The 57,671-nt window shown below is 70.0% G+C and carries 43 protein-coding genes (1 of these 43 running past the window's edge); 18 read left to right on the forward strand and 25 right to left on the reverse strand.

What is annotated here, in order from left to right:
* Window positions 1–316: 316 nt before the first annotated feature.
* Window positions 317–1,078: a hypothetical protein gene (locus HUA74_RS10050; RefSeq protein ID WP_174454390.1), complete on the reverse strand. Its 762-nt coding sequence runs from the start codon at window positions 1,076–1,078 to the stop codon at window positions 317–319.
* A gap of 308 nt (window positions 1,079–1,386) precedes the next feature.
* Here HUA74_RS10050 and HUA74_RS10055 point away from each other — a divergent pair, with 308 nt between their 5' ends.
* Both HUA74_RS10055 and HUA74_RS10060 read left to right on the forward strand, forming a co-directional pair.
* A complete protein-coding gene (locus HUA74_RS10055) occupies window positions 1,387–1,815 on the forward strand; it encodes a hypothetical protein (RefSeq protein WP_174454391.1) in 429 nt (142 codons plus the stop codon).
* Between the two features lie 159 nt (window positions 1,816–1,974).
* Window positions 1,975–2,913, forward strand: coding sequence for a hypothetical protein (locus tag HUA74_RS10060; protein ID WP_174454392.1), 939 nt, complete (start codon window positions 1,975–1,977; stop codon window positions 2,911–2,913).
* 13 nt (window positions 2,914–2,926) lie between these two features.
* Here the strand turns inward: HUA74_RS10060 and HUA74_RS10065 are convergent, their stop codons facing one another.
* Window positions 2,927–4,180 (reverse strand): Hsp70 family protein, encoded by a 1,254-nt coding sequence (locus tag HUA74_RS10065; protein ID WP_174454393.1) that lies wholly within the window; start codon window positions 4,178–4,180, stop codon window positions 2,927–2,929.
* Between the two features lie 167 nt (window positions 4,181–4,347).
* Between HUA74_RS10065 and HUA74_RS10070 the strand changes: the two genes are divergently transcribed.
* On the forward strand, window positions 4,348–6,135 hold the full coding sequence (locus HUA74_RS10070; RefSeq protein ID WP_174454394.1) for a hypothetical protein: 1,788 nt from the start codon (window positions 4,348–4,350) through the stop codon (window positions 6,133–6,135).
* Between the two features lie 832 nt (window positions 6,136–6,967).
* Here HUA74_RS10070 and HUA74_RS10075 read toward each other — a convergent pair.
* The 8 genes from HUA74_RS10075 to dps form a co-directional block, all read right to left on the reverse strand.
* Entirely contained in the window at window positions 6,968–7,867 is a 900-nt protein-coding gene (locus HUA74_RS10075) for a CHAD domain-containing protein (RefSeq protein WP_174454395.1), read from the reverse strand.
* Window positions 7,868–7,871: 4 nt separating this feature from the next.
* Window positions 7,872–8,411 (reverse strand): inorganic diphosphatase, encoded by a 540-nt coding sequence (locus HUA74_RS10080; RefSeq protein ID WP_174454396.1) that lies wholly within the window; start codon window positions 8,409–8,411, stop codon window positions 7,872–7,874.
* Window positions 8,412–8,512: 101 nt separating this feature from the next.
* Window positions 8,513–8,926 (reverse strand): DUF4190 domain-containing protein, encoded by a 414-nt coding sequence (locus HUA74_RS10085; protein ID WP_174454397.1) that lies wholly within the window; start codon window positions 8,924–8,926, stop codon window positions 8,513–8,515.
* The gene (locus tag HUA74_RS10090) at window positions 8,923–9,474 is read right to left on the reverse strand and encodes a hypothetical protein (protein ID WP_174454398.1); all 552 of its coding nucleotides are present in this window, start codon (window positions 9,472–9,474) and stop codon (window positions 8,923–8,925) included. The genes HUA74_RS10085 and HUA74_RS10090 overlap by 4 nt, the downstream gene beginning before the upstream one ends.
* A 56-nt stretch (window positions 9,475–9,530) precedes the next feature.
* Complete coding sequence (locus HUA74_RS10095) at window positions 9,531–10,973, reverse strand: YdiU family protein (protein WP_174454399.1); 1,443 nt, start codon at window positions 10,971–10,973, stop codon at window positions 9,531–9,533.
* Window positions 10,974–10,993: 20 nt separating this feature from the next.
* Window positions 10,994–11,611: a glutathione S-transferase N-terminal domain-containing protein gene (locus tag HUA74_RS10100; protein ID WP_174454400.1), complete on the reverse strand. Its 618-nt coding sequence runs from the start codon at window positions 11,609–11,611 to the stop codon at window positions 10,994–10,996.
* Window positions 11,608–12,468: an SDR family oxidoreductase gene (locus HUA74_RS10105; RefSeq protein ID WP_174454401.1), complete on the reverse strand. Its 861-nt coding sequence runs from the start codon at window positions 12,466–12,468 to the stop codon at window positions 11,608–11,610. The genes HUA74_RS10100 and HUA74_RS10105 overlap by 4 nt, the downstream gene beginning before the upstream one ends.
* A gap of 107 nt (window positions 12,469–12,575) precedes the next feature.
* Window positions 12,576–13,133 carry a DNA starvation/stationary phase protection protein Dps gene (dps, locus tag HUA74_RS10110; RefSeq protein ID WP_141640965.1) on the reverse strand — a complete coding sequence of 186 codons (558 nt, stop codon included), beginning with the start codon at window positions 13,131–13,133 and terminating at the stop codon, window positions 12,576–12,578.
* A gap of 243 nt (window positions 13,134–13,376) precedes the next feature.
* Between dps and HUA74_RS10115 the strand changes: the two genes are divergently transcribed.
* Window positions 13,377–14,468: a ferrichrome ABC transporter substrate-binding protein gene (locus HUA74_RS10115; RefSeq protein WP_174454402.1), complete on the forward strand. Its 1,092-nt coding sequence runs from the start codon at window positions 13,377–13,379 to the stop codon at window positions 14,466–14,468.
* A 25-nt stretch (window positions 14,469–14,493) separates the two neighbouring features.
* On the opposite strand, the gene HUA74_RS10120 is transcribed toward HUA74_RS10115, so the two are convergent.
* Entirely contained in the window at window positions 14,494–14,949 is a 456-nt protein-coding gene (locus HUA74_RS10120) for a rhodanese-like domain-containing protein (protein ID WP_174454403.1), read from the reverse strand.
* A 141-nt stretch (window positions 14,950–15,090) separates the two neighbouring features.
* On the opposite strand from HUA74_RS10120, the gene HUA74_RS10125 reads away from it, so the two are divergent.
* Complete coding sequence (locus tag HUA74_RS10125; RefSeq protein WP_174454404.1) at window positions 15,091–16,578, forward strand: PLP-dependent aminotransferase family protein; 1,488 nt, start codon at window positions 15,091–15,093, stop codon at window positions 16,576–16,578.
* Here the strand turns inward: HUA74_RS10125 and HUA74_RS10130 are convergent.
* The 3 genes from HUA74_RS10130 to HUA74_RS10140 all read right to left on the reverse strand — a co-directional run bounded on the left by HUA74_RS10130 (window position 16,538) and on the right by HUA74_RS10140 (window position 19,751).
* Complete coding sequence (locus tag HUA74_RS10130; RefSeq protein ID WP_141640961.1) at window positions 16,538–17,575, reverse strand: AraC family transcriptional regulator; 1,038 nt, start codon at window positions 17,573–17,575, stop codon at window positions 16,538–16,540. The two genes, HUA74_RS10125 and HUA74_RS10130, sit on opposite strands and share 41 nt — an antisense overlap.
* A 1-nt stretch (window position 17,576) precedes the next feature.
* Window positions 17,577–18,461 carry an oxidoreductase gene (locus HUA74_RS10135; RefSeq protein WP_174454405.1) on the reverse strand — a complete coding sequence of 295 codons (885 nt, stop codon included), beginning with the start codon at window positions 18,459–18,461 and terminating at the stop codon, window positions 17,577–17,579.
* Window positions 18,462–18,608: 147 nt separating this feature from the next.
* Window positions 18,609–19,751, reverse strand: a complete 1,143-nt coding sequence (locus HUA74_RS10140) for a triacylglycerol lipase (RefSeq protein ID WP_174454406.1) — start codon at window positions 19,749–19,751, stop codon at window positions 18,609–18,611.
* A 108-nt stretch (window positions 19,752–19,859) separates the two neighbouring features.
* Between HUA74_RS10140 and HUA74_RS10145 the strand changes: the two genes are divergently transcribed.
* The 6 genes from HUA74_RS10145 (at window position 19,860) to HUA74_RS10170 (ending at window position 27,629) form a co-directional block, all read left to right on the forward strand.
* On the forward strand, window positions 19,860–21,938 hold the full coding sequence (locus HUA74_RS10145; protein WP_174454407.1) for a S46 family peptidase: 2,079 nt from the start codon (window positions 19,860–19,862) through the stop codon (window positions 21,936–21,938).
* A gap of 221 nt (window positions 21,939–22,159) precedes the next feature.
* A complete protein-coding gene (locus tag HUA74_RS10150) occupies window positions 22,160–24,253 on the forward strand; it encodes a serine/threonine-protein kinase (protein ID WP_174454408.1) in 2,094 nt (697 codons plus the stop codon).
* A 54-nt stretch (window positions 24,254–24,307) separates the two neighbouring features.
* Window positions 24,308–25,135: a hypothetical protein gene (locus HUA74_RS10155; protein ID WP_174454409.1), complete on the forward strand. Its 828-nt coding sequence runs from the start codon at window positions 24,308–24,310 to the stop codon at window positions 25,133–25,135.
* Window positions 25,136–25,146: 11 nt separating this feature from the next.
* Complete coding sequence (locus tag HUA74_RS10160; protein WP_141640955.1) at window positions 25,147–25,965, forward strand: hypothetical protein; 819 nt, start codon at window positions 25,147–25,149, stop codon at window positions 25,963–25,965.
* A 375-nt stretch (window positions 25,966–26,340) separates the two neighbouring features.
* A complete protein-coding gene (locus tag HUA74_RS10165; RefSeq protein ID WP_141640954.1) occupies window positions 26,341–26,940 on the forward strand; it encodes an adenylate/guanylate cyclase domain-containing protein in 600 nt (199 codons plus the stop codon).
* Between the two features lie 41 nt (window positions 26,941–26,981).
* Window positions 26,982–27,629, forward strand: a complete 648-nt coding sequence (locus tag HUA74_RS10170; protein WP_174454835.1) for a glutathione S-transferase family protein — start codon at window positions 26,982–26,984, stop codon at window positions 27,627–27,629.
* Between the two features lie 16 nt (window positions 27,630–27,645).
* Here HUA74_RS10170 and HUA74_RS10175 read toward each other — a convergent pair whose 3' ends face one another.
* The 3 genes from HUA74_RS10175 to HUA74_RS10185 form a co-directional block, all read right to left on the reverse strand.
* Complete coding sequence (locus HUA74_RS10175; RefSeq protein ID WP_174454410.1) at window positions 27,646–28,470, reverse strand: glycosyltransferase family 2 protein; 825 nt, start codon at window positions 28,468–28,470, stop codon at window positions 27,646–27,648.
* A complete protein-coding gene (locus HUA74_RS10180; RefSeq protein WP_174454411.1) occupies window positions 28,467–29,066 on the reverse strand; it encodes an HAD family phosphatase in 600 nt (199 codons plus the stop codon). The genes HUA74_RS10175 and HUA74_RS10180 overlap by 4 nt, the downstream gene beginning before the upstream one ends.
* Before the next feature lie 95 nt (window positions 29,067–29,161).
* Window positions 29,162–29,602, reverse strand: a complete 441-nt coding sequence (locus HUA74_RS10185; protein ID WP_141640951.1) for a host attachment protein — start codon at window positions 29,600–29,602, stop codon at window positions 29,162–29,164.
* Between the two features lie 192 nt (window positions 29,603–29,794).
* Here HUA74_RS10185 and HUA74_RS10190 point away from each other — a divergent pair, with 192 nt between their 5' ends.
* The 3 genes from HUA74_RS10190 to HUA74_RS10200 all read left to right on the forward strand — a co-directional run bounded on the left by HUA74_RS10190 (window position 29,795) and on the right by HUA74_RS10200 (window position 34,630).
* A complete protein-coding gene (locus HUA74_RS10190; protein WP_174454412.1) occupies window positions 29,795–31,012 on the forward strand; it encodes a hypothetical protein in 1,218 nt (405 codons plus the stop codon).
* Between the two features lie 5 nt (window positions 31,013–31,017).
* A complete protein-coding gene (locus HUA74_RS10195; protein WP_174454413.1) occupies window positions 31,018–32,808 on the forward strand; it encodes a hypothetical protein in 1,791 nt (596 codons plus the stop codon).
* A 304-nt stretch (window positions 32,809–33,112) separates the two neighbouring features.
* The gene (locus HUA74_RS10200; protein ID WP_174454414.1) at window positions 33,113–34,630 is read left to right on the forward strand and encodes a serine/threonine-protein kinase; all 1,518 of its coding nucleotides are present in this window, start codon (window positions 33,113–33,115) and stop codon (window positions 34,628–34,630) included.
* A 207-nt stretch (window positions 34,631–34,837) separates the two neighbouring features.
* Here the strand turns inward: HUA74_RS10200 and HUA74_RS10205 are convergent, their stop codons facing one another.
* On the reverse strand, window positions 34,838–35,371 hold the full coding sequence (locus HUA74_RS10205) for an FHA domain-containing protein (protein WP_174454415.1): 534 nt from the start codon (window positions 35,369–35,371) through the stop codon (window positions 34,838–34,840).
* A 148-nt stretch (window positions 35,372–35,519) separates the two neighbouring features.
* Here HUA74_RS10205 and HUA74_RS10210 point away from each other — a divergent pair, with 148 nt between their 5' ends.
* Window positions 35,520–36,065, forward strand: coding sequence for a hypothetical protein (locus HUA74_RS10210; protein ID WP_141640947.1), 546 nt, complete (start codon window positions 35,520–35,522; stop codon window positions 36,063–36,065).
* A gap of 31 nt (window positions 36,066–36,096) precedes the next feature.
* A complete protein-coding gene (locus HUA74_RS10215) occupies window positions 36,097–37,521 on the forward strand; it encodes an esterase family protein (RefSeq protein ID WP_174454416.1) in 1,425 nt (474 codons plus the stop codon).
* Window positions 37,522–37,525: 4 nt separating this feature from the next.
* On the opposite strand, the gene HUA74_RS10220 is transcribed toward HUA74_RS10215, so the two are convergent.
* A complete protein-coding gene (locus tag HUA74_RS10220; RefSeq protein WP_174454417.1) occupies window positions 37,526–38,377 on the reverse strand; it encodes a RimK family alpha-L-glutamate ligase in 852 nt (283 codons plus the stop codon).
* A 206-nt stretch (window positions 38,378–38,583) separates the two neighbouring features.
* Complete coding sequence (locus tag HUA74_RS10225; protein ID WP_174454418.1) at window positions 38,584–40,194, reverse strand: serine/threonine-protein kinase; 1,611 nt, start codon at window positions 40,192–40,194, stop codon at window positions 38,584–38,586.
* A 209-nt stretch (window positions 40,195–40,403) separates the two neighbouring features.
* Between HUA74_RS10225 and HUA74_RS10230 the strand changes: the two genes are divergently transcribed.
* Window positions 40,404–44,933, forward strand: coding sequence for an amidohydrolase family protein (locus tag HUA74_RS10230; protein WP_174454419.1), 4,530 nt, complete (start codon window positions 40,404–40,406; stop codon window positions 44,931–44,933).
* A 177-nt stretch (window positions 44,934–45,110) separates the two neighbouring features.
* Here the strand turns inward: HUA74_RS10230 and HUA74_RS10235 are convergent, their stop codons facing one another.
* Both HUA74_RS10235 and HUA74_RS10240 read right to left on the reverse strand, forming a co-directional pair.
* Window positions 45,111–45,752, reverse strand: a complete 642-nt coding sequence (locus HUA74_RS10235) for a TetR/AcrR family transcriptional regulator (protein WP_141640941.1) — start codon at window positions 45,750–45,752, stop codon at window positions 45,111–45,113.
* Between the two features lie 121 nt (window positions 45,753–45,873).
* Window positions 45,874–47,166 carry a metallophosphoesterase gene (locus HUA74_RS10240; RefSeq protein ID WP_174454420.1) on the reverse strand — a complete coding sequence of 431 codons (1,293 nt, stop codon included), beginning with the start codon at window positions 47,164–47,166 and terminating at the stop codon, window positions 45,874–45,876.
* 251 nt (window positions 47,167–47,417) lie between these two features.
* Between HUA74_RS10240 and HUA74_RS10245 the strand changes: the two genes are divergently transcribed.
* A complete protein-coding gene (locus HUA74_RS10245; RefSeq protein WP_174454421.1) occupies window positions 47,418–51,782 on the forward strand; it encodes a chromosome condensation regulator RCC1 in 4,365 nt (1,454 codons plus the stop codon).
* Between the two features lie 69 nt (window positions 51,783–51,851).
* Here the strand turns inward: HUA74_RS10245 and HUA74_RS10250 are convergent, their stop codons facing one another.
* The 3 genes from HUA74_RS10250 to HUA74_RS10260 form a co-directional block, all read right to left on the reverse strand.
* Complete coding sequence (locus HUA74_RS10250; RefSeq protein WP_174454422.1) at window positions 51,852–52,826, reverse strand: TIGR02996 domain-containing protein; 975 nt, start codon at window positions 52,824–52,826, stop codon at window positions 51,852–51,854.
* Complete coding sequence (locus tag HUA74_RS10255; protein WP_174454423.1) at window positions 52,823–54,241, reverse strand: reverse transcriptase family protein; 1,419 nt, start codon at window positions 54,239–54,241, stop codon at window positions 52,823–52,825. The genes HUA74_RS10250 and HUA74_RS10255 overlap by 4 nt, the downstream gene beginning before the upstream one ends.
* A gap of 215 nt (window positions 54,242–54,456) precedes the next feature.
* Window positions 54,457–57,671, reverse strand: the 3' portion of a protein-coding gene (locus HUA74_RS10260; protein WP_174454424.1) for an aldo/keto reductase. 52 nt of this gene lie beyond the right edge of the window; 3,215 of the gene's 3,267 nt are visible here — the last part of the coding sequence; its start codon lies off the right edge, out of view; it ends in the stop codon at window positions 54,457–54,459.

Genomic DNA, 57,671 nt, shown 5'->3' on the forward strand with positions numbered 1-57,671 from the left:
ATCGTCCACGGCGGGAACTCCTCGGCTCCCCTGCCAGGGGGAGACCGTCTCGGTTGGTTTCACCGAGGAGCTTCCCTCTTTCACGCTCATCCCTGCTCGCCGACTACACACTTATAGGGACACGACCCAGACCAACGCGGCGGGGAGCAGGACTCGGGAGATTCTTCGCATCCCTCATCCTGTGCGGCCTTTTCCCCCCCATGTCTCGGAAAGACTCGCGCGGCCTCCCATCCAGAGCGCTGTTGTTGATGTGCCGCAGGTCCTCCAGGTCACTGCGCGTGCCTTGTCGCTGACCCGCGGCAGGTGAGCGGGGCGTTCAATTGTTGGTGATGATGATCCGCTTCCAGGCGTACTCCGGACGCATGACCAGCGGGTCGTTGCTCAAGGTGATGGAGGAACGATACTGCGTGCCAGCGGAGACGAGCGGCAGTCCGATGCGCAGGGTCAGATTCACCTGAGCCTGCGTCTGGCTGCAGCTGTCCTCGAAGACCGCTGCGTTCGCGTTGGTGAGGTTCCAGGAAAAGGTCTTCTTGTCCGGCGACAGACTGACGTTGTTCCAGAACTGGGCCATCCCCGCCACCAAGGTGTTGCCGTCGGTGACGTCACAGCCGCTGCCCACGTTGGTCAGAACCAACTGGAGGTACCCTGCGTCAGGGCGAGGCACGCCCATGTTCAAGTCATCCCTGATTTGGGTGATGACCGCTTCGTCGAAGACATGGCTGCTGCTGACACTGATGGAGCCCTTGAGTGGCAGCTTGACGGAGGGCTGAGGGGTATTCATCAGATAGTCGCAGCTCGGGGGCCCGAGCCGATTCATGCAGATGTGGATGAGATTGTCGTTCAAGGCGAGGTCGAGCGGAGCCTCGACCCTGAGCGAGCCCAGAGAGGGCCACTCTGGGATGACGAGCCCGCCCTCGGCGCCGACCTCGTAGGACGAGCCCCAGTACCCCTCGAGGGACTCCAGGACCCGGTTGCCCAAGGCGTTGCGGGCGAGGTCGTGGCCGCCGATAGAGGTGGCCTCCTCGAGCTGGGAACTCGACATGCAACCCGCCAGCAGACTCACACACGCACTCGTCATCACCCGGCTCATCGCCAGACGGCATCGCCCGCGCATCGTGGTGCATCCTCCTCTGCACGCTGAAGACACGCGGCGGAGGCAGGCCATGCAGAGATTCCGCACTTTCCCCAATGCTGAAATCTTCCGTCACTGCCGCCCAGAGGGTTGCTTCCCAGCAAGAGCGGTGTTCACCGGAACGGCCGATGTGGCCTGAGTCAATTGAAACCTAATTCTGTCCACGAAAATAAGAATTCGCGAGAAGTCTGCTTGGTTCCGCCCCCCAGGGATGGTTGGTTCCGCCCCTCCCTTCACCTGGAAAGGACTCCCCCATGCGGAACTTCCTCGCAGTGACTGCCTCCCTGTTCTCGCTCACGTTCCTGGGCTGTAACGCCGCGCCCGCCGAGCCGACCCCCGAGCCCACCCCGGAGACCGCGGAGCAGACGCAAAGCCTGACGGCGACGGGCCAGAGCTGCTCGGCCGACACGCAGTGTGCTTCCGGGCTGTGCTGGGTGGAGGCGGATTCCTACCCCCTCTACAACCCGGCCTGGATTCACGCCGACAGCTGCACCGAGGAGTGTGGTGGCCCCACGGACCATGAGAGCTGCCGCATCCTGGCCGAGGACCTGAACGCTCCCTACCCGAACAACGCGCGCTGCATCCCCGCGCGGGGCGTCTACGACAACTACCCCTACGACGACATCTTCTACGTGTGCGACATGCTGCGCGTCGGCCTGGGCCGCGTTCACTGGGTCGAGTAGTCGCGAAGTGACTCGTGCCGCCCGGAACGCTGGTGCTCCGGGCGGTGTGTCGCCGAGGTAAAGCTCCACCGGGTTGCAGGTGTCAGGCAATGGCGCCCCCGCATCATGATGATTTCATGACGGGTGTGGGCGCGGGCGCGGGAGAGAGACTCCTCCGTCATGAGATGCCTTCTCCTCGCCCTGGGCCTCGCCGCCGTCTTCTCGTCGAATGCCTGTGCCCCTCGTGTGTCGCGTCCCGGGCCGAAGCTGGGGCAGGTCGCGGATGTCCACACGAAGCCGGGTCGATACGACGGCTACGCCGTGCAGTTCGAGTTCGAGCTCGTGGACCGGATGGCGGGCCATCGCGGCTACGTCTTCTTGACGGGGCAGGGGCGCAAGACCTGGAGCGTGCGCGAGGTGTCGGCGAGGGACTCCCTGGAACGCCGGCTCGCTCCGACGCTGCGCATGGACTCGCCCGTGATGATGGGCCCGGCGGTCTCCCGTGAGCCCGACCTCCTCGGGCGACGCATCGAAGGGCTCGACTACGAGTTCATGCTGCGCCAGGGGTGGCTGTTCGAGCGCTGCGCGGCGGACTCAGGCGATGACTGCGAGCTGAATGGGCAGTACCTCAAGACGTCCAGCTTCCACGCCGTGGACGGGCTCATCGCGTACCTGGGGCGCTGGCTGAAGGAAGGGGACTACGCGGGCTCCCTGGTCATCACCGTGGTGCAGGACCAGGGCGGGCCGGAGGACGTCAAGACGCGCATGGGCGCGCATGACGGCTATACGGTGGAGCGGTGCAAGCGGTATGCGGACTCGCGCCTCATCGTGCTCACCGGGCAGGGTTCTCAGGCCTTCACGCCTTCCGTCGCCGGAGAGCCCGAGGACATCGCGCGGCGTGGCAACCTGGGCGTGCTGGTGGGTCGTCCCGGCGAGCAGGGCTTCGCCATCCTCGGCAAGCCCGGCTGCCAGGCGCCGTACGCGGTCTACGTCGACGTCGCCAGCTTCGACCAGGTGGACGCCGCCATCTCGTCGTGGGGCCGCCGCTTGAAGGACGGTGACCACAAAGGAGAGGTGGTGATTGTCGTGCCCGTCTTGTCGGAGGCCGGCGCGCTCTGAGCGGGACCGCGGCTCAGCCGAAGGCGGCGGAGGCGCGTCCCAGACCCTCGGCCACGGAGGTGAAGGCGTCAGCGGTGCGCACGCGCTCCTCGCCGAAGCGATTCACGTAGAGCTGGCGCACGGCGGGAATCTGCGAGGAGCCACCCGTGAGGAACACGGCGTCGATGTTCGCCGCCTCGGGGTGGCGCGACAGCAGTCCCACCGTGCACTGCTCCAACTCGTCGAGCAGCGGCTTGCTGAACACCTCGAACTCCGCGCGGGTGATGGGCTCGTGGAGGTTGATGCGGGCCTCCTCGAAGTCCACGGTGGCCACCTCGTCGCGCGACAGGCGCACCTTGGCGGCTTCAATCGCGCGGAACAGGCGGTAGCCCAGGTTGTCCATCACCAGGTCGTGGAGCGCCTCGATTTCGGGCTGCTTGTCACTGGTCTCCAGCATGGTGTCCAACAGGTCCTGGGTGGACTTCTCCCGGATGAAGGACATCTCGTGCCAGGACAACAGCTTGGCCATGACGTGCTGGGGCATGGGCAGGCGCTTGTCGCTCAGGCCTCGCACCCGGTAGGTGGAGCCCGCGCCAAAGCGGGGCAGCAGCTTGTGGCGCATGATTTCGGCGTCGAAGCGGTCTCCACCGATGCGCACACCGGTGGAGCCCACGACGTCCGGGCGGCGGTCCTTGACGCCTCGGCGCGAGGGGCCCAGGCGCATCAGGGTGAGGTCGGTGGTGCCGGCGCCGAAGTCCGCGACGAGGACCAGCTCGTCGCGGGTGAGCTGGGCCTCATAGGCGAGCGCGGCGGCGATGGGCTCGATGAGGAACTCGATGTGCTGGAAGCCCGCCAGCTCGGCGGCGCGGTGCAGGCGCTTCTGGGCGAGCGCGTCCGCGTCCTTGTCCGGGGTGAAGACGGCGGGGCGGCCGAGGATGACGGCCTCCGGAAGGCTGCCCATGTGGGCGCCCGCCGCCTCGCGCACGCGCCGCAGGAGGATGGCGACCAGGTCCTCGATGGTGAAGGTGCGGCCCTTCACCTGGGTGGCGCGGAACGAGTTCGAATGGAGGAAGGACTTCACGGACTGGATGAAGCGTCCGGTGTTGTCCTCCATGTAGCGGTTGATGGCGTCGGCGCCTGTGTAGATCTCGCGCTCGTCGTCCGGGAAGAACATCACGGAGCGGAAGAGGCGGGGCTCCGAGGTATGGGGTTGCAGCGACAGCACCGTGCCATCAGGCAGGGCCGCGGCGGTGTTGCTGGTTCCGAAGTCGAGTCCGCAGGCTTGCATGGGGGTGCGCCCCTTATCGCCAAACTCCGGGAAAGGGTAGGGCGTCGTGAGCCGGGCTGCTCGGTGGAGGACGGGCGAGTGGGCGGCCGCCCGGAGAGGGCGTGGGTTGGCGAGGTTCGATGACTTCCCATGTTTCTTTTTCGGGAGTCACGACACAGGGGGTCTCCATGAAGCTCCGCGCGAGAGGGTGGGTGGCCGCCGGTGCCGCCGCGCTGCTCGTCACCGGCTGCCGCGAGCGCGGCCAGGACGAGCAGTCGCAGCAGGGCACGCAGGCGACCGCGAGTGAACAACAGCAGCAGGCGGAAAGCGCCCAGGATGAGGTGCGGCGCAAGCAGGAGGCGCTGGACGAGGCGAAGGCCCGCGCTCAACGTGAATCGGCTGAGTCGGACGAGGCCCAGACCGCACAGCAGGCCGGAGCCGCACAGCAACAGGCCACGGACGCCACGGCGCAGGCCGGAGCCGCACAGCAGCAGGCCACGGACGCCACGGCGCAGGCCGGAGCCGCACAGCAGCAGGCCGGAGCCGCACAGCAGCAGGCCGCCGAGGCGAACTCGCAGCAGGGCGCCGCTCAGCAGCAAGGCGCCCAGGCGAATCAGCAGGCCGCTGATGCCACGCAACAGGCGGGCGCCGCACAGCAGCAAGCAGCGAATGCCACGCAGCAGGCGGGAGCCGCGCAGCAGCAGGCCACGGATGCGGCTCAGCAGCAGGCCGCCCAGGCGGGCCAGCAGGCCACGGATGCAGCTCAGCAGCAGACCGCTCAGGCGGGACAGCAAGCTACGGATGCTCAGCAGCAGGCCGCCCAGGCGGGCCAGCAGGCCACGGATGCTCAGCAGCAGGCCGCCCAAGCAGGACAGCAGGCCGGAGATGCGCAGCAACAGGCCGCCCAGACAGGACAGCAGGTTGGAGAGACTCAGCCGCAGGCCCAGGCCAGCGCGACTGACTCGGAGAGCGAGGCGGAGCGACAAGCCGACCTTCGGTCGGAGAAGGAAGCCGAACTGCGCGCGGAGCAACGGGCCGAGCAACAGGCGGCGCAGACCGGCTCGACATCTACGGGCACCGAATCGCAGCCGGGCCAGGGCACACCGCAGTCGCCCGTGGCCTCCGCGCCCACGGGGACGGAGTCGCAGACCGGTCAGGACACGCAGTCGTCGGGCACACAGTCGCAGACCGGCCAGGACACGCAGGCCTCCGCGCCCACGGGGACGGAGTCGCAGACCGGTCAGGGTACGCAGTCGCCGGTGGCTTCCTCCTCCGAGACGGGCTCGCAGACGGCCCCTTCCACCGGGTCCTCCACGGATTCGAGCTCGGACCAGGCCTCCGGGGGTTCGGGGCAACAGGTCGACGAAGGCACTCAGCCGCTGTCTCCCCTCGAGCAACTCGATGCCCGGCAGCAACAGGGACAGACGACGAGCGGAACGGAACAGCAGACCACCGACTCGGCCTCGTCCGGCACGGAGCAGCAGCCCATCGCCACCGCGCCTTCGACGACCGAGCAGCAACAGCCTGCTTCCGGGACCTCTGATTCCACGACGGGCACCTCGGGCACCACCTCGCAACCACAGTCGGGCACGCAGCTGCCCCAGCAACCGCCCGTGGTCGCGCTCCCGATTCCCTCCGGTTCACAGCAGGGCAGCGGCACCTCGTCGGGAACCCAGAGCCAGCAGAACACGCCACAGCAGTTCACCGGCGAGGTGGTCCGCGCGAGCGAAACCGAGGTCCTGCTCAGTCAGGGCGGTGAGCCTCAGCTCCGCTTGACGGTGAACCCACAGACACAGGTAACAGTGGATGGATTCAGCGCGGTCGCCGAGGACATCCAGGAGGGAGCCCAGGTCCGCGCCTCGTTCACCACGGACGAGACGGGGGAAGCCAAGGCGGTGAGCATCAACGCGACGTCCAAGGGGAGCACCACGGGAACAGGCTCCACCCAGGAGACGCAACCCACGCAGCAGCAGTAATCACATAGCGTCAGTGTCACTCCTTCCGGCGCTGCCCATGATAATCCCCGGCCCCTCTTTCGAGAGGGGTCACACATGAAGCAGCAACTGGTCGTCCTCCTGGGTGGATGGTGTCTCGGCGCGCTCGTGGCTTGTGGTGTTGACGAAGCGCGGTTGTCGCGAGCCGCGGAGGACTCCGTGGCGAGAGCGGCGCTCACCGAGGAGGGCCCGTCACCTCAGGGGCTTTGCGGTGAGGACGGCGTCTGTGACCCCTGGGAGACGCACGAGACCTGCCCGCTCGACTGCGACGGGCCCAGCGACCCTTGCGGAAACGGCGTGTGCGAACCGCTCGAGACGCAGCAGAGCTGCCCCGCAGACTGCGGTGGTCCCATCGGCGGCACTTGTGGAGATGGACTGTGCGCGTCGTCCGAGACGCAGCAGAGCTGCCCCGCCGATTGCGGTGGTCCCATCGGCGGCACTTGTGGAGATGGACTGTGCGCACCGTCCGAAACGCACCTGAGCTGCCCCTCCGACTGTGGCGGTCCCATCGGCGGCACTTGTGGAGATGGACTGTGCGCATCGTCCGAAACGCACCTGAGCTGCCCCGCCGACTGTGGCGGCCCCATCGGCGGCACTTGCGGAGATGGACGGTGCGAGCCGGCCGAGTCACACCAGAGCTGCCCTCTCGACTGTGACACTCCCGTTGGCGACCCTTGCGGGAACGGGCTGTGCGAGTCCTTCGAGTCACATCAGAGCTGTCCGCTCGACTGTGACGGCTGAGCTTCGCCTCGTGAGTGCCACGTCGCGCCACCGATGATGGGCGCGACGTGGCCGAGACACTCAGGGGCCCTCGCTACGTGAGGACCTGGATGAGTCGCCGGGGAATCGCCTCGGCGTGCCAGCGCTGAAGCTCGCGAGCAATCTCCGCGGAGCGCTTCGCCCGACCCTCGCGGATGAGCGGCAGCAGGGCGCGCGCGGCCTTGCGCTCCCGGGGCTTGCCGCCCGCCGCGAGCCGCTCGAACACCTCCAGCCGGACGTCCGCGTCGTGCAGCTCCCCCAGCCCCTCCTGGAGCGGGACGAGCACCTCCACCAGCGCGCCCAGGGTGCGGCGGAACGCGGGCTGGAAGATCTCCAGCTCGTAGCGCAGCTTCTTCAAGTCCTTGCGCAGCGCATGCGCGGACGCCGCATCGGGCGCGTCCATGTAGACCTGCATCCGCTTGCGCACCCGGCGCACCCGCCAGTGCAGGGGCTCCTTCACCCGGCGCCCACCGAAGCGATGGTCGTCCTCCAGCGCATCCACCTTGCGCAGCATCCGAGGCACGGTGCGCGAAGCCCACCGCTCCAGCTCCGAGCGAAGTCGCTTCTCCTTCGTCTTCAGGCCCGCCAGTCGCGCCTTGCCCAGCGCGGCGATGCCCGCGCGGGTGTCGGGCTTCTCGCGGCGCGCCTTCTTCGCGACTTCCTCCAGCCAGGCCGCCTGGACGTGCAGGTCCCTCACGTCGCCCAGCGCGTCCTGGAGCCGCTTCACCTCCACCTCCAACTTGCCCAGCCCGCCGAGCGGACGGAACACCTGGATGGCGGCGCGCAGCCGACGCGTGGCCACGCGCATGTCGTGGACGCCGTCGTCGTCGAGCTCGTCCGACAGCTTCGCCTCCGGCTTGCGGACATCCGCCAGCCGGCCCGCGAGGATGCGCCGCGCGGCCTGTCCCAGCTCGCTGTCGGGGCCCAGTCCGCGGATGGGCGTGGGTTGGGCCACCTGGCTAACCTCCCGTCCTGGCCTGGGTGTTCAACATCCGCTCGGCGGCCTCGGGGCCTTCCCAGCCGAGGATGCGCGCTTCCTTGTCCTCGAAGTGCACGGCGGTGAGGAAGAAGTGCGCCAGCTCCTCGCGCTCGCGTCGGGACACGTCCTGATACGTGCGCAGGTGCTCGGTGCGAGGCGACGCCGTGGGCAGGGCGATGATGCGGTCATTGCGCTCGCGCTCGCCCGGCTTGCCACCCTTGCGCTTCTGGTCCACCTGGAGGACCCCCAGCGCGCGGCAGGGCAGCACGACACCGGGCCACGTGGTGTCGTCCCACAACACCATGGCGTCGAGCGGGTCCCCATCCGGCCCGCGTGTCGAGGGGATGAAGCCCCAGTCGAACGGGTAGCGCAGACCCCGGGTGAGGGGACGGGAGAGCGTGAAGGCCGAGAGCGCGGCGTCGTACTTCAGCTTCACCGTCGAACCCCGTGGGGACTCGACGACGACGTGGAATGCGCCCTGGGACCCACGCGAGGGCAGGCGGGTGAGGTCCGTCGTCATGGAAGGTGGAAGGTCAGCCTGCCTCCCCCGTGCGGCAAGCGCCCTTCAGGGTGACTTTTGGCTCGCCAACCTTCCAGGCGGGCAGGCGAGCCAGCGTGCCCTCAGCCCACGGACCTCAGCGCGATGATGACGACCCCCACGAAGCCCACGCCCGTCAGGACGAGGCCGGTGATGGGCATCCATCGTCGCGCCCGCTCCGGTGGCTCCCGCGTGCGGCCGAAGGCGATGATGTTCACCACCAGGGCGGCTATCTGAAGCACGAAGCACGCCGGCAGCAGCGAGAGCACGCCGAGGATGAGCCCGATGATGGGGAGCGCCGGGCCATGGCGCTCGGGCGCGTCGACGGTGCGCGTGCGCAAATCCCAGCACGTGGGGCACATGGGGCGTGCCTCCGGGCGCATCCGCCGCTCGCACGCCGGACACATGAACGTGCCGCAGCGGCCACACACCCAGCTCGCGATGACGTCGGGGTGTGCCGCGCAGGAGGCCCCCTCTGGCGGCGTCTCCAGGCTCATGCCGAGCGCAGCTCCAGCGGATGCTGCGCGCTTCGCGGCCGCCGCCCGGAGTTCAGGTGCGCCGCGATGGTGGTCGCCGCCGAGTCGCTGGGAAGGCGGAGGGTGATGGTCCGCTCGTCGATCTTCTTCACCGACGGCACCCGTCCCTTCACCGCCGTGAAGTAGGCCACGACGGGCACGAGGACGGCCACCAGCACCGCCACCAGGATGGGAGTCCCATCGCCCTTGCCCGCGAACACCGCGATGCCGCCCACCAGGATGGCGATGGTGCCCAGGAAGGAGAGGCCGAAGAGCAGCTTGCTGCGCTGCCACCGGGCCCACCCCTCCTCGCTGAAGGGCAGGGTGCCCTTGGCCCGCTTGGTGAGGATGCTGGCGATGATCAGCACGATGAGGGCCGCGAACGGCAGGAAGATGAGCAGCCAGCGCGGGTACCACGCGAACTTCACGGGCTTGAAGGAGATGCCCTCTGTCTGTCCGGTGATGACGCAGACACGGGGCAGGTCGAACTCACTGAGCTCGTTCTTGGGAATGACGACGTCGGCAGGCATGGCGCGCGGTTCTAATCCAGACACTTTGGCGCGCGCCAGCCAGGGCCCACCGTCCTTCAGGAGCTGCAGCTCACCACCAGGTGCCGGCCCCAGGCGGGAGGCTCCGTGGTGTACTCCTCGTACTCGGAGCGCTGCGTGAAGGGGTCCTCCAGGGCGGCGAGCAGTCGGTCCACCTCCGAGAAGTCGCCCTCCTGGGCCCGGGTGATGGCGGCCTGCGCCATCCAGTTGCGCAGCACGTACCGGGGATTGACGCGCTCCATCAACGTCCGGCGCTCCGCGTCCACGCTGCCCTCGGAGGCGAGCCGCGCCCGGTAGCGCTCCGCCCAGGCGTCGAAGCCCGTCCGGTCCGCGAACATCGCCCCCACCGTGTCCGGCTGTCCCAGCGCGCGGAAGAAGCGGGTGTAGTCCACGCGGGCCTCGGCCATGCGCGCGAACAGGTCACCCACCAGGGCGCGGTCCTCCTCGCGCACCTCGCGCAGGCCCAGCTTCTGGCGCATCAGCGTCAGGAAGTGCGCGCTGAAGGTGGGCTCGAAGGTGTTGAGGGCGGCTCGGGCCTCGTCCTCGGACATCAGCGTGAGGAGCGCTTCACCCAGACAGGCCAGGTTCCACATCGCGATGCGCGGCTGCTGGTTGAACGCGTAGCGGCCCCGGTGGTCGGAGTGGTTGCAGATGAAGCCCGGCTCGAACTCGTCCAGGAAGCCGAAGGGGCCGTAGTCCAGCGTGAGCCCGAGGATGGACATGTTGTCCGTGTTCATCACCCCGTGCGCGAAGCCCACCGCCTGCCATTGCGCCACCAGCCGCGCGGTGCGCTCGATGACTTCCGCGTAGAAGCGCGCATGACGCCCCGGCGCGCCGGACAGGTGGGGGAAGTGGCCGTCGATGATGTGGTCGGCCAGCAGCGCCACGTGCTCGTGCTGCTCGGAGTGGTGGAAGAACTCGAAGGTGCCGAAGCGCACGTGTGACGGTGCCATCCGCACCAGCATGGCGCCTGTCTCCACTTCCTCGCGGTACACCCGCTCGTCGCCGCCAATCAGACACAGCGCGCGCGTGGTGGGGATGCCCAGCCCGTGCATGGCCTCGCCGCACAGGTACTCCCGAATGGAGGAGCGCAGCACCGCGCGGCCGTCCCCACCGCGAGAGAAGGGCGTGGGCCCACCGCCCTTGAGATGCAAATCCCAGGACTGGCCCGCGCCGTTGCGCACCTGGCCCAGGAGCAGGGCACGGCCATCACCCAGCCGGGGCACGTACACGCCGAACTGGTGCCCGGCGTACACCATGGCGAAGGGCTCCATGCCCGGCAGCGGACGCCCACCGCCGAGCGCCTCGACGAACTCCGGCCGTCGGGCTTCCTCTGGCGCCAGCTCCAGCAGGCGCAGCGCGGCGGGGTTGAGACTCACCAGCCGGGCATTCGGGAAGGCGCGGGGGGACACCCTCGCGCCGAAGCCGGGAGGCAGGCGAGCGTACGTGTTGTCGAAGCGAAGTTGTTCGAGCGCGGGCATGGAGGGGGAAGCGGTAACGCTCAGGGGACCTTCATGCCGCGCTGCACGGCGGGACGTTCACCCACGCGCGCCAGCCACTGCGGCACCTGGCCCAGGCCCGCGAAGAGCTCCGGGACGTACGTGCGCATGCCCGCGACCCACGGGTACAGGGCGATGTCCGCGATGGAGTAGCGGCCCGCCACGAAGTCTCCCTTGCCCAGCTGCCCGTCGAGCACCTTGAGCAGTCGCTTCGACTCCTCGGTGTAGCGGTCGATGGCGTAGGGAATCTTGGTGGAGGCGAAGCGGCCGAAGTGGTTGAGCTGGCCGAACATGGGACCCACGCCGCCCATCTGGAACATCAGCCACTGCGTCACTTCCGTCTTGCCGCGCAGGCTGGACGGCATGAGCTTGCCCGTCTTCTCCGCGAGGTACAGCAGGATGGCGCCCGACTCGAAGACGGTGATGGGGCGGCCGTCCGGCCCTTCCGAGTCGACGATGGCCGGAATCTTGTTGTTGGGATTGATGGCCAGGAACTCGGGCGTGAACTGCTCGCCCTTGCCGATGTTCACCGACTTCGCGGTGTAGGCCAGCTCCAGCTCTTCCAGGGCGATGGACACCTTGCGCCCGTTGGGCGTGGCGAACGTATACAGGTCAATCATGGTGAGACTCCCGTGAGCCGCGCGCTTTCACGCCAGAGCTGCTCGGCGAGGGCGTCGTCCCGCGCGGCGGCGGACGGCTTCCTCTTCCGGCAACGGATGAAGTACTTCCCGGAGACTCCGTCCACCTCCGGCGAGGCAGCCAGGTAGATGGACGTCCGCGCGCCGCCCTCGGCGGACAGCATGAACGGCGCGCCGAGCTTCACAATCCAGCGGAAGAAGCCCTTCGTGTTGTGACCGAAGCCCGAGCGCACCACGCCAGGGTGCACCGCGTTCGTCGTCACGGGCGTGCCTTCCAGCCGCTTCGCCAGCGCGTGGGTGAACAGGATGTTGGCCAGCTTGGACGTGGCGTACACGCGGAAGCCGTCGTAGCGGCGCTCGCTCTGGAGGTCGGTGAAGTCGAGCTTGCCGACCCGGTGCGCGTCCGACGACACGTTGATGACGCGCGCGGGGCCGCTGGCCTTGAGCGTGTCCATCAGCAGATGCGTCAGGAGGAAGGGCGCCAGGTGGTTGGTGGCGAGCGTGGCCTCCAGCCCATCCACCGTCACCTCGCGGCGGTCGATGATGAGGCCCGCGTTGTTGAGCAGCACGTCCAGGCGCGAGTAGCGCGAGCGGAAGGTGTCGGCCACCGCACGCACGGCCTGGAGCGAACTCAAGTCCGCCAGAATCGTGTCGACGCGCGCGCCCGCGACGGACTGGTTCACCGCGTCGACGGCGGCCTGGGTGCGGGCGGGGTCCCGGCCCACCAGTACCAGCGTGGCGCCAAGTCGTCCCAGGGCCTTGGCCGTCTCCAGGCCAATGCCGCCGGTGGCCCCGGTGATGAGGCACACCTTCCCGTCCAACCGTGTCTCAGCGCTCATGGGGCGTCCTCTGGATTTCGAGGACGCCTTCTATATGCCGACACGGGCCCGGACGCTCGTGGAAGCGCCGGGCCCATGGGGAAGGGAGGTCTGGGTGCCGCCGTGGCTCAGGCGTGCGGAGGCCGGGTGGGCTCGCTGGAGCGGGCGTCGTCGCGTCCGCCCTTGGTGCGCGGACTGGGGCGCGGGGCGCCGTTGAGGTGGCTCTCCAGGAACCACATGTCCAGCTCCACGTCGCCCAGGACCTGGGTGAGCAGGTCCACGGTGATGGGCTCCTCCAGCTCATCGCAGCGCTCGATGCCGCCGCGGATGGAGGCGCCGTAGCGCGCGAAGCGGTCCACCAGGCACTTCAGGTGGTCCTCGCTCTCCACGGCCTTGAGGTCGTACTCGGGCAGCTCGCTGTTCTTGGCGGCCAGCCGGATGGTGCCCTCGGCGTAGCCGCCCAGGGTGCCGGCGCGCTCGGCGAACTCGTCGGCCTGCTTGCGCGCATGCTTGGCCAGGTCGTCGAAGAGCAGGTGACGGCTGTAGAAGTGGGTGCCCCGGATGTTCCAGTGCGCTTGCTTGATTTGCCAGTGCAGGTCGATGGAGTCGGCCAGCAGGTTGTTCAGCAGGTCGATGATCTCCTCGCGCGTCTCACTGGGGACATTCACATGGCTGGGAAAGTTCATGGTTGGCGCTCCCTCCAAGAAGGCTTTCGGAAGAGTGGGGATGGCCTTCCCCACGCGCCATGCCGAGGCGTCCTGGCTGGGGGGCGAGCGGACAGCCGGGCGTTCCATGAGAAACCGCTCTAGAGGTCATTGATGACGCTACCTCCGTCGCCGGGGAGGCGGCGGGAGGGAGCGACTGGACATCATCGAGCTCGGACGTCAGGGCGCTTCTCCTCGGAGGAGCTAGGAGGCACACTCCGAGGTGTGTCCCGGCGTTCATCGTGGTGGATTGCGGTCCTGCTTTCCGTGCTCGTGCACGCGGCGCTCTTCCTGGCGCTGTCGCGAGTGCGGTCAGCCGCGCCAGCGCGTCCGTCGGCCACCGAACTGGAGATTGTCTACCTGGAGCCCAAGGCGCCGGTAGCGGCCCCACCCGTGCCAGCGCCGACCCCGCGGCCTCCCAAGCCCGAGCCGGTTCCGCCTCCGCGTCGGACGGAGGAGAAACCGCCCGAGGCCATCGCGCGGGCACCCGAGGGCAAGCAGAAGGAAGAAGAGCCCCCGGCCGTCGCGGAAGCGCCCGGAGTCGCGTCGACGGAGCAGGGGCCCGAGGCTTCTCCGGAGGATGCGCCCACCCGGACCGCGCCGCCGACGATTTCGCTCGTGCCCAAGGGGCTCTGGGGGAGCGAGCCTCCGGGCAAGCCCGCGCAGTCGGGCAGGACGCTGCGCAATGACGGACAGCCTGGTGAGGACCCTCGGGCCATCGCGCGGAGGGAGGAAGCGCAGGCGAAGGAGTTGGTGGATGGCTGGGCGGCGGACGCGAGCGCGGCGGCACGCGCGGAGAGCGGCGCCGTGAATCCGTACTTCACGAAGCTCCAGGACCGGTTCGCCAAGAAGCTGGTGAACCCGCCGTCGCCGGACCTGAACGTGCTGGGCTCACGCCTCAAGCGCGAGCAGGTGGAGGCCACGGAGCGCTTCGGGAAGACGGGCTCGCCCTACGTGGCGGAGAAGCGGGACCGGCGGCTGGAGCAGCGCAACCGCCTCCAGGCGGCCGTCGAGGCGGGGCGGGCGGCGAACATGTTCATGATGGACGTCACCACGCCGGTGCTCGCGCTCGCCACGGTGCTGGAGGTGCGTCAGGCGCGAGACGGCAAGCTGCTGGACCTCAAGGTGCTGGAAGGCTCGGGGGACCCCAAGTTCGACGCGTGGGCGGTGTCGCATCTGCGCGATGCGCTGGCCAGCGCGGACGCGCCGCCGGAGTCGGGCCCGGGGCTGCGCGCGGATGAGCTGCGCAGCCGGTGGCGGCTGGAGGAGTACCTGGGCAATCCCCGCGTGAAGGTCGTGCTCATCGGCGTGTACTGAGCCGCCTGGCTCACACGGGGTGTGCTCAGCGCGGCAGGCGCTCGGCGTAGACGGGTTGGCCCTGGGGCGCGGTGCCCTCGGTGGCGTAGCCTTCCTTCACCCAGTACTCGATTCCGCCGATGAGCTCCTTCACGCGGAAGCCCAGCGCGGACAGGCGCGCGGCGGCCTTGGTGGAGCCGTTGCAACCAGGGCTCCAGCAGTAGGTGACGATGACGTCGTCCTTGCTCAGGTGCGCCGTCGTGGTGGCGGAGAGGGTCCGCGCGGGCAGGTTCAGCGCGCCGGGGATGTGGCGCTCGGCGTAGGCGTCGGGCGAGCGGACGTCCACGACGACGAAGCCCTTCTTTCCGCGCTCCAGGTCCAGGTGCAGGTCGGCGGCGTCGGTCTCCACGGAGAGCTTCGCGAGGAAGTGGCGGTGTGCCTCTTCGGGCGGGGCGGCGGGGGTTTCGAGAACGAACGAGAATGGGGTGGCGGGCGTGGTCATGACGAGTACTCCCTGGGCTTCGATGCCCGGAACAGTGCTCCCGGAGTGGTCCACGCGAAAGCGCCATTCAGCGCCAGGAGACTGGACCACTTCCAGTCGCCTTGGGTTGTGATGGGGCAGGGGGCCGACTACAGAGTGCGCATGTCGAAGCGCTCCGTGGGTGTGTCGCTGCCTTTCCTGTTGCCGGACACAGGCAGGCAAGTGGGCTCGCTGCATCGGCGGCTCTATGAGCGGCTGCGCGAGGCCATCCTCGCGGGAACGCTCGCGCCACGAAGCCGGCTGCCGTCCACGCGCACGCTGTCCCGGGAGCTGGGGATTTCACGGGGGACGGTGGAAGAGGCCTTCGCGCAGCTCGACGCGGAGGGCTTCCTGGAGCGGCGCGTGGGCTCGGGCAGTGTCGTCGCGCTGCCGGAGCACGCCCGTCAGCCCCGGTCTCCGCTCGCGCGCGGGAGCGCGAAGTCCTCGCGACAGGGAGGGCTGTCTCGCCGGGGGCAGCGCATGGCGAGCGAGGTGCTTCCGCCCGAGCCGCGTGACGTGCGGCCCTTCACGCCGTGCCTGCCCGCGCTGGACCTCTTCCCCGCGAAGCTGTGGGCACGCACGGTGGCGAAGCAGGCCCGGGTGCTGGAGCCCGGGCGGATGACCGCGGGTGAGCCCGAGGGCTTTCGTCCGCTGCGCGAGGCCATCGCGGCCCACCTGGGACCTGCGCGTGGCGTGCGGTGTGACTGGCGGCGGGTCCTGGTCTTCTCCAGCACGCAGCAGGCCCTGGACCTCTCCGCGAGGCTGCTCCTCGATGAAGGGGACGGGGTGTGGCTGGAGGAGCCGGGGTACCTCGGCGCTCGAGTGGCCTTCGAGTCGGCGGGAGCGCGCCTGCATCCCGTCCCCGTGGATGCGGAGGGCCCGCGCGTGGAGCTGGCGGTGTCGCGGGCGCCGAAGGCACGGCTGGCCTATGTCACGCCTTCGCACCAGTACCCGCTGGGCGTGACGATGAGCCTGTCGCGGAGGCTGGCGTTGCTGGAGCATGCGCGCGCCTCCGGGATGTGGCTGTTCGAGGACGACTACGACAGCGAGTTCCGCTACGCGACCCGGCCGCTCGCCGCGATTCAGGGCATGGACGTGGCGGGGCGGGTCCTCTACGCGGGCACGTTCAACAAGGTGATGTTCCCCTCGCTGCGGCTGGCCTTCCTCGTCGTCCCGGAAATGCTGGTGGACGCCTTCACCGCCGCGCGCGCCGCCACGGATGGCCACGCGCCTCCGCTCACGCAGGCCGCGATGGCGCGGTTCATGGAGTCAGGGCACTACGCCGCGCACCTTCGACAGATGCGCCTGGTCTATGCGGAGCGCCGCGACGCGCTCCTTGATTCACTGAAACGCGAGGCACCCGGAGTGCTGCGAATCGGCACGGCGGAGGCGGGCATGCATGTCACGGCCTTCCTGTCCGAAGGGCTCCTGGATGAGGCTGTGATTGCGCGGACGGATGCACGGCGGCTGGGGGCTCGCCGGCTGTCTCCGCTCTACCTGGGGCGAAAGCGCGAGCAGGGGTTGGTGCTGGGCTTCTCCGGCGCGAGTCCCGCCGGGCTTCGCGCCGCTGTCAGGACGCTGTGTGGGGTGCTCGACGGCCCGACCCGGTAGCCTCTTCGCGCGTGGCCCCGCGCCAGCGCAGCGGTGTCGTTCCCTCCCAGCCCTGGAACGCACGGCTGAAGGAGTTCAGCTCCTCGAAGCCCAGCAGGAAGGCCACTTCGTTGGCGTCCAGGTCCGTGCTCCCGAGCAACTGGCGCGCGGCCTGGTGTCTCACTTCATCGAGCAGGAGTTGATACGTGGTCCCCGCGGCTTCGAGCTTTCGCTGGAGCGTGCGCGAGCTCAGGTGCAGCTCCTCGGCGACCTTGTCGACGGAGGGACGCTCGCCACACATGCGGCGTCTCAACGCCAGCCGCACGTCGTCCGCCAGGGTGTGTCGCTGTCGCTGGTCCAGCTCCCGCTCCAGTCCGGGCACGAGCAGCGCCAGCAGGTCCGCGTTGTGCGTCAGGAGGGGCTCGTCGAGCGCGCTCGCCTCGAACACGAGCAGGTCCACGGGGGCATCGAAGCGGACCTTGCAGCCGAAGTGGCGGGTGAGCAGTTCCGCGTCGGAGCGACGTCGCGCCAGCTCGACACGCCTGGGCACCAGGGGCTTGCCGGTGCCTCGCCGCGCGAGCGCCAGGGTGGAAGCGAACGTCGCGTCGACCAGGAACAGGGGCAGCGGTCCTTCGGCCAGCAGCCAGTGGAACCTGAACCGCGCCTCGTTCTTCACGACCTCGACGCTCACCTCCTCCGGGCAGACCAGACCCTTGTAGCGGGCGAGCTTCGCCAGGGCCTCCCCGAGGGTGGGCGAGTGGAGGGCCGCCATCGTCGCGACATCGAAGTGATGGGGTCTGGCGTCGGAGCCCACGCGCAGGCCGACCTCCCTCCCTCCGCCCGTGGCCTCCACCGCGTGCCAGAACGCCATGAACTCCTGGGTCGTCAGGCGCGCCTTGGGCTCCTGGAAGCGGGAGCGGACCAGGCCCGCGTGTCGCAGCACGCGCTCGACCTCGACGCCGAGCGCGGTGAGGCGGTCGAGCAGCACGCTGGGAACAGGGACGAGGTCGGCGGGCACGTCAGTTCCTCTTGGGCATCAGCATCCTGGCGACCGGAGTCTCCGCGAAGGGGACGAGGCCATCAATGTCCGTGGAGACGCTGAGCGACTTCCACCGCGAGTCCTCCGCTGTGCGCTGCTGGACGACGAGCTCCGCGAGGAAGACGGCGTCCGAGCCGAGCAACAGACGCAGAGGTGGCTGCTTCTCGTCGGCAATCTGGAGAATCGCCTTCGCGGCCTTGATGGGGTCTCCGCGCGGGCTGTCCGCGCCCCGGCGCACGTGCTGGGAGAAGGCGCCCACGGTGGCCTTGTAGGCGTCGCTGATGTCACCGACGTTCATGGACGAGCCGGCCCAGTCGGTGCGCATGCCTCCGGGCTCGACGAGGGTCACCCGGATGCCCAGCGGCGCCACTTCCTGGGCGAGGACCTCCGAGAACCCTTCCATCGCCCACTTCGCGGATTGGTACGACGCCAGTCCGGGCGAGCCTCGGCGTCCGCCGATGGAGGACACCTGGATGATGTGGCCGTCCTGCTGCGCGCGGAGCACCGGCAGGGCGGCGCGGGTGACATGCATCATCCCGAAGAAGTTCGTCTCGAACTGCTCGCGGAAGTCCGCCTCGTCCACGTCCTCGATTGCGGCCACGTTGGCGTAGCCCGCGTTGTTGACGACGACATCCAGCCGTCCGAAGGCCGAGGTCGCCTCGGCGACGGCGGCTCGTGCCGCGGCGGAGTCCGTCACGTCGAGCGCGACGGCGCGCACCCGGTCGCCATACCGCTCCACCAAATCCTTCAGTTGCTCCGGCTTGCGCGCCGTGGCCACGAGCCGGTGACCGGCCGCCAGCACGGCCTCCGCCAAATCACGGCCGAGGCCGCGAGAGCTTCCAGTGATGAGCCAGACCTTCGACATGGGGACCGTCCTTCTCTTCGTCGCGCCGTGAATTCGGCCACGCCCAAGAGTTACGAACCGCCCCTCACGCGCGCCAATCGCATGGCGCCAAAGATTCATCGAATCGCGCCACCATCCGAAGAGGCATCCGAGGGCCCGCTCAGGGGGTCAGCGCTTCTCGTCCTCGAAGAGGAAGTCGGTGATGGCCTTCCAGGTGGCCTCGAACTGGGGCCGCCGGAAGCCGGAGCCGGAGATGAGCCAGTCCACGTGCGGCGGCTGATGCGCCGGCTGGTCGAAGTGGCCAATCGCATCCAGGTGGTCCGCGCGCACCGCCGCCAGCACGCGCCCGTAGACCTGCGAGCGGGTGGGGACGATGCCGTCACACGCCGTGGGGCCCGGCATCGCCCCATACGCCTGCACCAGCGCCGCCGTCTGCGCGGGCGAGTGCAGCGGCAGCGCCGTCAGCGGCATCCGCTGCGTCTGCCCATACATGAACGCATAGATGGTGTGCGTGAGCTGCGCGTAGGGGTCCAACCCCGCCGACACGCGCGTGCGCAGCGACGGTGGCCGGGCCTGCGTCACCACCGAGCCGTAGCGCACACCCGGCCGGTCCAACGTGCTCGCGTTGAACAGGTCGATGCCCTCCGGCGTGAGCTGCGGAATCAGCGACGTGTCGTTGCCCACGTCGCTCAGGAACTTCGCCACCGCGTCGCGCCGCTCGGAGGAGAAATCCCCGAGCAGTTGGTCATAGAGCTGATCCAACAAGGTCTGCTTCCACCCGAGCTGGTCATCCACGCGCGCCATCAGGTGCCCGAAGCGGAACACCACCCGCAGGGGCAGCCGGCCGAAGCGCAGCACGTACACGGTGAACAGCGACAGCAGCTTCAACAGTCGCTGTCCGAACAGCCCCAGGAAGAACGACGCCAGCGGCGTGCCCGCGTGCGGCGCGGACACCGTCACCACCGAGCGCACCCGCCGTGCGAACGGCTCCAGCTCCAACCCCTCCGCGAGCTGCGCGCCCGGGCTGACGAACAGCCGCGCGTCCAGGCCTCCCGTCGAGTGCCCTATCAGGTGGATGGGGCCGTCATCACCGCTCGCCGTCTCCTGCACGGCTCGGAGCAGGTCCGCCGTCCGCGTCCGGATGGACGCCGTCGGGTGAGACAGGACGATGACGACCTCCGACTCACCCATGTCTCGACGAGCCAGCTCCGCCTTCAAGTAGTCGAGCGCGTGTCCGAAGTAGACGAGCTCGCCCAGGTTGATGAACCCGAAAAACCCGGGGACGAGATAGATGTGGTGCTTCGCGGCCATTGTCTCCACCATACCTGACGCGACGCGTGATTCCCGCTCGGGAATGCACTCTCCGAGCAGGCGTTCACCGGCGCCTTTCTCACCCCATCAGCCAGAAGGACGAACACCGTGGACCGTGCATTGCTCGCACTTGGCCTGCTCATGTCTCTCCCCGCCGCCGCGGACGAGGGCATGTGGACCTACGACGCCTTCCCCGTGGAGACGGTGAACAAGGCCCATGGTTTCACGCCCACTCAAGCATGGCTGGACAAGGTCCGGCTCGGCTCGGTGAGGTTGGCCGGTGGCTGCTCCGCCAGCTTCGTGTCTCCGGACGGCCTGGTGATGACGAATCACCACTGTGTCCGCGGCTGTATCGAGGACCTGTCCTCGCCCAAGGACGACCTGCTGGCCAAGGGCTTCCAGGCCCGCACCCCCGCGGAAGAGCGCCGCTGCCCCAAGGTGGAGGCCAACCAGCTGGTGAAGATGACGGATGTCACCGAGCGGATGAACGCTGCGACGAAGGGCCTCACCGGGGCCGCCTACAACACCGCGCTCAAGAAGGAGATGTCCGCCGTGGAGTCCGCGTGCGCCACGTCCACCGACGTGCGCTGTGACGTGGTGACGCTGTTCAACGGCGGCAAGTATCACCTCTACGAGTACCGCCGCTTCCAGGACGTGCGCCTGGCCTTCGCCCCGGAGTTCTCCATGGCGGCGTTCGGCGGGGACCCGGACAACTTCAACTTCCCGCGCTTCGGCTATGACGTGGCGTTCCTGCGCGTGTGGAAGGACGACGCGCCCGCGAAGAGCCCGGACTACCTGCCGTGGGCGAAGCAGGGCGCCAGAGACGGGGACCTCGTCTTCGTCTCCGGCCACCCCGGTGGCACCGAGCGCAAGGCCAGCGTCGCGGAGCTGGAGTTCCAGCGCGATGTGAACCTGCCCTACACGCTGCTGATGCTCTCCGAGCTGCGCGGCAAGTTGAAGGAGTTCTCCAGCGGTTCGCCGGAGCGCTACCGCACCACGCGCTCGCGGCTGCGCGGGGTGGAGAACGGCCTGAAGGCGCTGCGCGGTCGGCACCAGGCCCTGGCGGACCCGTCGCTGCTGGCGCGCAAGCGGGAGGACGAGGCGGAGCTGCGCAAGCGCGTGGAGGCCAACGCCACGGTGAAGGCCGCCACGGCGGGGGCGTGGGAGGAGACGGCGAAGGCGCTCGACACGTATCGCCGGATGCTGCCCGAGTACCGGATGAAGGAGGGCGGGGACGCGTTCTCCTCGGAGTTCTACTCGCTGGCGCGTCACCTGGTGCGCATCGCCGACGAGCAGCCCAAGCCCAACGCGGAGCGCCTGCGCGAGTACACCGACGCGCAGCTTCCCTCGCTGCGTCAGCAACTGCTGCGCGGCGCGCCCATCGCCGTGGAGCTGGACGAGGCGGTGCTCGCCTTCGGCCTCGGCCGCCTGCGCGAGACGCTGGGCGCGGATGACCCCTTCGTGCGGCAGGTGCTCGGCACGGAGTCTCCGGAGTCCCTGGCCCGCTCGCTGGTGCGCGGCACGAAGCTGGGCGACGTGAAGACGCGGCAGGCCCTGCTGGATGGAGGCAAGGCGGCGGTGGAGGCGTCGAAGGACCCGATGCTGCTCTTCGCGCGCAAGGTGGACGCGGAGGCGCGCGCGGTGCGCAAGCGCTATGAGGACTCGGTGGAGGCGGTGCTCAAGCGCAACGGCGAGCGGTTGGCCAAGGCGCACCTCGCGGTGTACGGCACCTCCGGCTATCCCGACGCCACCTTCACGCTGCGCCTCAACGCCGGCCAGTTGAAGGGCTGGGACGAGAATGGCCGCCCCGTCGCGGCGCTCACGACGTTCGGCGGTGCGTATGCGCGCCACACCGGCAAGGAGCCCTTCAAGCTGCCGGACACCTGGATGAAGGCGAAGGGCAAGGTGCCGGACGCGACGCCGCTGGACATGGCCACCACCAACGACATCATCGGTGGCAACTCCGGCTCTCCCGTCGTGGACCGCGATGGACGCGTCGTGGGGCTCGTCTTCGACGGCAACCTGCACTCACTGGGCGGCCGGTATGCGTACGTCCCGGAGACGAACCGCGCCGTGGCGGTGCACGGAGACGGCATCCTCGCCGCCCTGGAGCACGTCTACGGCGCCACGCGGGTGGTGAAGGAGCTGCGCGCCGCGAGCGAGGTCGCGACCCCACCCGTCAGGTAGGCCGGCGCCGGGTTTTCGCCGCCGGAGCCCTCCGGCGGTGGACCCCACCGGTTCCTCATGCTGTGAGAAGGCGATAGCCGGCGCGCCCGAGTCGAGGCGTGCCGGCGTTCAGTGTCCTTGCGGAAATCTCGCGGGGGCGTGTAGCAACGCCAGATGACTGGCCAAGGCGTGTCAGGGGCTCCAGGATAGAATGCGGCTTCCGGAGTGAAGGCCGGTCTTCCATGAGTTCCTTGCCAGCCCACGACATTCCACTCGGCACCGTCCTACGGGACACGTACGAGATTGCCGGCGTGCTCGGCCGGGGAGGCATGGGCACCGTCTTCCTGGCGCGTCATCTGCGGCTTCCGGGTCGGCAGGTGGCGATCAAGGTGCTGCGGCCGGACTCGAGCCTGGGGAAGGATGTCTATCTTCGCTTCCGGCGCGAGGCGGAGATTGCGTCGCGGCTGGGCCATCCGAACATCGTGGAGGTCATCGACTTCGACACGCTGGAGGACGGCTCGCCGTTCCTGGTGATGGAGCACCTGCGCGGGATGCCGCTGTCGCGGCGCATGCGCAAGGGCGCGCCCCTGACGCTGACGGAGGTGTACTCGATTGCCCGGCAGATGGGCTCCGCGCTCCAGGCGGCGCACGGCGCGGGGGTCATCCACCGGGACTTGAAGCCCGGCAACGTGTTCCTCGTGCCCATGGAGATCGCGGGCATGCCGGTGGAGCACGTGAAGCTGCTCGACTTCGGCATCTCCAAGATTCTCGATTCGAAGACGGTGCAGACGCAGGACGCCATCCTGCTGGGCACGCCGCAGTACATGGCGCCGGAGCAGGCCACGGGGAAGAACAAGGACGTGGACCTGCGCACGGACATCTTCTCGTTCGGGTGCATGGTGTACGAGATGCTGGCCCGCAAGCTGCCCTTCAAGGACGGGGGCATCCTGCCGGAGCTCATCTACCGCATCGTTTATGATCCACCGGAGCCCCTGGCCGAAGTGGCGCCGGAGACTCCCGCGCACGTCATCCGCGCCATCGAACAGGCGCTGGCCAAGCGCCCGGAGGACCGCTTCCCGGACGTGAGCGCCTTCATCGCCGCGCTCACCGGGACGCCGCTGCGCACCGTGACGCCGCCCGCGGACGTGCTGCTTCAGCCCGTCGTCGCGCAGGCCGCCGCGCACGTGCCCACGGCGACCGTGCAGCCCCGGCCCATCGCGTCGCCCCCGTCGAGGCCCGCCACGGTGGCTGCCGTGCCCCGCCGTCCGTCCCAGCACGCCGGGTCCCGCCGCTCCGCGCAGGGTGAGGCCGCCCAGTCGCCTGAAGCCTTGCGGCGCTCCGTGCAGGGTGAGTCCGCGCAGTCCGCTGAAGCGTCGCGGCGCTCCGCACAGGGTGAGTCCGCCCAGTCTCCTGATGCTTCGCGACGCTCGGCGCAGGCAGACGCCTCACGACCTTCGGAGGCTTCGGGCCTCATCGGGAAGTCGGTGCGTGTGTCGCCGCCGAAGGTCGTGTCCTCCGCTCCGCCCGCGCCTCCGGTGGCCGAGCCCGCGGCGGCGGTTCCGCTCGAGGTGTGGAGGCCCTCGGTCGCGAATGCCGCGCCGATGAGTCCGGACCCTTCGGAGCCCGACTCGGTCCCAGAGCCCCCGACGATTCGGTCCGCCTCGCGAGGTGTCCTGGCGGGCTCGCGCAAGGTCTGGGTCTGGATGGCGTTGGCCGCGGGCGTGCTCATCGCCGTGGGCGTGGGGTTCTCGCGGGTCCTGCCCTTCGCGTCTCGGGAGGACTCCGTGTCCGCCTCCGCCGACCCGGCGGCTCCTCCTGTCCAGGCGCCCGCGAGTCCCCCGGATGTAAATCCCACCCTGGCGCGCGAGGCCCCCGCGGACCCACCCAAGGCGAAGGCCGACTCAGAAGGCGCACTGGCGGTCGGCTCTCCGGAAGCCGCCCCTCCATCGGCGGAGACGAGCGTGACCCCAGAGGTGAAGGCGAAACCCCGGGGCAACGGAACCCCACCGAATGACGCCGCTCGAAACCCCGTGGGCACCTCGCGTCCGACGCCCGAGGCGGAGCGGCGACGCAGCCCGGAGACCATCCAAGAAGGCGCGCTCGCGGACCTCGAACTGGCGGAGAAGGCGCTGGCGAGCGGAGACACCAGCGAGGCCCTCCACCTGGTGCGCCGCAGTCAGCGGTCGCAAGTCACAGGCGCCTCCTTCGCGCTGCTGACGCGGGTCCACTGCCGCCAGGGAGATTTGTCCAACGCGCGCACCGTCTGGCTTCGGGTTCCCACGGCGGAGCGCGCTCAGGTTCGCCAGTACTGCAAGCAGTACGATATCGCCCTGTGACGGCGGCGCCCGTGTCGGGCGTCCACGCGGGGCTCCACGAACAGGGGGCGTTGCTTGAGAGTCTTGTTGGCGTTGAGTGTCGTCATCGTCGTCGCGCTCGGTTGTTCGCGGAGCGCGCGGCCCACCACCGAAGCACCAAAGCCGGAGGGCACGGGGCTCGTCTTCACCTCCGAGGGAGGGGACATCATCACCATCGTCCCGCTCCTGCCCGCGGAGCCCCGACGGGCCCTGGTCCAGTTCCACGCCCCGGGCGATGACCTGGACGGGAAGGTGGCGCTCCACAGCGTCGGTGACGACAACTCCTACTGGACGGACTGGCGCGGCAAGCGTCTGCGCCTGGTGCGACTGGCGCCGTCCCAGAAGTCGAACGGGAGGAACACCCTCAACCGCTTCGACAAGGAAGACCCCGTCACCCTCTACGCGAGCGAGGAGCGCTCGAAGAAGGTGGACGTCGAGGACGTGGTGGAGCTGTACCAGCGCCAGCTCGCCGACGGCACGCTCAGCCGCGCCGCCGCGTTCGACAAGGCGTTCTGGGCCGCATCCGAGGAGCGCGACCTGGCCGAGAAGGTGAAGACGCTCAACCAGACGTGCGGCTCGAACGTGGCCGTCCAGGTGGCCTGGGACACCGTCTCCGACAAGGAGCTGAGCGAGTACCCCATCGGCGCGTACTGCGCCGGGCCGCTCGAGGCCCTCGAGTTCCTGTGCCGGGGCTCGGAGGAAGCCCGGCGCACCGTGAAGAGCACGCTGAAGCGGGTGGAGTGCCGCAACGGCGCCGCCTACGGAGGCAAGGTCGAAAGCGGCGCGCTCCAGTGGACCATCGCCCCCGCCGCGGGCGGCATGGACACGGCCTCCTACGCCGACTTCTTCCTGGACCACCTGTGAGGCTCCATCCCATGTCCCTGGCCCATCGCCTCGCCCTGCTCCTGACGTTGTCGTCCACCGCCGTCCTGGCCCACGAGCCCCCCTGGGCGCGCGAGGACTCGCTGCGCAAGCGCATGCTCCTGGAGCGCACCGCCGTCTGCACCGACGGCAAGGGGCACTACGTCTCCTCGACGGAGGTCTTCGACAGCTCGCAGCCGCAGCTCTTCTACGGAGACGGCGCCACCTTCACCGAGATTCCCATCGCCCCCAACGTCGTCCGGCTCCCCACCGGCTCGTTCTTCGAGCCCCGCTTCTGGAACCCGGACCTGGAATCCAACGCGAATGGCGTGGACGCGCGCGCCTACTCCGTCGTCCAGGTGGACCCGAAGGAGGGCACCTGCTCGGTGCGCTGCGGCCAGCGCGCGACGGCCTTCAAGCTGCTGGCGACGGAGACCTCGCGCGAGCTGCTGCGCAAGGCGGCCTATACCCCCAGCCCCATGAAGTACGAGCCGTACGCCCTCCTGCGCGACACCAAGGGCGTCTACTTCCTGGTGGAGCGGGGCCGGCTCCAGGCCGAGCAGAAGAGCTTCCGCGTCTTCATCGGCCCCCGTGGCCGGATGAAGCAGCAGCAGATGGTCAACGTCGTCTCCGACTCGAAGGGGGAAATCTTCTCCACGAAGAAGGGAGACCTCCAACTGCTGCTGGACCGCGAGCTGCCGTCGCTCTGGGTGGAGAAGAAGGCCCGCCGCAAGCTGCGACAGGTGCCTGTCTCGGAGAACCTGGCGCTCATCTACAACGAGCTCGGCATCTACACCGGCGCTCGCCTGGGAACCCCCTGCGACGACCTGTGAGGCCCACCCCTCACCTGTCCTGAGAAGAACGCGCACCTGACTCACTGCGTTGGAGGTCGGACACCCGTGGAGTCCGACCTCCTGGGCTGTTTGTGCGTCGCGTCAGTGATGAATTATCCTGATGGAGTCGAGCAGAGTGGTTCAGTGTTCGTCCCATCGCTCCCCGGCCCTGACGCAGCGGGACTGAGAGCGAGCGGCCGTCGAAGCCGAGACGTCAGGAGCGAGGGACTTCACGCGATGCATGGCCGCGCCCGTCCGGGCGAGAGGTCATCCGGGGCCCGGTCCCAGCCGTGACGGGGGGCTCGGCTGGGACCGGGGACCTCGTCCTGGAGTAACGTTTTGGACAATTGGCATCGGGGGGAGGGGAGCTGAGCGATGGTGGTGGAGGAACCCGAGCCGGGCAAACTGTCGGCCATCCTGTTCACGGGCATCGAGGCCGCGGGACGCCAGTCCTGGCGTGACGAAGCGCTCCAGCAGGTGGTGCGCGACGAGCACGCCGTGCTGGTCCGCGAGCTGCTCCCGCGACACGGTGGCCGCGAGGTGAAGCGTCTGGAGGACGGCTTCCTGCTGGAGTTCGAGGGCGGGCTGGCCGCCGTGGACTTTGGCCTGGAGCTGCAGCGGGCGCTGGAGGTGCACAACGGGCTGGTGGCCGTGGAGCGCCGCGTGGTGATGCGCGTGGGCGTGCACCTGGGCGTCGTCGTGCACCGCGATGGCGAGGTGTTCGGCGAGGGCGTCAATCTGGCCGCGCGCATCGAGGCGCTGGCGCGGCCCGGCACCCTCTACGTCAGCGAGACGGTGGCGCGACAGGTGGAGGGGCAGCTGGAGTCCCCGCCGGTGCGCCTGGGCCGGGGCGAGATGAAGAACATCCGCCTGCCGGTGGCCGTGTATCGCATCGACCCGCCGGAGCACCGCCGTCGCCAGCCGTGGCTGTCGCGCGTGCGCTCGTTCCTGGGCCGCAACACGCCGGCGAACTGAAGCGCGGGCGTCCCGTGGCATGGAGCGCTACCGTGCGCGCCATGTCCCAGCTCACCCTCGTCGTTGCCTCGAAGAACTATTCCTCGTGGTCGCTTCGGCCGTATCTGGCGCTGGCCCACACCGGGCAGCCGTTCCAGGAGGTGGTCATCCCCCTGGACACACCGGACACGCGGGAGCTCATCGCCCGTCATTCCCCCACGGGCCGTCTGCCTCTGCTCAAGCACGGCGACGTGTCCATCTGGGATTCGCTGGCCATCTGCGAGTACCTGGCGGAGACGTTTCCAGAGGCCCGGCTGTGGCCCCAGGAGCGCGAGGCCCGCGCGGTGGCGCGCGCGGTGACGGCGGAGATGCACTCCAGCTTCACGAAGCTGCGCGAGCACATGGGGATGAACCTGCGCGCGCGCCGTCCGGGACAGGGCCGGGTGCCGGGCGTGGCCGAGGACATCGCTCGCATCCAGGCGCTGTGGACCGACTGCCGCGCCCGCTTCGGGCAGGGCGGGCCGTTCCTCTTCGGCCACTTCACCATCGCGGATGCCTTCTACACGCCGGTGGCCACGCGCTTCGTCACCTACGACGTGGCGCTGGAGCCGGTGTGCGCCGCGTACCGCGACACGCTCCTGGCCCAGCCCGCCTTCCAGAAGTGGGCGGAGGCGGGGCTGCGCGAGCCTCCCGTCGCGAAGTACGAGTGAGCCGCCGGCTTGGGCCTCAGTCCAGCCGGCCCTCGCGCACGCGGGCGAACAGCTCGTCGTAGCGCTCCTCCGAATAGATGCGCGCCAGCTCCGCGAAGCGGCCCTCGCGCAGCTGGCCCAGGTACTCGTACTTGGTGGAGTGGTAGCCAGCCACGCCCCACGCCAGCCGGGAGGCGTCCGCTCCGCCCCGGAAGACGGCGCCGGTGAGCACGCAGTCGCGCACCCACGCGGCCAGGCGCTGGATGACCACGGGCTTGAGCCTGCGCTGCTCGAAGTGGGCGCGCAGGGCCCACAGCAGCGCGTAGCGCTCCTCCTTGGCGCAGCGGCGCGCCACCGAGGTGGCGAAGCGGTGGTCGATGGGCGCCAGCACGCGCCCGCCCCGCATCTTCGGCAGGGCCTCATGGACGATGTGCCGCGCGTGCCACACGGCCTTCTCCCGCCGCACCAGCCGTGCGCGCCACTGCGTGCGGAAGAGGAAGCGGCGGCCTTCCATCTCCGCCCAGTCGCGCCGGGGCAGCCGGTAGACGTCGGCGTCGGGCGAGGAGCCCTTCCACGCGCGCAGCGTGTCCACGGCGCCGGGCTCCAGCGACTCGTCCGAGTCCAGGTAGAAGACGTAGTCGCACGGCGCCAGCGCGTTCACCGCGGCCACTCGCGCGGCGCCATAGCCCTTCCAGGAGTGTGGCACCGAGCGCGCCCCCAGGGAGCGCGCCAGCTCCCCCGAGCCGTCCGTGGCGCCGGAGTCCAGCGCCACCACGTCATCGCAGAGGGCCAGCAGGCCGCGCAGGCAGGGCTCCAGCGTGTCCTTGTTGTCGCGGTGCAGGACGTAGCCACCGAGCCTCATAATCCGAGCGCCTCGAGCTGGGTGTCGAAGGCGGCGGCGGTGGTGAAGAGCTGGCCGCGCAGGCCCAGCGCGTTGGCCGCGTCCACGAACTCCGCCAGGTCATCGAAGAAGGCGGCCTCTTCGGGCGCGCAGCCCGCGCGCTCCAGGGCGATTCGGTAGATGTCCGGCTCCGGTTTGACGCTGCCCACCTCGCAGCTCATCACCAGCGCATCGAAGCGCTGGAGCAGGGGCAGGCGAGGCCGCAGGTAGGCCGCGTGCAGCGCGTTGGTGTTGGACACCAGCACCAGCTTCACCCGACCCACCAGGGACTCCACCCGGGGGAGCACTGCGTCGTGGGTGGTGAAGTGGCTGCTCCACAGGGGCGCGAACTCCGCCATGGGCAGCTCCAGGTTGAGCGCCCCGCACACACTGCGGCGGATGCCCTCGGCGTCCAGGAGGCCCTTGTTGGCCGCGGTCCATCCCGCGCCCATCAGCCGCTGGGAGACCTCGTGCGCCTGCATCCGGGCACACGCTCCCAGCCTGGCGAACAGCAGCGCGTTGTCGTGGAAGACGAGGACGTTGCCCAGGTCCAACAGGACCGCCTTCACCGCCGCCATTCATGCTCCTCGTGCCGCGCGGCCCGCGCGGGCCCGGGCGTCGCCCCACCGCTGCCGCCCGGACTGCTGTTCCGGAAATTCCGGAAAAGGCCACGCTAGAGGAGGGGAACGCGTTCAGGCAAATCGCGGGCCGGCACGGTGGAGTAGTCCGAGCCCACGTCCAGCAACACCCGCTGTCGGACGCGGGTGCTCAGCGCCTTGCGCAGCCGCCCGAGGAATTCAGGGGGCGCGGCGATGACGAGCTTGTCGAAGGCGTGGCGGTCATGCCCCTTGTCCAGGACGCCGGACAGCTCCCGGGCGAACCGCTCGTGCTCCAACTCCTTGCGGCCATTGGGCTCATTCTCACCGGGGGGCCCGTGCAGGGTGCCGGCGTTGGGGTTGTCTGGCTGGTCGCGCAGGTCATCGCCCTTGGCCCTGCTCTCCTCGTGGTGGAACTCCTCGACCAGACTCCAATCCTTCTCCGCCTTCGCGTCCGTCGCGAAGAGCCTTGCCCGGCTCGCGTTCCCCACAAGAATCCAGAGCTTTGCGTCCGCCATGTGTCACGCCTCCTTAGGATGGGAGATGAGGACCCACGCGACACCCGGCAAGCTTCCGGCCCCGAGCCGCTTCCCCTTCGTGCGCAGGGCAGGCGGCCATGTCGCACAGGGTTGACACCCACCCCCAGACCCACGGTGTCTGGAGTCTGACCGATCATTCCGTTGGGAATGGCAAAGGAGTAGAACGGCGGGATGCGCATTCCCGTCGTTCTGCCTGTCGCCATGCTGGCGCTCGCGCTGCTGGCCCGTCCCGCGCGGGCTCAGGAGCAGGGCGGCCTGGGGCTGGACCTCAGCTCAGAGACCTCCTCCCAGGAGTCCCCGTCGGAGCAGCCGGGCGGACAGGACATGGGGTTGGACCTGCGAGCGGAGGACGAGAACGCCGTGTCGCTGACACCGCGTTTCGTCCTGCTCGGGTTGGACACGCCAGAGCGCGCGGGCTCGCAGCAGGCGTCGGTGTGGCTGCGGGAGCTGGCGAAGGGCGCGATGTCGTCCGGCATGGTGGCCTTCGGCGCGGGCCCCCGGGAGGTGCGCGAGCGACTGGAGGCGAACTACGACGCGGCGCTGCGCTGCTCGCAGGCGTCGTGTCTGGCGGAGCCGGCGGAGTCGCTGGACGCGGACCTGCTGACGACGGCTCGGCTGTCGCTGGAGGACGCGGGCTGGACGCTGCGCGCGTGGACGTACGACAGGGACAAGGGCGTGGTGCACGAGGACGTGGTGTCGGGGCGCAACCCGAAGGACGCGGCCTTCCAGCAGGAGGCGGCCACCAAGCTGGGCAATCGGATGATGGCGCTGGGCCGCCCGCGCGCGCTGCTGAAGGTGAGCGTCAACGTTCCCACGGCGGTGGTGAAGGCGGGCGAGCGCATCCTCGGCGTGGGAAGCGTGGAGGCGCGCCTGCCGCCGGGCACCGTGCAGGTGGAGGTGTCCGCGGATGAGTATGCGTCCTTCACGCGGACGGTGACGCTCAAGCCCGGTGGGCGCGAGGAACTGGAGGTCCGCATGGAGATCTCCGGCCCAGCGCCGGAGGGTCCCGAGGACGCGGTGGCCCGACAGGTGGCGAAGCGCGGTCGCGGCACGCCCATCTACAAGCGGCCGGCGTTCTACACCGCGCTGGTGGGCCTGGCGGCGGTGGGCGTGGGCGCGGTGCTGGGCAAGGGCGCCAAGGACGTGGAGGGCCGGGCGAAGGACGCGGATGGAGACGGGATGCTGGATGTGTCCCGCAAGGAGCGGCTGGATGCGCAGTCGCAGGCGAACCTCGCCACGGCGCTGCTCATTGGGGGTGGCGCGGTGACGGCGGGCAGCGTGACGTGGCTCTTGGTGGTGCCCTCGCGCAGCGAGGCGCCGACGCCCGCGGGCACGGTCAGCGCGGGCGCGGCCACGGCGGTCCATGTCGTCGTCGGCGGGAGCTTCTGAGCTTTATGAAGACCTTCAATTCCTGGCTGCGAGCCTTCGCCGCCCTGCTGCTGGTGTCCGGCGCGGCGGGCTGCAAGGTGGAGTTCCCCGACAACGCCGCCTACACCTGCGCGGTGGAAGCGGACTGTGGTGGGGACGGTTATCTGTGTACGGCGCTGCCCAACGGGGGACCCAAGTACTGTTGTCTCCCGGAGCCCGACGAGAAGTGCAACGGCGTGGACGACGACTGCGACGGCGCGGTCGACGAGCTGGAGGCGGCGTGCTTCTCGGGTGCCGCCAACCTGCGCAACGTAGGCGCGTGCCGCGATGGCCAGTCCGTCTGCACCCGTGAAGGCACGGTGGCCTGCGTGGGCGATGTGCTGCCCGCCGGCGAGCGCTGCAACAGCGTGGATGACGACTGCGACGGTCAGGTCGACGAGGACTTCGACCGGATGACGGACCCGTTCAACTGCGGCACCTGCGGCACGGCGTGCACCGCGCAGCAGAACTGCGTGGAGGGCCAGTGTCAGAAGCGCACGGAGCTCGACTGCGGCAACGGCATCGATGACAACCGGGATGGCCCGGCCGACTGCGCGGACCGCGACGACTGCGACAACCAGGCCTGCGGCGCGGGCTGCACCTGCCAGAACGGGAAGAAGACCGAGACGGGCTGCGGCAACGGCGTGGACGACGACGATGACCGGAGCATCGACTGCGCGGACCGCGACGACTGCGACAACCAGTCCTGCGGCGCCGGCTGCGTGTGTGACCAGGGCCGCAAGGCGGAGTCGCTGTGCACGCCCGACAGCGCGGACGAGGATGGCGACGGCCAGCTCAACTGCAACGACACCGACTGCGAGCGCAGGGAGTGCGGTCCCGGACTGGCGTGTCGTGGCATCAATTGTGTCGAGGGCGCGTGCGGCAACGGGAACGACGACGACACGGACGGACAGACGGACTGCGCGGATGTGGACTGTGGCGGTCAGTCGTGCGGCATGGGCTGCACCTGTCTGGCGTCGGCGAAGACGGAGTCGGACTGCACCGACCGCCTCGACAACGATGGCGATGACAAGATCGACTGCTTGGATCCGGACTGTGCCAGCCAGCGCTGCGTGGCCGGTGAAGTGAACGCGGTGTGCATCAGCGAGAAGTGCGCGGAGCAGAACTGCCGCGACGTCACCGACAATGACGGTGATGGACAGATGGACTGCGCGGACCGCGATGACTGCGACTACGTCACCGTGGCCAGCAACGGCGCGACGGTGACGGTGATGTGCACCCAGGGGGCCGCGAAGGAAGTCCAGTGCTCCAACGGCCAGGATGACGACGGCAATGGGGCGATTGACTGCCAGACGGGCAACGCGGACGCCAACTGCGTGAGCGGCGAGTGCGGGCGCGGCTGCAGCTTCCAGAACTGCACGCGCCGGGAGACCCTTTGCTCGGATGGTCGTGACAACGACGGCAACAACGGCCTGGACTGCGCGGACTCCGACTGCAACAACCAGTCGTGTGGCACCGGCTGCGTGTGCAACGGCGGCGCGCGTCGGGAGACCATTTGCAGCGACGGCGTCGACAACGATGGCACCAACGGCATCGACTGCGCGGACTCCGACTGCAACAACCAGTCATGCGGTACCGGCTGCGTGTGCAACGGCACCACCCGCAAGGAGACCGTCTGCGACGACCTCGTCGACAATGACGGCAACAACGGCCAGGACTGCGCGGACACCGCGGACTGTCCGAACAACACGGCCTGCACGCGCATGGTCGGAAGCAACCGCGTGCCGGGTGTCTGTCAGGCGGGCTCCTGCACCTGAGCACCTCCCTGGAGGTGGGGGTTTCCCGGCCCCGCCTCCCGTCTCATCCTTCCTCTCCGCGAGTCGCAGTCGTGATCCTCTCCCTGACGTCCCAAAGCCCGGTGAGCGAGCCTGTCCGGTGGAGGACGGCGCACGAGGCGTGGGCGCGTCCGTGCGGGCTGACTTCCCCTGCGCAGGGAGAAGGGTCTTCGAGGACCTCGGATGCGTCGTCTCCACAGGGAGGGAACGGCGCTGACGTTGGATGGAAGACAGAGGGCCCGGTGTGGGTTGCCGTTGCTCCTGAGCATGGAGAGTTCTTCACACCATGGGCAACGATGACCTCTTCGCGCAGACCCTGCTGTCCGGTCGTGGAGGCTCCATGAGCGGAGAGCCCCGGATGGGCGAGGAGCTGCGGGAGGGCTTCGTGCTGGGCAGCTACCAGCTGGAGACGTTCCTGGGTGAAGGCTCCATGGGGCGGGTGTTCCAGGCGCGTCACGCGCGGCTGGGGCGGCAGGTGGCCTTGAAGGTGCTGAAGCCGGAGCACGCGCGGGACGGCGGCTTCGTGCAGCGCTTCTTCCAGGAAGCCCGCACCGTGAATCAAATCAACCACGAGCACATCGTGGAGATTTTCGACTTCGTGGACGAGGGCGAGGGTGGCCACGTCTACTGCGTCATGGAGCTGCTGCGGGGCCAGGGGCTCGGCGTGCTCTTGAAGCAGGAGCCGCTGTCGCTCGCGCGCATCCAGCGCATCGCCGTGCAGGTGTGCGCGGCGCTGGGCGCGGCCCACCAGGTGGGCGTGGTGCACCGGGACATCAAGCCGGACAACCTCTTCCTCACCCAGCGCGCGGGCCAGCCGGACTTCGTGAAGGTGCTGGACTTCGGTGTGGCCAAGCACCTGTCCTCCGAGGGGGCTCCCACCGGCACGCTGGACGGGACCATCATCGGCACGCCGGCGTACATGTCCCCGGAGCAGGCCGCGGGCCTCTCGGTGGACGCGCGCTCGGACATCTACGCGGTGGGCAACATCTTCTACGAGATGCTCTGCGGGCATCCGCCCTTCCAGGCAGAGGCCTTCGGGCAGCTGGTGGTGCAGATCATCACGCAGCCGCCGCCGCCACTGCCCTCGCACCTGCCTTCGGGTGAGCCGTTGCCGCCCCAGCTCACGGAGCTGGTGATGCGCTGCCTGGCGAAGGAGCCGGAGGGGCGGCCCCAGTCGCTCGCGGAGGTGACGACGGGGTTGTTGCTGCTGCCCGTCCAGGTGCCCACGTCGCCGGAGGCGGTGGCCGCGATGGAGTTGTCCGAGCGGCCCACGCGGCGGATGTCCGTCGTTGGAGCGGGGCGTCGCCGCGCGGTGATGCTGGCCGGTGGAGGCGCGCTGGCGCTGCTGACGGGCGCGCTGCTGTGGACGGGGCTGGGTGCGGCGGATGCGCCCGTGCTCGCGCAGGCGCCGGTGTCCGTTGTCTCGCCGGAGCGGAGGGTCGAGCCCAGGCAGTTGGAGCTGTTGCCTCCCGCGCCCATGCAGCCCGGAGTGACGCTCACCGTGCACTCCTTCCCGGAGGGGGCGCAGGTGGTGCGCTCGGACACGGGTGAAGTGCTGGGCATCACCCCGCTGGTGCGCGAGCTGCCGCGCCGTGAGGTGCCGCTGAGTCTTCGCGTGGAGCTTGCGGGCTACGTGTCGTCGGAGCGCTCGGTGCGGCTGGATGCTCACACCGAACTGGAAGTGCCGCTCGCCAAGTCCCTCACGGCGCCAAAGCCGGCCGCGAACGCGAAGAAGGGGACCCGGAACGCGACCGTGCCTCGCAAGGGCGCGCGCGCCGCGAGCGCCGCCCCCGCATCACGTTGAGCGCGGACCGCCGGGCTCCTGCTCCACGCAGCGCGGTGAGTTACCCACCCCTCGTCACGGACAGTGTCAGGTGGTTGCGTTGCTGGCGGTGCATCCGCGCTCCACGCAGCGGCGCAGCGGGGTGAGAGCCCAGCCCGCGCCACTCCGGTTGCCGCGCTGCTGGCGGCGCGCCCGCGCTCCACGCAGGGGCACCGAGGTCTCCCCGCCTCAGCGCGAGGCGGCCGTTTGCGCCAGCACCTGCGCGGCGATGCGGGAGATGCGCTCGTCGAAGCCGCTCGCGTCGTGGAAGGTGAGGCGTACGTCGCCCACCTCCAGCTTCGCGCCCGGACTCAGCACGGCGCCCTCCTCGGGGAGTTCCTGTCCGTCCAGCTTCACCGGACGGGCATCCGCCACCCTCGCCACGTGCCAGCCCGCGTCGGGGCGGGGCGTGAGGATGAGCTGCTCCCGCGACACCGTGGCGTCGTTGATGACCAGCGCGTTGTTCGAGGCGCGCCCCATCCGCATGGGGCCTCGCTCGGCCAGGGCCACCAGCTCGAAGCACATGGCGTCCCCGGCGGGCAGGCAGTCCCGCAGGTCCGTCAAGGGCAGCCGAGTGGCACCCACGTTCCCCTCCGTCGTTTCGGGGACGTTCCACGCGCCTGCCTCCCACACCAACCAGGGGTGTGGGTACTTGGCGCGAAACTTCTCCTTGAGAGCCATGTGCTGCCTCACGAGCAGCGAGAGCAGCAGAGCGCGTGCCATGGGTAACTCATAACCTCTTCGGGGCCCGCCAGGCGCGAGAAGGTGGGTTTGGGTGTCCACGAATGGTCGGAATCCAGGCGAGGAGGCCCCTCTCGCGCCCGGGCGGGAGCCTGTAGTACACCCGCGCCCACATATGTCTGGAGGTCCCATGCGTCGCCTGCTGCTCGCCCCGTTGTTGCTCCTCGTCCCCGCCTGCAAGGGTGAAACCGCGAAGGACGTCACTGCCGCGGTGGTGGGCAAGACGGTGGAGGTCGCCAAGGGCGCGGGCAGCGGCGTGGTGGAGGGCATGAAGGAAGGCCGCAAGGGCGCGGTGAGTACGGATGGCTCGCGCACGCTGTCCGCGGCCGACGAGGTCCACGCCAACACGGAGCTGTCCGTGCTGGAAGTGAAGGCGTCCAGCGGGGGCGGGGTGGAGGTGGTGCTGGCCGTGACGAACAAGACGGCCGAGCCGCTGCACCTGCTGGGACTCCAGGAGGGTGGCGGCGCGCAGTTGCTGGACAAGGACGGCTTCGCCACGCCGCTCCAGGCGCGCTCTCCGGGACAGGCCGCGGACTCCATCAAGGTGCCGCCCTCGGTGAAGGTGAAGGCGAGCGTCTTCTTCGATGGCGAGGCCGACAAGGCCGCGAAGGTGCGGCTGTGGGGGCGCGAGTTCACGGTGTCGGGCACCGCCACCGCCGCCACGCCCCAGCCCTGACGCTGGTTCCCTCCAGCCACTGGAGACGTTGATGCGCCGTCTGTCCGCCGTCCTGCTGTGCGCGACGCTGCTGTCCGCCTGTGATGACTCCGAGGGCGCGGCGTACGTGCCACCTCCGCCCTTCACCCAGACGTATCCGGATGGGGGCGTCTCGCCGGACGGCGGCTCGGGGCCGGAGAGCTGGGCCTGTCAGCGCTCGGCGGTGGTGCGCGGCGCGCCCATCTCCCTGTGGGTGAACCTGCAACTGGCGATGAGCCGCGCCACCTCACCCGAGGTCCGCACGGCGGCCATCGACCAGTTCGTGGCGGATGTGGCGGCGCAGGGCGGCACGCCGCTGGTGAGCGATGCGCGCTCGGGCCGGCAGCGGGTGGTCTTCTTCGCGCGCGGCGACTCCGCGCGCGACACGTCCGTGGCTGGCGACTTCAACGAGTGGTCCCCCACCGCCACGCCGCTGGCGCAGGTGCGTGACACGGACCTGTTCGTCGCGGAGGTGGACATCCCGCGCACGGGGCCGCACCCGTACAAGCTGGTGAAGGGTGGAGGCTTCTTCGAGGACCCTCGGGCGAAGCACGTGGTGTGGGACCGCCTCAACCGCAACGCGGTGGGCCAGTTCAACTCGCTTGTCTATCCGGACGCGCAGGACGCGACGAAGGGGCGGCTCACCGCCTGGTACGGCGTGCGCGCCACGGTGCTCGGGGATGCGCGCGACGTGTTCGTCTACACGCCGCCGTCCTACGACGGTCCGGAGTGCCCGACGCTGCCGGTGATGTACGTGCACGATGGCAACGAGAGCATCACCCGCGAGTCCTTCGTGGACGCGGCGGACGCGCACTACAAGGCGCGGCCCCAGGACGCGGCGGTGCTCGTCTTCGTGGCGCTTCCCACGCAGGACGTGCGGCTGGCGCAGTACACCTTCGCGCCCGCGCGCGCCCCGGGCTGGCCCGCGCCCAAGGGCGATGAGTACCTGGCCTTCCTGAAGGATGACCTGATGCCTCGCGTGGAGGCGGGCTTCCGGGTGAAGACGGGTCCCCAGGACACGGGCATCTTCGGTGCGTCATTGGGGGGCCTCATCTCCGTGTACGCGGGCTTCCAGTTCCCGGAGAAGTTCGGCTTCGTGGGCACCCAGTCGGGGACGTTGTTCTGGCCGCACGACGGTGAAGTGGACCGGGACGACGGCAACGCCATGGTGCTGCGCGCGGCGCAGGAGCCGGTGGTGCCGGTGCGCTTCTACGTGGACCACGGCTCGCCGGCGACGGGCTGCACGGACGACGGCGAGCAGGGCTCCGACGACTGTCAGTCCAACCTCCAGTTCATCGCGGCGCTGAAGAGCCGGGGCTACGACGTGGCCCACGTGCACGAGCCGAGCGGGCAGCACGACTGGTCCTTCTGGAAGAAGCGCCTGCCGAAGCTGCTCTGCGTGTTCCGCAACACCGACGCGAAGGTGTGCGGCCTCTAGGGCTTCAGAGTCTGGCGGCGATGGCTCGAGCCAGTCGGCCTGCGGCCTCGGGGTCCAGTGACAGGAAGAGGGAGGGCTCGGTGACTTCCACTTCCTGCAGGCGCGTGACGCCTGCGTTGTCCGTGGCCACGTCCACGCGGGCGTAGAGCAGCGGCTGGCCGATGGCCTCCAGTACGCGCTCGGCCAGACGTGACTCCTCGCGGTTGTCGGGCGTGAAGACGGTGGGCTGCGCGAAGCCCCGGGGCGCGGACTTCAGCGTGGGGGGGCGGCGCACCGCGTGGCTGAAGGCGCCGTCGAAGGAGATGTAGCTGCGCTCGCCCTCCGTCTCGAAGGCGGTGAGGTAGGGCTGCACCATGAGCTCGCACTCGGCGGCCAGCTCCGTCACGAGCTGAGTGGCGGCGGCGGCTTCGGTGCGCGGAAGAATGTGTGTCTTGAGTGCGCCCGCGGACACGGCGGGCTTGAGGACGACGGCGTCCCAGCCGCGCGACTTCACCAGGGCGCCGATGTCGAGCGTGCCGCCGCGCTCCACCCAGACGGTGGGCGTGACGGGGATGCCCTTGGCCTCCAGCTCGCGCAGGTAGAACTTGTGCGTGTTCCAGCGCAGCACGTCGGCCGGGTTGTGGAGCTTCGTGAGGCGGCCGACCTTCTGTGCCCAGGCGACGAAGGTGTCGCGGCGCAGGTGGCTGTCCCAGGTGGTGCGCACGACGGCCATGCGCACGGTGCGGAAGTCCACCGTCGGGTCGTCCCACACGACGGGCCGCGCATCCAGTCCCAGCGCCTTCAAGGCGGGAAGCAGGGGAGCGTCGAAGGCGTCGAGCTCCGGCAGGTCGGCATAGGTGAGGACGGCCACGTCCATGGTGTGTTGCTCCCGGTGAGGCGTGCGCGCCCTAAGTAGCGCGAAGGCGCCGAGCGCGCAGGGATTTTGAGTGGAGGGGCGGCTGCCGCGAGGGCGATGCCCGGAGCGTGGTTGTTCGAGCAGGGAGGCCCTGTGCGCGGTGGCGGATTGAACGCCGATGCGCGTCAGGCCCGAGGGCGCGGTGGCTGGTCGCGCCTCGACGCGTATCAGGCCGGGCGAGCGGTGGCGGGGGCGCGAGGCGGTGCCTGTCCGCCCGCATCACTGGCCTTGTCCTTCTGGTTGCGCTCTTGCGCCTCACGCAACGCGTGCGCGAGCAGAGCTTGTCCTCGGGGATAGGGCGCGGCTTCACCGCCTATCGCGAGCATTTGCTGTCGCAGCAGCGCGCCGCTGGCCGTGCGTTGCTCGGGCCGCTTCTCGAGCAACCCCATCACCGCCGCGTCCAGCTCGGGCGGCACCTCCGGGTTGAAGTGCGAAGGCGGCGCCAGCTCCTGGTCCAGCGTGGCGCGCAGCAGCGCTTCCTGCGTGGAGCCCTGGAGCGCGCGTCGGCCCGTGAGGGCCTCATGCAGCGTCAGTCCCAGCGCGAAGAGGTCCGCGCGCCCATCGAACGGCCGTCCCGCCGCCTGCTCGGGCGCCATGTAGCCCAGCTTGCCGCGCACACTGCCCGCCGCCGTGAGCTGCGAGCGCGCCGAGTCCCGCGCAATCCCGAAGTCCGACAGCTTCGCTTCCCCGAAGCGGGACACCAGCACGTTGGGCGGGTTGAGGTCCCGGTGGACCAGCCGCAGCGGCTGTCCATCCGCGCCCGTGCGGCGGTGCAGATAGTCGAGCGCCGCCGCCAGCTCCGCGCCCAGGAAGGTCACCGCCGCCACCGGCAGCGGCCGGCGCGACAGCCCCCGCATCAGCGAGCTGAGCGGCATGCCATCCACGAACTCCATCGCCAGGAAGTACGTGCCGCCATGTCGCCCCAGGTCGAACACCTGGACGATGTTGGGATGGTTGAGCGACGAGCACAGCTCCGCCTCCCGGCGGAACATGGTGACGAACTCATCGTCGTCCGCGAACGAGGGGAGGATGCGCTTGAGGGCCACCTGCTTCTGGAAGCCACCCTCCGGGCAGTACGTGGCCCGGTACACCTCCGCCATGCCTCCGGCGCCCACGCGCTCGTGCAGCACGTACTTGCCCATGACCTCCTGCTCACGCAGAGCGGACAGCGCCCCCCGTGTCAGCTGGAGGAAGTGCCTCGCCAGCGTGGCGGTGAAGACCCCCGCGGCCACGAAGAAGAAGGCCCGCGTGGCGATGAAGCGCGGCGTCAGCGTGATGAGCGCCGACTCCGGCAACAGCGGCTGGACGAAGAGGAAGTAGATGCCCAGGTACTCGGCGGCCACCAGGATGCCCGCAGCCAGCGCCAGCCGGGGATTGCTGCGCAGCGTCGCGAGCGTAATCAGCGTGGGCCAGATGACGAGCGTGGGCGCGGTGAGCGCGTAGATGGGCCCCTGGAAGCGCAGGTCGAACGCCAGCACCACCGCGGGGATGCTGACCTCAATCGCCACGTTGAGCCAGGGAATCGCCGGGTGGAACGCACCCGAGCGCAGCACTCGCCACAGCGCCGTGTAGTAGAGCGCCAGCACCGCCGACAACCCCATGAGGGCCTGCGTCAAGCCCCAGCCAATCGAGGGCCCCAGCGCCGCGGCCACCACCACCGACGCGCCCGACAGGCCCGCCATGAAGCGCGCCACCGACAGCTCCCGGGCCTGCGCATCGCGTCGTAGGTGTCCGTCCAGGAAGCGGGAGACGGGGCTCGTCAGGGTGTGCGCGGTCATCGGTCGTCCCACTCTACAAAAAGCTGGGAACTCGACACGGCCCCCCGGCCCTCCAGCCCGCATCTGGCTCGTGGGGTCGTCCTGACTACAGGTATTTCGCGGCGGGGCCCCGGGGTCGCCTGTCGCTGAAATGTTTCACGAGCTACTCTCCGCGCGTGTCGAGGACGTACCGCCTCACCCCAGGCCGGTGTCCCCGGGAGACCCACGAGATGCGAAAGTTCCCTCGCTTGCTGCTGGCCGCGCTCGCCGCGGTGTTGCTGTCCCACGTTGGTTGCTCTGGCGACGACAGGCCGGAATGTGAGGGCGCGAGCTGCGTCGCCCCTGCCGTCTGCGGCAACAGCGCCAAGGAAGAGGGCGAGCAATGCGACGACGGCAACAGGGTCAGCGGCGACGGCTGCGACGCGGACTGTACGGTGACGCCCGAGGTGGAGAAACCCGTCTGTGGCAACGGGAAGCTGGAGGGCACGGAGACGTGCGACGACGGCAACGCGGCGGACGGTGACGGCTGTCAGGTGGACTGCTCGCTGACGCTGACCCGCTGCGCGGCGGCGGACGTACCCCCGCTCGCGGATGGGGCCACGTGCGCGGTGACGAAGGCCGGCAATGGCGCGCGCCTCTTCACGGGCGTCGTGCTGAAGGACGGCGAGACGCTGGTGGGCGGCCAGGTGATGGTGAACCCCCAGGGCGTCATCACCTGCGCGTCGTGTGACTGCTCCACCGAGGATGGCGCCGCTGAAGCCACCCACATCTCGTGCCCGACGGGTGTCATCTCCCCGGGCCTCATCAATCCGCACGAGCACGTCACCTTCCAGAACGGCCCGTACGCGTGGACGGATGAGCGCTACGAGCACCGGCTGGACTGGTTCCGGGGCCTGGGCAACCACACCCGCGTCGCCAACAGCACCCGGTCCGCCGCGGACTCGGTGGGCTTCATCGAGCTGCGCCACCTGCTCTCGGGCACCACGTCCATCGCGGGCGTGGGCGGCGTCGCGGGCCTCCTGCGCAACCTGGACCAGGTCCCCGTGACTCGTCAGGAGGGCATGGACATGTGGGTCGCGGTCTCGGACACCTATCCGCTGGGGGACCAGGAGACGGACCTGAGGGCGGATGACTGTACCTATGCGCGGATGCCGAGGACGTCGAGCCTGTCCAAGGTCGCCGCCTACCTGCCGCACCTGGGCGAGGGCATCAGCACGGAGGCCTACAACGAGATTCGCTGCGTGTCCGTGGCGCCCAATGACGTGCTGCAGCCGCGCACGACGCTCATCCACGGCATCGCGATGACGGCGCGCGAAATCACGCTGATGGCGGACCGGGGCACGGCGCTCATCTGGTCGCCGCGCTCCAACCTCACGCTGTACGGCGACACCGCCATGGTGTCCGCGTACAAGCGGCTGGGCGTGAGCATCTCGCTGAGCACCGACTGGGCCCAGTCCGGCTCCATGAACATGCTGCGCGAGCTGAAGTGCGCGGACACGCTCAACACCGTGCAGTTCGCCCGGACGTTCAGCGACGTGGACCTCTGGAAGATGACGACGGCCAACGCCGCGGAGGCGGTGGACATGCAGAGCCGCGTGGGCCGCCTCGCGCCGGGCAAGCTGGGCGACCTGGCCATCTACTCGCTGCGCACCCACGCCAGCTCGCCGCACCGGGCGGTCATCTCCGCCGAGCCCGCCGATGTCGTGCTGACGATGCGCGCCGGCAAGGCCCTCTACGGCGACCAGACGCTGGTGGGCGCGCTGAAGGCCGAGGCGGAGGCGTGCGACGCGATGGACGTGTGCGGCACCGCCAAGACCGTCTGCCTCCAGTCGGAGCTGGGCAAGAACCTGGAGGCGCTCAAGGCCGCCAACCCCGTGGGCTATCCGCTGTTCGCTTGCGGCGTTCCCCAGGGCGAGCCTGTCTGCGTGCCCCGCCGCATCTCGAACAATCCGGACTTCCCGGCGTCGGTGCGCGGCTCGAACGTCTACTCCGGTGAGAGCAAGGTGGATGACCCGGATGGCGACGGGTTGCGCAACTCCATCGACAACTGCCGCACCATCTTCAACCCCATCCGTCCCATGGACGGTGGCAAGCAGGCCGACTCGGACAGCGACGGCGTGGGCGATGCGTGCGACCCGTGCCCGCTGGCGGCGAACACCTCCGCGTGTACGCACGTCGTCGTCGGCGACGATGACCAGGACGGGTTCCCGACGTGGCAGGACAACTGCCCCTTCACGTCCAACCAGGACCAGGCGGACCAGGATGGAGACGGCAAGGGCGATGCGTGCGACGTGTGCGCCGCGACGCCCAACGCGGGCCACCTGGGCTGCCCGTCCAGCATCCATGCGCTGAAGACGCGGGAGGATGGACGCCTGCCCCTGGAAGGGCGGCCGGTGTCGTTCAACGACGTCATCGTCACCGCCGTGGTGAAGGGCGCCGCGACGGTGGAGGGCTACTGGCTGCAGGTGCACCCGCTGCCGTCGGGAGCGAGCGTGGAGAACTCGGGCATCTACGTGTACGCGCCCAAGGGTGACCTCGCGGTGGGAGACCGGCTGGACATCGTCACCGCGACGCTGACCCTCTTCAACGGGCTGCCGGAGCTGGTGGACGTGAAGTACGTCCGGCGCAGCGCTGGCAACCCGCTGCCGGCGCCGGTGCCCGTCACCACGGCGGACATCCGCACCGGAGGCCCGAGGGCCGAGGCGCTGGAGGGCGTGCTGGTGGAGGTGTACGACGTGAGCACCACGAGCACGGTGGACAACTTCAAGCAGTTCTTCGTCAACGAGAGCGGCAACACGTCGCAGCCCGGGCTGATGGTGGACGACCTGGCGTACACCTACGCGGACCCGACGCTGGGGACGCGGTTCGGCGTGCTGCGCGGTGTGCTGACGTTCAGCTTCAGCGACTCCAAGGTGATGCCGCGCAGCATCGCGGACCTGAAGCCGCCCATGCCGTCGTTGACGGGCTTCGGGCCGGGCGACGGGTTCGTCCGCCTGGGCGAGACGGGCGCGGTGAGCACCTTCCCGCAGGCGCTGACGGTGACGCTGTCGGGCACCTACTCGGAGCCGCTCGACATCTTCATCACCTCCAGCGACAGCAGCGCGCTGCGCGTGGCCAACGGACGGGTGACGGTGCCCGCGGGTCAGAGCGCCGTGGAGGTGAAGGTGGAGCCCCTGGCCCCGGCGGCGAACGTGACGCTGACCGCGTCGCTGCGAAACACCACCCGCCAGGCGTCGTTCCGGGTGCTGGGCGCGACGGAGCAGCCCGCCATCACCGGGCTGACGCCTTCCGAGGCGACGGTGGTTCCGGGGGGCTCGGTGAGCTTCGCGGTGGCGCTGGACCGTCCGGCCCCCGCGAACTCCACCATCGCATTGACCGTGAATCCCACGTCGGGCTTCGGCACGCTCACTCCGGTGGATGGGGCGCTGACGGTGGCGACGAACGCGATGGAGGCGACGTTCACCCTTACTGTCGACGAAACGGCCACGGGCCCCACGGGCACCGTGACGGCGGAGCTGGGCGCCAGCAGCGCGAGCTCCACGGTGACGGTGGACCTGGTCTCCCCGAGGTTGTTGGGCATGACGCCCACGGGGCCGGTGGTCGTCCGGTACGGGTTGACGCAGGAGTTCCGGGTGACGCTGTCCTCGGCGCCGACGGCGGACCTCGCGGTGGCGCTGGCCGCCACGCCGGGCGCGGGTGTCACGCTCTTCGGCACGGTGCCGGCCACGGTGACGGTGCCCGCGGGCGCGACGGAGGCCACGTTCCTCTTCACCGCGGATGCGCGGGGTGAGGGCGAGGGCACGGTGTCCGCGTCGCTGCTCGGTGTGCGGCGGACGTCGGCCGTCACGGTGACGCCGCCGCCCGCGCAGCTCGCCTCGCTGACGCCCGAGACGGCGTCGGTGTACTTCGGGGCGAAGCAGGCCTTCACGGTGACGCTGGACCGCAGGGCGGGCGTCGGTGGCGCCGCCGTCACGCTGGCGGTGTCCTCGGCCACGCTGGGGTCGCTGCCCGCGGCAACGGTGACGGTGCCGGAGGGACAGACGAGCGTCCAGGTCCTCTTCACGGCGGGGACCGAGGCCCTGAGTGGCACCGTGTCCGCGACGTACGAGGGCGTGACGAAGACGGCGGCCATCACCACGGTGCCACGCCCGGCCATCAACCACCTGGTCATCAACGAGGTGGACTACGACCCGAAGGGCACGGACACGACCGCGAACAAGGAGTTCGTGGAGATCTACAACCCCACGGCTTCGGCCATCTCCCTGGTGGGGGTGTACCTCGTGTTCGTCAATGGTTCGCCAGCGGTGCCGGCGAGCTACGAGAAGATCGACCTCGCGAGCGTCGTCACGCTGGCGCCGGGTGAGTACCTGGTGGTGGGCCCCGCTGCCATCGTGGATCCGCTCGCGGGTCAGGCGGGAATCAAGACGCTGCTGTCGACGAAGGCCATCCAGAATGGTGGCAGCAACTCCACTCCCACGGCGGACGCGGTCGCCCTCTTCGACAGTGCCACGGAATCCATCCTCGATTCGCTCGCCTACGAGGGGCCCGTCAATCAGGGCACCATCGCGGGCGTGGCGAACAAGCGGTTCGACTTCACGGAGGGGCCGCGGAGCACGGCGGCGTTGGCGGACATCGACACGACGGAGGGGACGCTGGCGCGCGGCGCGGACAGCTCCGACACGAACGACAACCTGGATGACTTCAGGTTCACCACCACGCTGACCCCCGGCAGGCAGAACATCATCACCCCACTGCCGTGACACCCCGCGCGGCGTCGAGCCGCGTGACACGGTGAGAAGTTGCTCGGGCGGCTCCCGCGATGTCGGGGCCGCCCGAGCCTTTTCGAGGGACGTGGATGGCCACGTCGAGGTTCTCAGGGACGAGGCGCGGGAGCGACAGCGCCGCCCCTGGTGGCGCTTCTGGGGTTGAGCAGGGCGCTACGGCGCCTTGCGTACCAGCGCGCCGTCCATCAGCAGTCGGTCCAGCGAGGCGGCCATCGAGTCGTAGTCGAGCGTGGCGCGGAAGAGGTTCTGGTACATCAGCGCGCCCAGGTAGCCACCGAAGACGCCGTGGGCCGCCAGCTCCGTGTCCACGTCCTGACGGAACTCGCCGGTCGTCTGCCCGTGACGGAGGATGCCGCCCAGCACCTTCGCGTACAGGCCCAGCTTCTCGCGGATGGCCTCCGCCACCCGCTCGTTCGAGTCCGCCGCTTCGGCCGCGAGCATGCCGAAGAAGATGCCGTACTCGCGATGCTGGCCCAGGAAGGAGTGCGTGCCGCGGGTGAAGGCCTGGAGTTGCTCGCGAGCGGACAGGCCGCGGTGCTCGTCGAGCAGGTCCACGAAGCCACTCAGGTAGCGCTGGTGCAGCTCCTCGATGGCCGCGAGCAGCAGGTCTTCCTTCGTGGGGAAGTGCCAGTACAGCGCTCCAGGGGTCATCCGGATGGCGCGCGCCAGGTCCGCCATCGTCGTCGCCAGGAACCCTCGCTTCGCGAACAGGGTGATGGCTGCTTCGAGGATGTCCACGCGTGTGCGCGCGGAGCGTTCCTGCTTGAGCTCTCTCTTCGCCGGTTCCTTGCTCATGGCAACGAAAACCATACCCCAGTCCCGCGGCGACACCCGGGCGTCATTCTAACGCGTTGGCGGCTCATGGTGCCCGGAGCGCGCACCAACAGGAGTCAAGGGTTGAACCTGTGTCTGTCTTTCAGGCCGCCAGCAACGTCACCTTGACGATTTCCGGAGGAGCGCCGACGCGCAGGGGCGGCCCCCAGAAGCCCGTGCCCCGGCTGACGTAGAGGTGCTTGTCGCCCTCCTCGAAGTGTCCCGCGTCGTGCTCCCAGATGGCCGACACCGCGAGCGTGAACGGAAAGAACTGTCCCCCGTGCGTATGCCCGGACAACTGCAACCCCATGCCCGCTTGCGCCGCCACGCGCCAGTTGGAGGGTTGGTGCGCGAGCAGCACCGCCGCCCGCTCCGGCTCCCTCCCCGCCACCGCCGCCTTCAAGTCATAGCCCTGCTTCGCGCCCGACAGCCCCGCCGACCAGTCATCCACGCCCACCAGGTCGAACGAGGCCCCCGCGTCTCCAATCCGCACATGGCGATTGCGCAGCACCCGCACCCCCATGCCCTCCAGCGCTCCCGCCCAGGCACCCGGGTCCCAGTAGTACTCGTGGTTTCCCGTGACGAAGTACGTGCCGTGCCGTGAGCGCAGCTCCCGCAGCGCCGCCACCGAGGGCCCCAGCGAGGCGACCTTCCCGTCCACCAGGTCCCCAGTGATGGCCACGAGGTCCGGGCGCAACGCGTTGCACCGCGCCACCAGCTCGTCCATGAACTTGCGCTGGATGACGGGGCCCACGTGGATGTCACTCAGTTGCACCAGGGTGAAGCCATCCAGCTCCCGAGGCAGTCCGGGCAGCCGCACCGCGACTTCATTCACCACCGGGGGATGGAACGCGCTCCACGTCCCGTAGCCCGTCAGGCTCCCCGACGCGAGCAGCGCGCCGCCCGCCGTGGCTCGCGCGAGGAAGCGCCGCCGCGCCACATCCACTTCCGGCACCTCGACCTGACTCGCCGCTCCAGCCGGACTCGTGGAGAGGTCCACGGAGGGCGCTTGCGTCATCGCCACGGCGCCCGCACCCCCAAGCGTGGCCAGGCTCACGCCGTCGGCCGTGGCCGCCCGGGCCCGCGTCAGCCTCCGCGACAGGGCGCGCACGCCGCCAATGGCCCACAGCGCGAACAGCAGGTACGTCGCCGCGCCCATCCACATCCACACGGCCGTGGCCACCGCGAACGTGGCGTCCATCGGCAGGAAGCGCGTCACCGACCAGGACAGCACCAGCAGTGCGCCCAGCACCGTCATCACCGCCATGCCCACCCGGCGCCAGCTCCGGTCCTCCGACGTGTCCGCGAACAGGCGCCGGTACAGGTAGATGTGGACCCCCACGGTGATGAGGCTCGTGAGGACCGCGAAGATGATGAAGCGCGCCGGTGAGTCCATGGTCGCCCCAATACTCGCCCGGCCTCGACGCGCCGCAACGCATTCCTCGTGAAGAAACGTGAATCGCCCCGTGCGTGCACCCCGCCTGCCTGGCCGTGGAGGAGGCTCCCGAAAGGGTGTGACTCAGGCGTCCCGTGCGGGGTCTTCCCGTCGCGCCGTCCTCCTCCTGGTGCGCGTGCCCATGCACGACGCTTCTCATCCGCCAAGGACACGAGGTATGGACGGCCGCTTCTCGCGCTGGAGGCGAAGTGATGCGGATGGACAACTTGAAGGCGGGGCAGAAGTTCCCGCTGGTCTTGGTGCTGAGCGTTCTGCTCACCGCGGGGTGCGAAGGATTTTCCACGCCCGTCGCGCCTGTCGTCCCGACGGAAGCGGTCGCCACGCGCTCGCAGGCCCTGGCGGCCGCGGCCCCCAGGTTGGCGGCGGGCGCGCAGCACTCGCTCTATGTCACGCCGCTGGGCACCGTGTGGGCCTGGGGTGGCAATGCCTCCGGGCAGCTGGGCACCGGCGACAAGTCCTTCCAGCGCGTCCTCGCCGGGCAGGTACCGGGACTGAAGGACATCACCCACGTCGTGGCCGGTGATTCCCACTCCCTCGCGTTGCGCTCCGACCGCACGGTGTGGACGTGGGGCAGCAACTCCTCCGGGCAGCTGGGTGACGGCACCACCGTGGACCGCGCCACGCCGCGCCAGGTCCCCGGGCTCGCAGACGTGGTGTCCGTGGCCGCCGGTGAGTTCCACTCGCTCGCGCTGCGCTCCGACGGCACCGTGTGGGCATGGGGCAGCAACTTCTACGGCCAGCTCGGTCGCGGTCACACCCAGCAGGCGCTCACTCCGGCCCCGGTCGTCGGCCTGACGAACGTGGTGGCCCTCGGTGCTGGCTTCGACTTCTCCCTCGCCGTGCGCGCGGACGGCACGGTGTGGGCCTGGGGCGCCAATGCCTCCGGCCAGCTGGGCGACGGCACCTTCACCCAGCGCCTCGCGCCGACGCAGGCGATGAATCTCGGGAACGTCACCGCCGTGTCCGCGGGAATCTACCACGCGCTCGCGCTGCGCGCGGACGGCACGGTGTGGGCCTGGGGTGGCAATGCCTCCAGCCAGTTGGGTGATGGCACCTGGACGGACCGTCCCACGCCGATGCAGGTCGCGGGACTCTCGCGAGTGACGTCCGTGGCCGCGCAGGACGCCGGCTCGCTGGTGCGCGTCGAGGACGGCACCGTGTTCGCCTGGGGCCGCAACACGCAGGGGCAGCTCGGCGACGGCACCACCACCGACAGCAGCTCTCCCGTGCAGGTGCGGGGGCTGGGCTCGGTGACGGCGCTGGCGGCGGGGACGCAGCACGCGGTGGCGCTGCGCGCCGACGGGACGATGTGGTCCTGGGGGAATGGGACCTCCGGCCAACTGGGCAACGGCAGCTCCGAGCGGCTGCTCTCTCCAGAGGTCGTCACACGCCTGTCCGGCGTCACCTCGGTGGCCTCGGGCAGCTTCCACTCGCTGGCCGCGCTGTCGGACGGCTCGGTGTGGGGCTGGGGGCGCAACTACTACGGGCAGCTGGGAGACGGCACCGCCGCCGAGCGTCACGCGCCGGTGCGGGTGTTGGGCCTCGGCAACGTGCGCTCCGTCACGGCGTCCGGACACCACTCGCTCGCGCTGCGCAGCGACGGCACGGTGTGGGGGTGGGGACGCAACGCGAACGGGCAACTGGGTGACGGCACCACGAAGGACCGTCTCACGCCGGTGCAGGTGGTGGGCTTGAGTGGCGTGACGTCCCTGGCCGCGGGAGGCAGCCACGTGGTGGCGCTGCGCGGTGACGGCACGGTGTGGACGTGGGGCTACAACGGCGTGGGCCAGCTGGGTGACGGCACCACGAAGGACCGCCTCACGCCGGTGCCGGTGAAGGCCCTGTCGAATGTGGTGTCCGTGGCGGCGGGGACCTACTTCTCGCTCGCGCTGCTCGCCGACGGCACGGTGAGGGCCTGGGGTGACGGCTTCGAGGGACAACTGGGAGATGGCGGCGGCGTCCAGCGCGAGTCACCGGTGCCGGTGCTGGGGCTGACGGGCGTGAGGGCCCTGGCCGCGGGCGCGGCGCATGGGTTGGCCGTGCTCGAGAGCGGCGCCGTGTGGGCATGGGGCGACAACGCGGAGGGGCAGCTGGGCGATGGCTCCTGGGTCGACCGGTTCCGCCCCGTGCAGGTGCCGGGGCTGACGGGGGTGTCCTCCGTCGCGGGAGGTCTGTACCACTCCATGGCGCTGGGCCTGGACGGAACGCTGCGCAGCTGGGGCGCCAACATGTATGGGCAGCTGGGGGATGGCGGAGTCACTTCGCGCGTGGTGCCCGGCGTGGTGCCCGGTGCCTCCGGCATCAAGCTGCTGGGTGGCAGCTACCTGCATGTGCTGGCGGTGCGCCAGGACGGCATGGCGTTGGCGTGGGGCTACAACCGCTTTGGTCAGCTCGGCATCGGGGCGGCGGGCTGGAGCGCGCTGCCCGTGCAGGTGCGCGGACTGGGGCAGGGACGGCGGCTCGCGGCGGGGAGCTCGCATTCGATGCTCGTGCGCGCCGACGGCACCGTGCTCGCGTGGGGACAGAATGCGTCGGGGCAGCTCGGAGATGGCACCGCCACCTACCGCGCATCGCCCGTGCCCACGCAGGGCCTGCCGTGCGCCCGCTCCGTGGCGACGGGAGCTCAGCACTCCCTGGCCCTCGCCTGCGACGGCACGGTGTGGACATGGGGCGCCAATCAGCGCGGGCAGCTCGGGGATGGCACCGTCAAGCCGCGCCTCCTGCCGGCGATGGTGGAGGGATTGTGGGGCGTGGTGGCCGTGGCGGCGGGGGGCGACGCCTCGATGGCCCTGCGCGTGGACGGCACGGTGTGGACGTGGGGCGCCAATGGCAGCGGGCAGCTGGGTGAAGGAGGCCTGGTGGACCGCGCCACGCCGATGGAGGTGAAGCGCTTGTCGGGCATCGCCTCCGTGGTGATGGGTGAAGCGCATGCGCTGGCGGTGGGACAGGACGGCGCGGTGTGGGCCTGGGGCGCGAACGAGAAGGGCCAGCTCGGGGACGGCACCACGACGGCGAGCACGGTGCCGCTTCGGGTGACGGGGCTCGCGGGCGCCGTGAGCGTGAGCGTCGGCCGGGCCTACTCGCTGGCGGTGCTGCACGACGGCACGGTGTGGAGCTGGGGCGCGAACAACTCCGGGCAGCTCGGGGATGGCACCAACATCCCGAGGAGCACGCCGAAGCCGGTGCTCCTGCCGACGAACATCAAGGCGGTGGCCGCGGGCCCGCACCATGTGCTGGCCGTGCGTCAGGACGGCACGGCGTGGGCCTGGGGTGACAACGGTTACGGACAACTGGGCGAAGGCACCCACTACCTGCGCTTCACGCCGGTGCAGGTGTTGGCGCTCACGCAGGTCGCGGAGGTGGCCGCGGGCGAGCAGCACTCGCTGGCGCTGCTGGACGACGAGAGCGCTCGCTCCTGGGGCAGCCACGAATACGGCCAGCTCGGCGAGGTGGAGTCGGGGCCGAGGACGGCGCCGGTGGCGGTCAAGCTTCCGACGTCGAAGGACTTCGCTCCCGTGCTGTCCCTGCGGGCCTGGTACCAGCACGCGGTGGCGCTCCTCGAGGATGGCACCGTGCAGACGTGGGGCGGCAATGGCTACGGGCAGCTCGGCGACGGCACCATCGAGAGCCAGGCCATGCCCACCACGGTGCAGGGGCTGCCGAAGATGCAGGCGGTCTCTCCTGGCGCGTGGCACACGCTGGCGCTGGCCGAGGACGGCACGGTGTGGGCGTGGGGCAACAACGTCTTCGGGCAACTGGGTGACGGCACCACCACGCCGCGCCCGCGGCCCGTCCAGGTGGTGGGGCTCGACAAGGTGGTGGCCCTGTCCGCGGGCAGCTACCACTCGCTGGCGGTGCGGGAGGACGGCTCCGTGTGGAGCTGGGGTTACAACGTCTTCGGGCAGCTCGGCGACGGCACGCTGGTGGCGCGTCAGGTCCCCACGCGCATGGTGGGGATGGAGGGCGCGGTCGCGGTGTCGGGCGGTGAGCACCACACGCTGGTGTTGCGCGCGGACGGGACGCTCTGGGCTTGTGGCCACAACGCGCATGGGCAGTTGGGCGAGGGGACGGCCACCAACCGCACCTCACCCTTCCAGGTGCTGGGGCTCGAAGGGGTGAAGTCCGCGCAGGCGGGGGGCTACCATTCCGTGGCGCTGCGCGACGACGGCACCGTCTGGACCTGGGGGAACAACGACCATGGCCAGTTGGGAGATGGAGGGTTGTCCACGCGCATCTTCGCCTCGCCGGTTCCGGGACTGGCGGGCGTGGTGTCGCTGGGCGTCGGGGCCAGCCACACCTTCGCCGTGGGCTCCGAGGTCTGGGCCTGGGGGCGCAACTCGCACGGACAGCTCGGCACCGGAGACGGCTCCCCGCGACTGGAGCCGACGCGGGTGAAGGGCCTTCGAGGCGCGAACTCCGTCTCCGCCGGCACGGACTTCTCCGTCGCGCTCGACGGTGAAGGGACGGCGTTGAGCTGGGGCACCAACTTCCACGGGACGCTGGGCGTGGGTGTGCCAGGGCAGCGTGCCGTGCCGGGGGCCGTGGCACTGCCCTGAGGCCGCGCTTGTTTCCGGGGCGATGACGGCACAACTGTCTTCGCCCCGGCGCACCGGGTTCGGCGCCGCTCAGAGTCGCAGTCCGGCACCCAGTCGCTTGATGAGTGGGCCGAGCTCGTCGCGGTCCAGGCCCATCTCCATCAGCTCCAGGCGGCGCAACTTCGGCAGCGCCTTGGCGGTGCGGAACGCGAGCGCGCCCTCTTCGCTCAGGTCGTTCTGCGACAGCTCCAGACGTTCGAGGCCCGTGAGGCCCTTGCTCTTCGCGAGCGCCTCCGCGGCCTCGTCGCTCAGCTCGTTGCGGTTGAGCGTCAGCCACTGGAGCGCGCCCAGGCCCTTCGCGCCCGCGAGCGTCGCCACGCCCTCGTCGGACAGGCCGGAGCCGGACAGATAGAGCCGCTCCCACACGAGGGTCGCCTTCGCGAGCACCTCCGCGCTCGTGTCCGTCAGCGCGCCGCTGGAGAAGCTGACGGAGCGCAGCGCGGGCAGAGCCTTGCTCTCGACCAGGGCACGGACCGCGGTGTCCTTCGCGCCCGCGAGCACCAGGCCCGACAGGTTTCCGGCCCGAGGTGAGGCCGCGAGGGCCTTCGTCGCCGCATCGACGCCGGAGCCCTCCAGGCGCAGCCAGCGGACCTGGGAGAACCAGGGTTGCTCGGCGGCGTGCTCCAGGCCCTTGCCGTCGCGCGTGTCCACGCACAGCCGGGACACGGGCTCCAGCGCGAACAGCTCCGGGCCGTGCTTCGCGAGCCGGTCCTCCGCGAGACTCAGCTCCTCGATGAAGCCCCGGTGGTAGCGCGGCTCATGCACCTTCGCGTCGCGCAGGGGCTTGAGCCAGGCGCGGCCGTTCGCGTCCATCAGCTCCCGCACGCGCGACTGGAGCGAGCGGCGTCGAGCCGGGTCCATGCGGCCGGGCAGGGCGAGCTGCACGCGGATGAACTCGGCGCGCGCGGCATCCACGGTTTGAAGTGCATCCGCGCACGCCAGCCTCGGCGCGTCGTTGGTGGGGTCCGCCACCACCTTCGCCAGCAGTGCATCGAGGTCGCTCATGAGGTCAGCAGCTCCTTCACCTCGCGCTGCCAGCGCGCGCCCAGCTCCGGATGCACCATGCGCACGTAGGCGGCGTAACCCTCCAGCCAGGCCGGGAAGTTGGGGCGGCCTCGCGCCTGGGACTCCACGCCGTGCTTGCGGCAGTTGGCGAGGATGGCCTTGAAGCGGCGGCGCTCCTCGCGAGGGATGGCCACCCGTTGGTTGACGGTGAGGCCCGTCACCCGCTGGCGTCCTCCCTGGCGCATGACGCGGCGCTTGGCGCCGTTCTCGGAGAAGCCCTCCTGCTGGAGGATGGCGTTCACCCACCAGAGGAAGCGGCCGAGCCGCTCCGGAGGACTGGCGAAGGAGAAGGACAGGTCATCCGCGTAGCGGGTGTAGGAAGCGCCCGCCTTCTTCGCGAGCGCGTGCAGGCGCGCGTCCATGCGGCGGCAGACGAGGTTGGCGATGGCGGGCGAGGTGGGCGCGCCCTGGGGCAGCACGCCGGGCCACACCACGGTGCCGTCCGGGAGCTTGGGGCGCCAGGTGGTGAGGCCCGCGAGGGTGGAGGACACCTCGTCGTTGTAGCCGTGGGCCTCGAAGCAGCCCTTCACCCGGCGGTAGTGCACCGTGGGGAAGAAGTCCTCCAGGTCCACGCGCACCACGACGTGGGCGCCGACGTGCGCCTCGGCGTTCGTCACCGTGGAGCGGCCGGGCACGAAGCCATGCACGGCGGGGTGCGTGGGCAGGTGCGCGAGCAGTCCTTCGAGCAGGGCGCGTTGCGCGGCCTTGAGCTTCGCGCGGGGAGCGCAGATGCGGCGCACGCCGCCGGAGCGTTTGGGCGTCTCGAACTCCACGTAGCCGGAGCCCGCGCCGGAGCCTGGGCGCATCAGTGCGTCCAGCTCCGCGACGTCCACGCCCACCAGCTTCGCCACGTCCTCGCGGGATTGCAGCGGGGGCAGGTTCTCGGTGGCGGAGGGCTTGCGCTTCACCTCGTCGTCGCGCAGCCCCGGGTAGAGGCCGAAGAGCCAGCCCGTGGGGTTCCAGCCTCCCACGGACCTGGGGCTCGGGCGCCTCGGCGGCTCCACGCGGCTGTCGGGCAGAGACACGTCCGCGAGGCCCAGCTTGCGCACGGCGGCGCGCGCGGCGGAGGCCACGCGGGAGTCAGCGTCCTTCACCCGGCGGCGCAGATGTCCGGCGGCGGCGACGCGGGGAAAGAGCAAGGGGATGAGGCGCACGGCCTGGAGGCGCTCGCGGGGGTCCACGCTGCCCAGGCGCCGCGCGACGGTCTCACTCCAGTGGCGGCTGACGTAGAAGCGGGCCACTTCGTATTCGGCGAGGCCCTGGTGACGCTCCAGCAGCTCGGCGATGCGGCTGAAGTGCGCCTCCGGGTCCTCCATCAAGGGCTTGAGCTCGAGGAGGAGTGAGACCAGGTCCATTCAGCGCTCCAGGGCCACCGGTGCGGTGGGAACCACGAGCTCCTGGGGACGCCGCCACCTGCACGGCAGAGGCGGACGAGGTCGGGGAAGCCCGCCAGGCGGACCTCGTACCGCGTCGTCCTTCAATGGGTGTCATCGGCAGCCGCGACGTGACATCGCGGACGAAAGGCTGGCTGCACGCGGCCCCAGGAGCGGAGCGAAGCTCACCACATCCTTCACGTTGAAGGAAGGTCGTCGAACTCCGCGGGTCCATCTTCTTCCAGCAGTGCGAGCAGGGCTTCTCGAGGCCCTCCAGGCGCCCGACGCACCAGGGTGTCGAGCTGTCGCCCTTGTGCGCGCACGCGCTCGCCGTGGGCGCGCATGGCGGACAGGGCATCTGGCTCCATCCACGGGCGGGACAGCACGTCGAGGTTGTGCAGCAGCTCGCGACGGTTGCGTGGCGCGGTGAGGCTCGCGCTGACGCCGGGTTGGGAGAGCGAGTAGCGGTAGCAGTCCACCGCGGAGGGGAGGGTGGTGTCTTGAGGCGCGCCGGGGACGGGGCGCAGGAGTCGGCCGTAGCAGGTGGTGGTGAAGGTGAGCACGCCGGTGCCCTGGCGCTGGGCCTCGGGGAGGAGCGCGGCCTCGGCGCCCGGGTGCGCGGCGCTGTGGCGGGTCATCACGACGGGCCAGGGCTGTCGCGCGAGTGCGTCGCGGGCGAGGTCTCGCAGGTGCGTGGAGAAGCCGAAGGCGCGCAGTTTGCCTTCGGTGCGCAGGCGCTCCAACGCGGAGTAGTCCTCGTCGGAGAGTCGCTCGGGGGCGCGGACCCAGAAGAGGAGGAAGACGTCGAGCCAGGAGGTGCGCAGGCGCCGCAGCGCGGACTCCACGTCGCGACGGATGGCGCCTGGGCCCGAGTGGTAGGTGCCCGCGACGATGACGGAGCGCTCGCGAGGGCCGCGACCGCTGCGCAGGAACTGCGTCAATGCGGCGTAGCGGGGTTCCCAGAAGAACGTGTTGATGCCGGCCTCATGCGCCTCGAAGAAGGGCTCGCGCGTGGTGAGGTGCGCGCCCGAGAGGACGAGCGGCGAGACGTTCAGGCCCGTGCGGCCCAGGGGGCGGGACGAGGCTCGCGGCGGAGGCGCTGGGCGCGGGGATGGGGTGGTCCGCTGACGCGGGGCGGAGGTGGGGCGGAGACGCGCGAGCTCGGGCTCGGCGGTGAAGAGCGCATCGGGGAAGGTGAGCGACAGCGCTTGCAGATGGGTGACGACGCGAGAGGGCTCGGCGTGGGCGAGCAGGGCGTCACGGAGTCGGGCGAAGGCGTTGTCATCCGCGCGGCGCAAGCGCCAGGTCCATGCGGCAATGCGCAGGTCCGTGTCGCTGTCGGGAGCGGGCTGGCGTGGTGGCACTGCCTGTCGCGTGTCGCGTGTGTCGAGTCGCTCCAGTGGCGAGGCGGGCACTGTGTGGAACTTGTTGGGAGGGCTGTCCGACTCGACGCCTCGTTCCAGTATCGAGGCCTCGGGTGTGGGCAACTTGTCGTGAACGGCTTGAAGTAGTGAGGCGCCCGGTCGCGCGTTGGGCGCATCGGTGGCCGGCAGGCCCAGCAAGGACTCCAGTCGTGCATCGAGTGTGTCGCAGTCTTCCAGCGGAGAGGCCGCCGCCGTGCGGACCATCAGCTCGGTGTCGCGCGACAGGCGCAGCAGGGCGCGCAGCTCCGCGTCTCCGTTCTCGGGTCGGAGTTGCTCGGCGGCGCGGGCTCGTATCCACGGGTCGGGAGAGAGGGCGCAGCCGAGCGCGAGGGTGGACTGGAACGAAGGGTCCTCCACTGCGAGCGCGCGCCCGTGCGAGAGGGCGAGCTGCAACGCCATGCGCCGCACGCTCGGGTCTGAGTCCGCGAGGCAGCCCCGGGCAGCGCTGTCGACGTCGAGCACGGCGGCGCGCAGCCACGGGTCCTCGTGGGACTCGGCGTGCTGACGCTCGGTCTCCGTGAGCCAATCCAGGGACGCGAGGGCTTGCAGTGCCACCGCGCGCACGGAGGGGTCCTCGTCTTGAGAGGCGTGGAGGAGTGCCTCGGAGGCTTCCAGGTACGCGGCGGCTGTCGCGACTGCCCGCCGCTCTCGGGGAGGGGTAGCGCGCGGAGCGAAGGCCACGAGCGCCGAGGCGAAGTCCTGGACGGCGGCGGTGGACCGGGGCCGGCGCTCCCATGCGCCGATGACCTCCGCGCGCACGGCGGTGTCCTCATCGTCGAGAGCCTTCAACACGAGGCCTCGACTGTCCGGGTCGAATACGAGCGCGGAGAGCGCCGCGCGGCGGATGGCGGCCTCGGGGTGACTCGCCAGCGTGCGCACCCGAGCAAGGAGTGTCTCGTGTCCCTGCTTCACCGCGACACGCGCGGCCCAGGCCAGTGAGCCCGGACGAGGGAGCGCCGCGAGGACGCGGGTCGCGAGGTCGACCTCGTCCACGTTGAGGCGCTCCAGCAGCGCGCGCGCTTCGTCCTGTGCGTGTGGTACGCGCGGCTCGTCCAACCAGTGCATCGCGAGGCGCAGCGCTTCCGGGTCCTTGCGCTCGAGGAGTCGCCGACGCGCGAGAACGCGAAGAGGTTCGTGCGGATCTCCCAGCCACTCCACCAGTTCCCGCGCGGAGAGCGAGCCTGCGGGGCGAGCCTCCAGTCTCGCGGTGGTGACCGCCGGGTCCTCACTGGTGAGACCTGCTTCCATCTCCGTGGATGCGGTCGCGTGAGAGTGCTCTGGCGGGCCGGGTGGACCTTCGCTGCTGAGCTGACCACCTGAGTGCGGAAGCGCCGTCGATGCAGTCGTGTCACCTGCGCGCGTGTCCTCGGTCCGGGAGCTCGCCGCCGTTCCCACGGCGACGCGCTGCCGTGTCGCGGAGCCCTCGGCTTCAAACGGACGAGGACCCGCTTCACCCGAAGCCACGGCGCGCCACTCGGTCTCCAGCCACGCCACCGCCGAGCGCATCGGACCGTGGGTCTGTTCTCCCGCCTCCGCGGCCCGACGCACCTGTTGCCGCAGGTCCTCGTGCTCCGCCCCCAGCCACGCCAACGCCTGCACCGCCGCATGACGCACGCGCCAGAACGGGTCTTCCAGCGCGGCGAGCAACACCCCCACCGCACCCGTGCCCGCGACGGAGGCCGAGGCCCGCACCATCGCCCTTCGTACCCACCACACGGACTCCTGCCGCACCGCTCGCGCCGCGTGAGGCAGCAGCGCCTCCGCGCCCAATCGCGCCAGCGCCCGCCACGTCCTGTCCCGCACCATCGGCATCGGGTCGTCGAGCGCTTCGAGCAGCGCGGAAATGAAGCGTCCATCCCGCGCATCGCCGAGCCGCCGCGCGGCGATGGCCCGGACCTCCGCGTCCTCATCCGTGAGCAGGGCCTGCCTCAGCGCGAAGCGCCCCACCAGTTCGGAGGCATCGACCGCGCTCGCCGCCTCGCGCCGCA

It is taken from the genome of Myxococcus sp. CA051A (genome assembly GCF_013336705.1).
GTDB classification, from domain to species: domain Bacteria; phylum Myxococcota; class Myxococcia; order Myxococcales; family Myxococcaceae; genus Myxococcus; species Myxococcus llanfairpwllgwyngyllgogerychwyrndrobwllllantysiliogogogochensis.

Bases quoted from the DNA above. Each gene is read 5' to 3' on its own strand.
- HUA74_RS10120 (WP_174454403.1), bottom strand. From the start codon at position 14,949: ATGACCACGCCCGCCACCCCATTCTCGTTCGTTCTCGAAACCCCCGCC.
- HUA74_RS10255 (WP_174454423.1), bottom strand. From the start codon at position 54,241: ATGGACCTGGTCTCACTCCTCCTCGAGCTCAAGCCCTTGATGGAGGAC.
- HUA74_RS10095 (WP_174454399.1), bottom strand. From the start codon at position 10,973: ATGCCCGCGCTCGAACAACTTCGCTTCGACAACACGTACGCTCGCCTG.
- HUA74_RS10180 (WP_174454411.1), bottom strand. From the start codon at position 29,066: ATGGCGGCGGTGAAGGCGGTCCTGTTGGACCTGGGCAACGTCCTCGTC.
- HUA74_RS10125 (WP_174454404.1), top strand. From the start codon at position 15,091: ATGTCGAAGCGCTCCGTGGGTGTGTCGCTGCCTTTCCTGTTGCCGGAC.
- HUA74_RS10240 (WP_174454420.1), bottom strand. From the start codon at position 47,166: ATGGACTCACCGGCGCGCTTCATCATCTTCGCGGTCCTCACGAGCCTC.
- HUA74_RS10065 (WP_174454393.1), bottom strand. From the start codon at position 4,180: ATGCAAGCCTGCGGACTCGACTTCGGAACCAGCAACACCGCCGCGGCC.
- HUA74_RS10100 (WP_174454400.1), bottom strand. From the start codon at position 11,611: ATGATTGACCTGTATACGTTCGCCACGCCCAACGGGCGCAAGGTGTCC.
- HUA74_RS10230 (WP_174454419.1), top strand. From the start codon at position 40,404: ATGCGAAAGTTCCCTCGCTTGCTGCTGGCCGCGCTCGCCGCGGTGTTG.
- HUA74_RS10225 (WP_174454418.1), bottom strand. From the start codon at position 40,194: ATGACCGCGCACACCCTGACGAGCCCCGTCTCCCGCTTCCTGGACGGA.
- dps (WP_141640965.1), bottom strand. From the start codon at position 13,133: ATGAACTTTCCCAGCCATGTGAATGTCCCCAGTGAGACGCGCGAGGAG.
- HUA74_RS10245 (WP_174454421.1), top strand. From the start codon at position 47,418: ATGCGGATGGACAACTTGAAGGCGGGGCAGAAGTTCCCGCTGGTCTTG.
- HUA74_RS10175 (WP_174454410.1), bottom strand. From the start codon at position 28,470: ATGAGGCTCGGTGGCTACGTCCTGCACCGCGACAACAAGGACACGCTG.
- HUA74_RS10210 (WP_141640947.1), top strand. From the start codon at position 35,520: ATGCGTCGCCTGCTGCTCGCCCCGTTGTTGCTCCTCGTCCCCGCCTGC.
- HUA74_RS10135 (WP_174454405.1), bottom strand. From the start codon at position 18,461: ATGTCGAAGGTCTGGCTCATCACTGGAAGCTCTCGCGGCCTCGGCCGT.
- HUA74_RS10195 (WP_174454413.1), top strand. From the start codon at position 31,018: ATGAAGACCTTCAATTCCTGGCTGCGAGCCTTCGCCGCCCTGCTGCTG.
- HUA74_RS10070 (WP_174454394.1), top strand. From the start codon at position 4,348: ATGAAGCTCCGCGCGAGAGGGTGGGTGGCCGCCGGTGCCGCCGCGCTG.
- HUA74_RS10170 (WP_174454835.1), top strand. From the start codon at position 26,982: ATGTCCCAGCTCACCCTCGTCGTTGCCTCGAAGAACTATTCCTCGTGG.
- HUA74_RS10055 (WP_174454391.1), top strand. From the start codon at position 1,387: ATGCGGAACTTCCTCGCAGTGACTGCCTCCCTGTTCTCGCTCACGTTC.
- HUA74_RS10050 (WP_174454390.1), bottom strand. From the start codon at position 1,078: ATGACGAGTGCGTGTGTGAGTCTGCTGGCGGGTTGCATGTCGAGTTCC.
- HUA74_RS10160 (WP_141640955.1), top strand. From the start codon at position 25,147: ATGTCCCTGGCCCATCGCCTCGCCCTGCTCCTGACGTTGTCGTCCACC.
- HUA74_RS10060 (WP_174454392.1), top strand. From the start codon at position 1,975: ATGAGATGCCTTCTCCTCGCCCTGGGCCTCGCCGCCGTCTTCTCGTCG.
- HUA74_RS10105 (WP_174454401.1), bottom strand. From the start codon at position 12,468: ATGAGCGCTGAGACACGGTTGGACGGGAAGGTGTGCCTCATCACCGGG.
- HUA74_RS10235 (WP_141640941.1), bottom strand. From the start codon at position 45,752: ATGAGCAAGGAACCGGCGAAGAGAGAGCTCAAGCAGGAACGCTCCGCG.
- HUA74_RS10165 (WP_141640954.1), top strand. From the start codon at position 26,341: ATGGTGGTGGAGGAACCCGAGCCGGGCAAACTGTCGGCCATCCTGTTC.
- HUA74_RS10185 (WP_141640951.1), bottom strand. From the start codon at position 29,602: ATGGCGGACGCAAAGCTCTGGATTCTTGTGGGGAACGCGAGCCGGGCA.
- HUA74_RS10205 (WP_174454415.1), bottom strand. From the start codon at position 35,371: ATGGCACGCGCTCTGCTGCTCTCGCTGCTCGTGAGGCAGCACATGGCT.
- HUA74_RS10080 (WP_174454396.1), bottom strand. From the start codon at position 8,411: ATGACGACGGACCTCACCCGCCTGCCCTCGCGTGGGTCCCAGGGCGCA.
- HUA74_RS10140 (WP_174454406.1), bottom strand. From the start codon at position 19,751: ATGGCCGCGAAGCACCACATCTATCTCGTCCCCGGGTTTTTCGGGTTC.
- HUA74_RS10190 (WP_174454412.1), top strand. From the start codon at position 29,795: ATGCGCATTCCCGTCGTTCTGCCTGTCGCCATGCTGGCGCTCGCGCTG.
- HUA74_RS10200 (WP_174454414.1), top strand. From the start codon at position 33,113: ATGGGCAACGATGACCTCTTCGCGCAGACCCTGCTGTCCGGTCGTGGA.
- HUA74_RS10085 (WP_174454397.1), bottom strand. From the start codon at position 8,926: ATGAGCCTGGAGACGCCGCCAGAGGGGGCCTCCTGCGCGGCACACCCC.
- HUA74_RS10250 (WP_174454422.1), bottom strand. From the start codon at position 52,826: ATGAGCGACCTCGATGCACTGCTGGCGAAGGTGGTGGCGGACCCCACC.
- HUA74_RS10150 (WP_174454408.1), top strand. From the start codon at position 22,160: ATGAGTTCCTTGCCAGCCCACGACATTCCACTCGGCACCGTCCTACGG.
- HUA74_RS10090 (WP_174454398.1), bottom strand. From the start codon at position 9,474: ATGCCTGCCGACGTCGTCATTCCCAAGAACGAGCTCAGTGAGTTCGAC.
- HUA74_RS10215 (WP_174454416.1), top strand. From the start codon at position 36,097: ATGCGCCGTCTGTCCGCCGTCCTGCTGTGCGCGACGCTGCTGTCCGCC.
- HUA74_RS10220 (WP_174454417.1), bottom strand. From the start codon at position 38,377: ATGGACGTGGCCGTCCTCACCTATGCCGACCTGCCGGAGCTCGACGCC.